This is a genomic window from Achromobacter insolitus (assembly GCF_002209555.1).
GTDB lineage: Bacteria > Pseudomonadota > Gammaproteobacteria > Burkholderiales > Burkholderiaceae_B > Achromobacter > Achromobacter insolitus.
On record NZ_NJIF01000011.1, the window covers coordinates 57672 to 112098 of the forward strand.

Genomic DNA, 54427 nt, shown 5'->3' on the forward strand with positions numbered 1-54427 from the left:
CGGCAAGCCCGCCGGCTACGATGCCGACCAGGCCCCCATCGTCAGCGTGACGAAGGACGGCAAGTACGTCATCGAAAAGTAAGCGCTACGCATCCCCGCGCGGGGGGATGCGCCTTGCGGATGGCCCGGCCGTCCGCAAGGCGCTTTTTATCGCAGGGCCGTCACCCTAAAAGAATCGCCTCCTTGCCAGGAGGCTCAAGGCCATGCAGTGGGCGCTGCATGGGGCCCTCACAGCTTTGGAAAGTCCCATCATGTTCGAACAACAATTCGTCAATGCCTTGTCGCTGGGCTGTGTGTATGCACTGTTCGCGCTGGGCTTCACGCTGATCTTCGGCGTGCTCGGGGTGATCAACCTGGCGCATGGCGCCGTTTTCATGGTTGGCGCCTACGCAGCACTGTTCGTCGTGCAGCAATTCAGCCTGCCCCTGTGGGCGGCGCTGATGGCCGCGTTCTTCGTCGCCGGCTTTACCGGGGTCATCATCGACTACCTGGTACTCAAGCCGCTGCGCAAGCGCAACGCGCCTCACCTGATCCCCATGATCGCCACCATCGGCGTGGGCATCATCCTGAATAATTCCGCCCAGGGCATCTTCGGCGCCAGCAACCTGCGCTTCCCGCACGGCACCGTGCCCGAGGAAGTGATCGAGATCGCCGGCCTGCACCTGACCGTCATCGAACTGGGCATCATCTTCCTGTCTTTCGCGCTGATGGCCGTGCTGATGTTCGTCATGCGCCGCACGCAATTCGGCCGCGCCCTGCGCGCCATCGCCGAATCGCCCAAGGCTGCCTGGCTGCTGGGCATCAACGTCGAAAAGCTGTTCGTCACCACCTCGTTCGCCGCTGCCGCCCTGGGCGGCGTGGCCGGCGTGCTGATCGGCCTGTACTCGAACGCGTTGTTCCCCCTGATGGGCCAGCCCATGCTGCACAAGGGCATCGCGGTCATCATCCTGGGCGGCATGGGCGACATCCGCGGCGCCATGCTGGGCGGCCTGTTCCTCGGTTTTGCCGAGGTGCTGTCGGTGGCCTATATCGGCTCCACCATGCGTGATGCGGTGGCTTTCGGCCTGCTGTTCCTGATCCTGCTGGTGCGCCCGCAAGGTCTGTTCGGCAAAGTGGTTCAACGCAAGGCTTAAAGAATGAGCGGATTCGAAAATTTCTGGGCCATCTACGGCAACCTGGTGCTCACGCTGGGCACCAACGCCTTGCTGGCCCTCTCCATCTGGCTGACCCTGGCTTGCGGCATGCTCGCCATGGCCAATGCAGCCTTCATGGGCATCGGGGCGTACACCGCCGCGCTGCTCACCATGAACTACGACGCGCCGTTCTCGGTCGCGCTTGCCGGCGGCATGGCCGCGCCTGCGCTGGTGGCGGCACTGATCGGCTTGCCGACCTTGCGGCTGTCCGGGGTCTACCTCGCCATGGCCACGCTGGGTTTCGGCGAAGTGGTTCGCGTGACCATCCTCAACACCGAGTCCATTACCGGCGGCGCGCTGGGCCTTAACGGCATTCCGCAGCTGACCCAGTGGTGGCATGTGGTGCTGGCGGTCGTCATCGTGCTGTTCGTGCTGTGGCGCGTGCGCGCCTCCAAGATCGGTCGCTCGTTCGACGCCATCCGCGGCGATGAAACCGCGGCAGGCCTCATGGGCATCGATGTGCGCGCCAATAAGATGCTGGCCTTCGTGGCCGGCGCGATGATCGCGGGTCTGGCTGGCGCCTTGAACGCGCACCTGACCTTCTTCATCGGTCCCAACGAATACGGTTTCGACCGTGGCGTGGAAATCCTGACCATGGCGATCCTGGGCGGCATTGGCGGCCTGGCCGGTCCCGTGCTGGGCAGCTTCATCATTACCGTGTTGCCCGAAATGCTGCGCGGTTTTGCCGATCTGCGCCTGGTCGCGAACGGAGTGATTCTGGTGGTGATTGTGTTGTTCCTGCCGCAAGGCATCTGGGATCCGGCGCGCTTCAAGCGCTGGATGCGCCAAGGACGCCAGGGAGGCAAGCGCCATGCTTGAGCTTTCTTCCGTCTCCAAGAGCTTCGGCGGCCTGCATGTGCTGCATGACGTCAGCCTGTCCGTGCCCGAGGGCGCCATCTTCGGCCTGATCGGCCCCAATGGCGCCGGCAAGACCACGGTGTTCAACCTCATTACTGGCTTGCTGCCGCCCAGCGGCGGCGCCATCACGTTCAACGGCCAGAGCGTCCTGGGCAAGAAGCCGCACCGCATCACGCGCATGGGCATCGCCCGCACCTTCCAGAACATCCGTCTCTTCAAGGAAATGACGTTGCTGGAAAACGTGGTGGTGGGGGCCTACCGTCACATGAATTACGGCTTCCCCAGCCTGCTGCTGGGCCTGCCGGGCTACCGCGAGCACGAAAAGCGCGCCCGTGAACGCGCGCACGAACTGCTGACGTGGATGCGCCTGGACCACAAGGCCAACGATCTGGCCGATAACCTGTCCTACGGCGAACAGCGCCGTCTCGAGCTGGCGCGCGCGCTGGCCACCGAGCCCAAGCTGTTGCTGCTGGATGAGCCGGTCGCCGGCATGAACACCGGCGAGCGCGCCGAACTCATGCGCGAGATCCTGGCCATCCGCGACCGCGGCTACACCATCCTCATGATCGAGCACGACATGCGTTTCGTCATGGGGCTGTGCGAACGCATCGCGGTGCTGAACTTCGGCAAGATCATCGCTTGCGGCGGGCCCGAGGAAATCCGCAACAACGAACAGGTCATCGAAGCCTACCTGGGCCGCGAAGACGACGAAGACACCGAACAAACGGAGGCTGCACGATGAGTCGCCGGGCCGCTCCCAAGACGAATACCGTAGCGCATTGCGCGGAGGCTGCACAATGAGCGCCATGCTGGAAGTCCGCGGGCTCGAGGTCAACTATGGCCATATCGAAGCCGTCCGCGGCATCGACCTGGACCTGAACGCCAAGGAAATCACCGCTCTGGTCGGCGCCAATGGCGCTGGCAAATCGACGACGCTGCTGGCCCTGTCGGGCCTCTTGCCCAAGGCGCGCGGCAAGATCACTTTTGAAGGCGAGGACATCACCAACCTGCCGCCGCACCAGCTCGTGGCGCGCGGCATCGTGCAGGTCCCGGAAGGGCGGGCCATCCTCACCACCATGACCGTGCTCGAAAACCTTGAGCTGGGCGCCTACCGCCGCGGCCTCAAGAATGTCGACTCGGACCTGGAATACGTGTTCAACCTGTTTCCGCGCCTGAAGGAACGGATCACCGGCATCGCTGGCAACTTGTCGGGCGGCGAGCAGCAGATGCTGGCCATCGGCCGCGCCTTGATGGCCAAGCCCCGCCTGCTGCTGCTGGACGAACCCTCCATGGGGCTGGCGCCCATCGTCGTGCAGGAGATCTTCCGTTCGCTGCGCGCGATCAATGCCGACGGCCTGACCCTGTTCCTGGTCGAGCAGAACGTCCGCCAGGCGCTGAAGATCGCCCAACACGGCTACGTGCTGGAGAACGGTGCCATGGCGCTGTCGGGCACCGGCCGCGAGCTGCTGGGACATCCCCGCGTGCTGGAAGCGTATCTGGGCGCCTGATCCCGGGCGCCAGTCCGGGCTGCGTCCCTGATTAAAAGGCCGGCGGCGCCCTCGAGGCGCCGCCGGCGCATTCCTTGATTTGAATAGAGTTGCCCACTTTTTGAGCAGCTGTGTTAGAATCGCAGGCTTTCCCTCATTTTGGCTAATGCACGGGCGGGTAATAACGCTTAGGCAAGACGCTGATATCGACCGAGTTTTCTTTTAACCCCTGTGAATCCTTGCGGTTTTTTCCGGGAATTCGGTCTAGTTTGGGGAAAAATACTGACTGGATGGTCCAGTCAGGAAATTTTTATTCTTAGGAACCATCATGAAGACCTTTGTGGCCAAGCCGCATGAAGTCCAACGTGACTGGTTTGTGATCGACGCCAAGGGCAAAGTCCTCGGTCGTGTGGCCAGCGAAGTCGCACGTCGTCTGCGTGGCAAGCACAAACCTGAATTCACGCCGCACGTTGATACCGGTGACTACATCGTCATTATCAATGCTGCCGATATCGTTGTTACGGGCGCCAAGGCGAAGGACAAGAAGTACTTCCGCCACACGACGTACCCGGGCGGTATCCGTGAAACGAACTTCGAGAAGATGCAAGAGCGTTTTCCCGGCCGCGCCATCCAGAAGGCTGTCAAGGGCATGCTGCCCAAGGGTCCTCTGGGCTACGCCATGATCAAGAAACTGAAGGTGTACGCCGGTGCCGAGCACCCGCACACCGCCCAGCAGCCCAAGACGCTGGATATCTAAGGAAACGCCATGATCGGTAACTGGAATTACGGAACCGGCCGTCGCAAAACCTCGGTGGCTCGCGTTTTCATCAAGAAGGGCACGGGTAAGATCGTTGTCAACGGCAAGCCCGTCGACGAGTTCTTCGCTCGCGAAACCGGCCGCATGATCGTGCGCCAGCCGCTGGAACTGACCGGCCACCTGGAATCGTTCGACATCAAGGTCAACGTGCACGGCGGCGGTGAAACCGGCCAGGCCGGCGCAGTCCGTCACGGCATCACGCGTGCCCTGATCGACTACGACGCGACCCTGAAGTCCGCGCTGTCGCAAGCCGGCTTCGTCACCCGCGACGCCCGCGAAGTGGAACGCAAGAAGGTTGGCTTCCGCAAGGCACGTCGTCGCAAGCAGTTCAGCAAGCGTTAATACGCTGCCAAAAAAGCCCGCTTCGGCGGGCTTTTTTTCGTACCCTTGTTTCAGCGCCGGGTGCTGTCGCGCCCTGTGCGTCCCTGTGCGGAACTCCGCGCATTCAGCCCGGTCGGAAAGAAGGACTGCGGTGCCATTTCGGGCTCTTAGCCGCAACACCCGCTTTCCCGAGCGATACAATCGATCCTCGTTCTACGAAGAGCACACATCATGGCCCAAGCATCGAACACCCGCATCAAGGTTGGTATCGTCGGCGGCACCGATTATACCGGCGTCGAGCTGCTGCGTTTGCTGTCGCAGCATCCCAATGTGGAACTGACCGCCATCACGTCCCGCAAGGAAGACGGGCTGCCGGTGGCTGACTTGTATCCGAACCTGCGCGGTCGCGTGAACCTCGCCTTCTCCGCGCCGGAAAAGGCCACGCTGACGGATTGCGACGTCGTGTTCTTCGCGACGCCCCACGGCGTGGCCATGGCCCAGGCCCAGGAACTGATCGCCGCCGGTACGCGCGTTATCGACCTGGCCGCGGACTTCCGCCTGCAGGACATTCCCACCTTCGAACGCTGGTACAAGATTCCCCATACCTGCCCGGACATTCTGGCCGAGTCCCAGTATGGCCTGGTGGAGCTGAACCGCGAGGCCATCTCCAAGGCCCGCGTCATCGGCAACCCCGGCTGCTATCCGACTACCGTGCTGCTGGGCCTGGCTCCGCTGCTCGAAGGCGGCAAAAAGCTGGTTGACGCGCAAACCCTGATCGCCGACTGCAAGTCGGGCGTGTCGGGCGCCGGCCGCAAGGCGGAAGTGGGCTCGCTGTTCTCCGAAGCCTCCGATAACTTCAAGGCCTATGGCGTGGCTGGCCACCGCCATCACCCTGAAATCGTCGCGCAGCTGGAAAAGATCGCTGGCGCCAAGGTTGGCCTTACCTTCGTGCCCCATCTGGTGCCGATGATCCGCGGCATGTTCTCCACCCTTTACGCGCGCATCCTGCCCGAGGCGCGTGACACGGATTTCCAGGCCTTGTTCGAACAGCGCTACGCCGACGAGCCTTTCGTCGATGTGATGCCTGCCGGCAGCCTGCCCGAAACGCGTTCGGTGCGTGCTTCGAACAATCTGCGCATCGCGCTCAGCCGTCCGGGCAACGGCGACCAACTGATCGTCCTCGTGGTCCAGGACAACCTGGTCAAGGGCGCCGCGGGCCAGGCGGTCCAGAACATGAACCTGATGTTTGGCGTTCCTGAGTCGACCGGCCTGGACCAGGTCGCGATCCTGCCTTGATGTCCTGAGGCTTGCGGCCCAGCGCCGCAAGCCGCCGCTCTTTATGCCCACCGAGTCCCCCATCGCGCCTCAGCATCGCCCCGCCAGCGGGCTGGTGCGCGTGGTCGTAGCGTTGGTGATCGGCGCGCTGTTGGGCAGTTCCGCCAGTTTCTTCTACGCGCGCCAGCTCTACCGGCCCAAGGACGCGGTGCTGGTCAGCGCCAGGCAGGCCGAGGCCCAGGAAGAGGCTATGCGCCAGCAGTCCACGCAATTGCGCTACACGCAAGGGCAGTTGGACACCGCCGATGGCGAACTGGTCATTGAGCGCGCCGCGCGCCAGGAATTGGAAACCCAGCTGCGCGCAGCGCAGGCCGAGGTCGGCAGGGTGCGCGACCAGTTGGCTTTTTACGAACAGTTGCTGCCCCCCGGACCCGAAGGTTCCGTGGACATCCGTGGCGTCGAGATCGACCGCGGTGCTGGCGGCCTGCGCTATAAGGTCCTGCTGATGCGCAGCGGCCGTAACGGTGGCGCGCAGTTCTCGGGGGCCTTGCGTTTTCAGGCCACGGGCATTCTGAAAGGCGAAACCGTAAAAGTGGACTTGGCGCCCATGCAGGTCAAGGCCGAGTCCGGCTCCGTCGCCATTCCGGGGGACAGCGCGCCGACCTCGCCATTGGCCTTGCAGTTCGATCAGTACCAGCGTAGCCAGGGCATCCTGGCGCTGCCCGAGGGATTTGTCCCCGAAAGCGTGACTGTCAGCGTCCTGGAGGGCGATACCGTCCGCGCGTCAAGAAGCGTCAAGCTCGAACTTTGAGTCTGCGCAAGCCCTGAGCTATAGTGACAACATGCGAGCGCCGTTGCCGCTCACCGAAATATGGCCGAACCGGCCAGGAGTGAACCATGAATGCAGTGACCGAAACCGTCGACCTGCAGGCTGCCCCGCCTGCTCCCCTGGTGTTTACCGACTCGGCCGCGGCCAAGGTGAAGGATCTGTTGGCCGAAGAAGGCAATCCCGAACTGAAGCTGCGCGTCTTCGTGCAGGGCGGGGGCTGTTCGGGGTTCCAATACGGCTTCACCTTCGACGAAGTCGTGAACGATGACGACACCGTGCTGGACAAGGCCGGCGTGCAGTTGCTGGTGGATCCGATGAGCTTCCAATACCTGGTCGGCGCAGAGATCGACTACAAGGAAGACCTGGAAGGCGCGCAATTCGTCATCCGCAATCCCAACGCCAGCACCACCTGCGGTTGCGGTTCCTCGTTCTCGGTGTAAATTCTCCGGGCAGGACAAGAAAAAGCCCTTCGGCGCGCCGAAGGGCTTTTTGCGTTGGCAGGCGTCAGGCGGGGTAGAGCGCGCCCAGGATCCGCGGGCCGCGCGCGCCAGTGACCGCAGGCAAGCCTGCCGGTCTGCGTTGCATGAAGGCTTGCGCCAGCCAGGCGAACGCCAGCGCCTCGACTTCCTGTGCCGGCACGCCCAGCGCATCCGTGGGGCGCACGGGGCGTTGCAGGCAGTACGCCAGCTCGCGCATCAGCCCCGTGTTGCGCGCGCCGCCTCCACATACGAAGACTTCCTGCGTGCTTGCCGCCGCGGCATCAATGGCGTTGGCAACCGTGCGCGCCGTCAGGCGCTGCAGCGTGGCCTGCACGTCTTGCGGCGCGGGCTTGGGGCCATCGAACGCCGCCAGGCGCTCGTCCAGCCATTGCATGTTGAACAGGTCCCGTCCGGTGGACTTGGGCGGAGGCAGGGCAAACCAGGGTTCGCTGGAGATCAGTTGTTCCAGCAGGGGCGCCAGGACTTGCCCGGTGGCTGCCCAGCGGCCATCGGCGTCGTAGGCTTGGCCCAGATGGCGCTGGCACCAGCCGTCCAGCAGGACATTGGCGGGGCCGGTGTCGAAGCCGCGAGGGGCGTGCCCCGGCTCGAGCAAGGTCACGTTGGCGATGCCGCCCAGATTGAGGACGGCGCGGCCTTGGGGCGCACCGAAGATGGCGGCATGGAAAGGCGGCACCAGCGGTGCGCCCTGGCCGCCAGCGGCCACGTCGCGGCTGCGGAAATCCGCCACTACGTCGATGCCCGTCAATTCCGCCAGCAGCGCGGGCGCATTCAGTTGCACGGTGTAGCCGAGGTCGGGCCGATGCCGAACCGTCTGGCCATGGGCGCCGATTGCGGCGACGTCGCCAGCGGCCACGCCGGCATGTTGAAGCAGGGCGGCCACGGCTTGCGCATACAGGCGGGCAAGGCTGTTCGCGGCCAGCGCGGCGCGAGCCAGCTCATCATCGCCGGATTGGTTCAGGGCCAGCAGTTCGCGCCGCAGATCCGCGGGCATGGGCAGGCTGGCGCTGGCTTGTACGGCTGGCGGCTGGCCGTCGCCCAGGCGTACCAGCACACCGTCCACGCCATCGACGCTGGTGCCCGACATGAGGCCAATGTAGAGCTGTGTGTCCTGGTGCTGCGAAGGAGGAGAGGAGTTCACAAGGGCCTCGGTAAAGAAAAAAGCGGCCGCGCAGCTGAAAGTGCGGGGCCGCTTTTGACGGGACGTTTGACCGGTATTAGCGGCTGGCCACGTTGGTCAGCGCGTCGGGCAGGGTCTGCTGGAATTCCGTCAGCAACTGGATCTGCGCCTTGTAGGGGGCCACGGCCTGGTTGAAGGCGCGGACTTCGGCGGGTTCCAGGCTACGGGCGACCGGCAGGTCCACCGACAGCGGATCGATGGGCTGGTTGTCCACGCGGAATTCGTAGTGCAGGTGCGGACCGGTGGCCCAGCCGGTAGAGCCGACATAGCCCAGCAGTTGGCCCTGCGAAACCTTCGAACCCTTGGTGATGCCTTCGGCGATACGGCTCTGGTGCGCGTAGAGCGTCGAATACTTGCCGTGGTGCTTGACGATGACGACGTTGCCGTAGCCATTCTGCCAGCCCGAGAATTCCACCGTGCCGTCGGCCGTGGAATGGATCGGCGTGCCCGAGGGCGCGGCGTAGTCCACGCCCTTGTGTCCCGTCCAGGTCTTGTGGATGGGATGCATGCGCATGCCGAACGTGGAGCTGATGCGGCTGAACTTGAGGGCGGTGCGCAGGAACGCGCCGCGCAGGCTGGTGCCGTCGAAGTCGTAGTACGAGCCGTTCTTTTCGTCCGGGCTGAACCAGACCGCGTTGTAGGTCTTGTCGCCGTTGATGAATTCCAGCGCCAGCACGCGGCCTGCGCCAGCATAGCGGCCGTCGTGGGAACGCACTTCGTAGACCACGCGGAACTGGTCGCCCCGGCGCAGGTCGCGCAGGAAGTCGATCTTGGCGCTGAGGATGTCGGCCATTTGCATGGTGACCGAGTCCGGGATGCCGGCGGCGTCGGTGGCGCCGAACAGCGAGGAGCGGATCGTACCCACGGCGACGCGGGTCTGGCGCTCTGTGCTTTCGGTGATTTCCTCGGCCTTGTAGCTGTCGCCCGCGGGCGCAACGTGCAGCATGCGGGTCACGACCTGGCCATCCGCCTCGTTGCCGGGCGTGTGGATGTAACGGAGCCAGATCAAATTGCCCGCTTCGTCAGTGGCAGCCTGCACCGAGCGGCCCGGGTACAGCTTGTAGATGCTGCGGGCGCTGGCATCGTGCGTCAGGAAGGTCTGCAGGCTGGGCGCGTCGAGTTCCAGGCGCTGCAGCACGGCGGCCAGCGTGTCGCCAGCGCGGATCCGGGTTTCGCTGATGTAGGGCGCGGCGCTGGGGGTGCTGACTTCGACTTGCTCGGAGCTCAGCGGCAGGACGCTGCTGATGATGCGCGAAGGGGGGAGTTCGGTGCGGTCGGGTTGCTGCACCATGCCGAGGGCGGCGGCGCCGGCGAACAGACCAATTGCAGTGACGAGAAGAGTGCGGCGGAAAAGTCCCGAGCGCTGGGGCTTGGGCTGGACGGGCGCAAACACGGCAGCAACTTTGCGCTTGATGCTACTCGCCAGTTCGTGGAGGCCACGATTCATCGTGAAGATACCCTCTCAGGTGGCTTGAGCTCGCAGGGTGCGTAACACGAACGGCCCTCGCGCGCACATACGGGGCAAGGGCTGGCGCGGGGCGCATCTTGTGAACAACGGGGTGTAAACCGGACCGCAACTGCGTATATATGGCAATTGCGTATGATTAGGGCGGTATCCTAGCTGATTCGGCTAGAATTTTCGATAGTTTTCGTCACTTTTTACACCTTTTTATCGGCTGAAGCCGAGTTGGTCCCCCTGCCATGTCATCCTCAGAAGCCCCGATTACCCCCGAAGTCGAAGCAGATCTGCGTATAGCGAAGCGCGGCTGCGACGAGTTGCTGGTCGAGTCCGAATTCGCTCGCAAGCTCGCCAGGAGCCGCGCCACGGGCGTGCCCCTGCGCATCAAGCTGGGGCTGGATCCGACCGCGCCGGACATCCACCTGGGTCATACGGTGGTGCTGAACAAGATGCGCCAACTGCAGGACATGGGCCACAACGTCATCTTCCTGATCGGCGATTTCACCTCCACCATCGGTGATCCCAGCGGCCGCAACAATACCCGCCCGCCGCTCACGCGCGAACAGATCGAAGCCAACGCCAAGACCTATTACGCCCAGGCCAGCCTGGTGCTGGATCCGGCCCGCACCGAGATCCGCTACAACTCCGAGTGGTGCGATCCGCTGGGCGCGCGCGGCATGATCCAGCTTGCCTCGCGATACACGGTCGCGCGCATGATGGAGCGCGAGGACTTCACCAAGCGCTTCAAGGGCGGAATTCCGATCTCGGTCCATGAATTCCTGTATCCGCTGATGCAGGGTTATGACTCGGTGGCACTGAAATCCGATCTGGAGCTGGGGGGCACCGATCAGAAGTTCAACCTGTTGGTTGGGCGCGAGCTGCAAAAGGAGTACGGCCAGGAGCCGCAGTGCATCTTGACGATGCCCTTGCTGGTCGGGACGGACGGCGTAGAGAAGATGTCCAAGTCCAAGGGCAACTACATCGGCATTTCGGAGTCGCCCGACTCCATGTTCGGCAAGCTGATGTCGATTTCGGACACGCTGATGTGGCGCTACTTCGAGCTGCTGTCGTTCCGCACGCTGGAAGACATTGCCGCGCTCAAGCAGGAGATCGACGGCGGCCGCAACCCGCGCGACGCCAAGGTCATGCTGGCCCAGGAAATCATTGCGCGCTTCCATTCCGCCAAGGCTGCCGACGAGGCCCTGGCCTCGTTCGAGGCCCGTTTCCGCGACGGCGCCATCCCCGATGACATCCCCGAAGTGAACATCGGCGGCGCGCCGGTGGGCATCCTGAAGCTGCTGCGCGAAGCAGGCCTGGTCGCGTCGGGTTCGGAAGCGCAGCGCAACGTGGAGCAGGGCGGCGTGCGCGTCAATGGTGACCGCGTGGTAGACAAATCGTTGCAATTGCCGGCGGGGACCTACGTCGTTCAGGTGGGCAAGCGCAAATTTGCGCGTGTTAACTTGAACCCATGATTGCGGACCTTTTGCCGCCGGGCCGCCCCAAGGCAAAAGCGGCCCCCTTGGGGGGCAGCAAGCCGTCGGCGCAGCGTGGGGGTAGTTCCTCCGCCGGGCCGCCCCAAGGCAAAAAGCGGCCCCCTTGGGGGGCAGCAAGCGCGTCGCGTGCTGCGTGGGGGCTTTTTTTGATACGCTGAGGGTACAGACAGGGGCAGTGGGGCCTTTGCGGCACATCAAGGAGCACGACATGAAACTTTCGAGTTTGTCCTTTTCCGATAACGAGTCGATTCCCGAGCGCTATGCCTTCGGCAAAATCGATGCGCAATCGCACGTCGCGCTGGCAGACAACTTCAACCCGCAGTTTTCCTGGGACGAAGTTCCGGCGGGCACGCAGTCATTTGCGTTGATCTGCCATGATCCGGATGTGCCCTCCGAGCCCGACGACGTCAACCAGGAAGGCCGCGAAGTGCCGGCCAGCCTGCCTCGAGTGGACTTTTTCCACTGGGTGCTGGTTGATTTGCCAGCCGACCTGCGCGACATCGAGGAAGGCACCTTTTCCAGCGGCATCACGCCGCGCGGCAAGGGCGGCCCGTTGGCGCCGATGGACGCGCGCCAGGGCATCAACTCGTATTCGTCATGGTTTGCGAACGATCACGACATGAGCGGCGACTACTTCGGCTATGACGGTCCTTGCCCGCCCTGGAACGATGCCATCCCGCACCGCTACGTGTTCACCCTGTACGCGCTGGACGTGCCCACGCTGAACCTGCAGGGTTCGTTCACCGGCGAAGACGCGCTGCGCGCCATCCAGAAGCACGTGCTGGCGCAGGCATCGCTGACGGGTACCTATACGCTCAACCCGAGGCTGGCCCCCAAGCAGATCGGGGCCACTTCCGCCTGATCCGTCACGGTGCAAACCAAGGCCGCAAGATTTGCGGCCTTTTTTATTTCTAGCCTGCGGGTTCAGCCTGCGGCGCGCTTGAGGCGCAGCAGCGCCAATCCGAAGCTGATGAAGATGGCACCCACCAGGCGGTTGATCCAGGTCACGATACGCGACTGGCGCAGCAGTCGCCGCGCGCGGTGGGCCAGGGACCCATAGGCCAGCAGCGACACCAGCGACATGGCCGTGAAGATACCCGTCAGGATGAAGAACTGCGGCAGCAGCGGTTCGGCGGCATTCAGGAACTGCGGAAACAGCGCCGTGAAGAACAGGATGGGTTTGGGGTTGAGCGTCGCCACCATGGCGGCTTCCAGATAGAGCCGGCCGGCGCTGCGCGGCGCTTGCGCAGCGGTGTCGGAGGGCGGCGCGATATTCGAGCGTCCCAGGATGTGGCGCAGGCCGATGTAGAGCAGGTAGGCCGCGCCGGCCACCTTCAGCAGCATGAACAGCATGGCGGACGATTGCAGCACCATGCCCAATCCCAGCATGGCGGCCGCCGACAGCAGGGACAGGCCCGTGACGTTGCCCAGGGTGGATGGCACCACAGCCCGCAGGCCGCCCGCTGCGCCGTTGCGGATGGCCAGCATGGTGGCGGGCCCAGGGCTGACGACGCTTACTGCGGCTACTAACGAGTAGGTTATGAGCGTGGCGCTTTGCATGAAAGTTTCTCAAGTCGGGTTGAGAGGGGTTTTCGGCCCCGGGAGGATGGCGTGGTTTTCGCGCCCATCGAGCGAATTTTGCCCGGGTTCCGGGCATTTTGGGCGCATTTGATCCTGTCCGACGCGGTAAACTATTCCTCATTCTCCGGGTTTACCCACCCGGGCGCAGTTTTCTCCTCTCTTACCGCCTCAGGAATCCCCCGTCATGTTTGACCGCAACCTCACCTTGTCCAAGGCTGACCCGGACGTTTGGGCCGCCATCCAGAAGGAAGACGTCCGCCAGGAACAGCACATCGAGCTGATCGCCTCGGAGAACTACGCCAGCCCGGCCGTCATGGAAGCCCAGGGCACGCAGCTCACCAACAAGTACGCCGAAGGCTACCCGGGCAAGCGTTACTACGGTGGTTGCGAGTACGTGGACGTGGTCGAGCAACTGGCCATCGACCGCCTGAAGCAGATCTTCGGCGCCGAAGCCGCCAACGTGCAGCCCAACTCGGGTTCGCAGGCCAACCAGGGCGTGTATATGGCCGTCCTGAAGCCGGGCGACACGGTGCTGGGTATGAGCCTGGCTGAAGGCGGCCACCTGACGCACGGCGCGTCGGTCAATGCCTCGGGCAAGCTGTACAACTTCATCTCCTACGGCCTGGACGAAAACGAAGTCCTGAACTACGACCAGGTCGAAAAGCTCGCCCGCGAACACAAGCCCAAGCTGATCGTCGCCGGCGCTTCCGCCTATGCGTTGCACATCGATTTCGAACGCATGGCCCGCATCGCCCGTGAAAACGGCGCGCTGTTCATGGTCGACATCGCCCACTACGCCGGCCTGGTCGCCGGTGGCGCCTACCCCAATCCGGTCCCGCACGCCGACTTCGTCACCTCGACGACGCACAAGTCGCTGCGCGGCCCGCGCGGCGGCGTCATCATGATGAAGGCCGAACACGAGAAGATCATCAACTCGGCCATCTTCCCCGGCATTCAGGGCGGTCCGCTGATGCACGTCATCGCCGGCAAGGCCGTGGCCTTCAAGGAAGCGCTGGAACCCGCTTTCAAGGACTACGCGCAGCAAGTGGTCAAGAACGCCAAGGTGCTGGCCGACACGCTGGTCAAGCGTGGCCTGCGCATCGTTTCGGGCCGCACCGAAAGCCACGTCATGCTGGTGGACCTGCGTTCCAAGGGCATCACGGGCAAGGAAGCGGAAGCCGTGCTGGGCCAGGCTCACATCACGGTGAACAAGAACGCCATCCCGAACGATCCGGAAAAGCCCTTCGTGACCAGCGGCATCCGTCTGGGCACCCCGGCCATGACCACGCGCGGTTTCACCGAAGCGGAAGCTGAACTTACCGCCAACCTGATCGCCGACGTGCTGGACAATCCGCGTGACGAAGCCAACATCGCCGCTGTGCGCGCCAAGGTCAACGAACTGACCTCGCGCCTGCCGGTCTACGGCAAGAAGTAATAGCATCCCTGCGGCGGGCTGCGGCCCTGCCGCCGCGGTCCACAAGGGACGGCCCCGAAAGGCGGCCGTCCCTTTGCTTTCAGGCCGGCAAGTACAGCGGGCTGGAAAAAATACGGGACGGATTAGCCCATATCGGCGCTGGCGGCGGGTTGCCTCGTTACAATATGCTTAACTATTGCCCTTCAGTGCCTTTAGGGATCACACATGCGGTGTCCATTTTGCGGCAATGCCGAAACGCAGGTCGTAGACAGCCGGGTCTCCGAAGAGGGGGACGCGATACGGCGTCGTCGCCGCTGCCTGTCCTGTGACAAGCGCTTCACCACGTACGAGCGGGTGGAGCTTGCCATGCCTTCCATCGTGAAGCGCAACGGCAGCCGCAGCGATTACGACCCTGGCAAGCTGCGCGCCAGCCTGAGCCTGGCGCTGCGCAAGCGGCCCGTCAGCACGGAAGACGTGGACGCGGCGGTCGCTCGCATCGAAGAGCAGTTGCTGGCCAGCGGGTTGCGTGAAGTGCCCAGCGAACATATCGGCGAGCTCGTCATGAACGAACTGCGCAAGCTCGACAAGGTGGCGTACGTCCGCTTTGCCTCGGTTTACAAGAGCTTCGAAGACATCGGTGAGTTCGTCGAGGCCATCCGCGAGATGCAGGGCCCGCTGCTGCCGGGCAAGCTGCGCAAGGATTAGGCTAGGCAGAGCGCACGAGGCTGGGTGTCAGCGGCTGGAACTTGCGCCACACCCGGCGCATGTGCTGCGCCGAACCGAAGCCCGATTTTTCAGCCACGCGTTCCAGGTCCAGCCGGGTATCGCGCAGCAGGTCGCGTGCCAGCGCCACACGTATCTGATAGAGGTAGTCCATCGGCGTGCACCCGGCGTGTTCGTGGAACAGCCGGGTCAGGTGGCGCGCGCTGGTATGCGCCTGGTCCGCCAGCGATTGCGCGGACCAGGGGGCCGCAGGGTCGCGGATGACTGCGTCCTGCACCCTGTGCACGCCCGGATGCATGTGGCTGCGGTGATCCAGCCAGGGCGATAGCGTGGAGTCGGTGCCGGCGCGGCGCTGGTACACCACCATGTCGCGCGCCGTTTCGCTGGCCACGCGCGGTCCGCAATGGCGCGACACCATGTGCAGCGCCAGGTCGATGCCGGCCGTAATGCCCGCGCTGCTGACCAACTTGCCATCCTCGACGAAGATTCGGTTGTCGTGCAGACGCGCACTGGGGTCGATGCTGGCCAACTGCGCGAGACAGGTGTGGTGGGTGGTGCATTCCCGGTGCCGCGTCAGCCCGGCGGCGGCGGCGAACAGCGCGCCGGCGCAAACCGTCATGAGCGTGAACCCGTTCGCGGGATGGCGGACGGCCAGCCAGTCGATGATGGCGCGCGAGTCCGGATCTTCCAGGCGCGTGGGCTTGCCCACCACGCCAGAAATGATAACCAGGGCCTCGGATGGCAACGTGGCCGGCAGGGGCTGGATATGCGCCAGATGCAGGCCAGGCAGGCCGCTCTCGACCTCATGCGCCGGGCCGCAGAAATGCTGCTCGAAAGTGCCGGGACTGAGCTTGTTGGCCACGCGGAAGGCCTCGGCCGGGCCCGCTACATCCAGCAGGACGATGCCGCGCGTGAGCACGAAGTAGACCGGAACCATGTGGCCTGCGGAATCGCTCAAGCCGCCAGCGCGTCGGCGGCGCGCGCGATGCGGGCGAAGCGGCCTTGCAGCACCAGCTCCGTGCGGTCGCGAATCTCGGCCGGGGTGTAGTGCTGGCCGGACGGGCTTTGCATGGCGAAGGTGAGGGTGGCGTCAGTCGGAAACACCACCTTGAAGCCGGCGTCGCTGGCGTGGCGGGTCGTGGTTTCGCAGCATTGTTCCGTGCGGATACCGCTGACGATGATGCCTTCGATACCGTGCTTCACCAGCCAGTCCTGCAGGCTGGCACCCTCGGCGTCCTTGGCGTAAAGCGAGGAATGCACGGTCTTGTGGAACACGGCGGTGGGGGCGATGCGCAGTTCCTTGAGCGTCTTGACGTGCCCTGAGGCCAGGGAGAAGGGATTGGCCGGGTCGTTCGACACGCTGGTGTGGAACACCTGCAGTACCGGGATGTCCTGGGCCTGGGCGGCGTCGATCAGGGATTGGATCCGTTCCACGAAGGCCGGATACTCGGCTTCATCCCAAAACGGACGTTGCCGGAAAGAGTCTTGTACGTCGATGACGATCAGTGCTTGTTTCATGGGCCGCGCTCCTGGAGTGCGAATTGTAGGGGTGTGTTGGCATTTTTACTTCAATCCGGTAGCGGGGCGAGCGCGGCGAAAGACGACTGTCGGCCTAAAACGGACATGTTCGATCCGGGCGGCTGACGCCTGGCGCCGCGCATTCTGCCCGGGCTGCGGCGACATACAATCCCGGACATGATGATTTCCAGCGACAACGACGACATTTTCTGGATGCGGCGAGCCCTGGCGCTGGCGCAGACCGTCATGTACACCACCGCGCCCAATCCCCGGGTGGGTTGCGTGATCGTGCGCGACGGCCGCGTGCTGGGCGAAGGCGCGACGCAACCGCCAGGCGGCCCGCACGCGGAAGTCTGCGCCTTGCGCGACGCCCAGGCGCGCGGCGAATCGGTGGCGGGCGCGACGCTCTACGTCACTTTGGAGCCCTGCAGCCATTTCGGCCGCACGCCGCCCTGCGTGGACGCCGTGCTCGCGGCCCGGCCGGCGCGAGTGGTGGTGGCCATCGGCGACCCGAATCCGCTGGTCAACGGCCAAGGCCTGGCGCGGCTGCGCGATGCCGGCATCGCGGTAAGCACAGGAGTCTGCCGCGAAGAGGCGCTGGCCATCAATGCAGGCTTTATTTCGCGCATGAGCCGCGGCCTGCCGTGGGTCTGGATGAAAATGGCGGCTTCGCTGGACGGACGCAGCGCGCTGCATAACGGCATATCGCAATGGATCACCGGGCCCGAGGCCCGCGCCGATGGGCATCGCTGGCGCGCGCGCGCCTGCGTGGTGCTCACCGGCATGGGCACCGTGCTGAAAGATAATCCGCAGCTCAATGTCAGGGGCGTGGATACGCCGCGCCAGCCCCGCAAGGCGGTGGTGGACGGCCGTTTCGAGATTCCCGAGGACGCGCGGCTGTTCGATGGCGCCGAGGTCATTCTTTTTACCGCCCGCGAGGACGCCGCCAAGACGGCACGCCTGCAGGCCAAAAACGCCCGCGTGGTGCAGTTGCCGGGCGATGCGCCCGGCCGGGTCGATCTGCCGGCGATGATGCGCTGGCTGGCCCAGGAGCAGTTCAACGAGGTCCACGTGGAAGCCGGCGCCGGCCTGAGCGGCGCGCTGGTTGCCGCGGGTTGCGTGGACGAGCTGCTGTTGTACCTGGCGCCGGTGCTGCTGGGCGATGCGGCGGGCATGGTCCGCCTGCCCATGCTGGAGCACCTGGACGGCGCCCGCCGCTACGAATTCATCGACACTGCGCCCGTGGGCGCGGATCTGCGCTTGCGCGCCAGGGTGGCCGACACTTGGCGCCAGCTGACACAGCGAGTGGCGTTGCCGGAACTCTCCTAGCCGCGGCCGGGCGGCAGGCTAGCTCCGACGCGCGTCGCGCCGCGCACGCGTCGCGGTGTAGCGCCAGGCCAGGATCGCGGCCCCGCCGCCGACTAGCGCCAGCAATGCGGCCGCCAGCAGCAGACCGGGATGGTTGTGCCGCAGGCGGTCCCAGGATTTTTCGGCCTGCGCATAGTGGAACCAGGCGGCCGCCGTGAAGTCCGGCGCAGCGCATTCGCGGCCGAAGGTCTCGCTGAACGGCACTTGCGCGCCTTGTTCTATATAGCGCCGGTAGATAGCGGTGGCCCTTTCGGGAGAGTCGTCGATGATGTAGCGGGCGCCCTGGCACAGCACGGCGGCGAAAGCTTGCGAGCGGCGGGGCAGTTCATCGGCGGCGCGCAGCGCATGGTTGGCTGCGATCTGGCGGTAATGGAAGCGGGCATAGGGCTGCGCTTCGCTGGCGGCGTAGCGGCGCCGTTCCTCTTCGGTGACGAACGGTCCGGGCAGCGCGGCCGCGGCGCGCAGGGCGGGCGTCTCGACATTATCCTCATCCGCCTTCCAGCCAGGGACCGCGCTGCGCCCCGCGCCAAAACTCGTGCTGCCGCCATACACCGCGAAATCCGGTTCCTGCTCGTAGCCCATGATTTCCATCCCGTCACGCCGTGCCAGGCGGGATGCCTCGAACCAAGCCTGGGCACGCGTTGTGCGGCCCCAGGCGTTGCCGGCCTTGCGCAAGGCAGTTGCGTAGTCCGCGGCGAGCTGGCGGGTTCGCGGCTGCCGCACTTCCCATTTGCCGTCGACATTTTCCAGCGTGGCGTAGCGAGCGTCGGAATCGGCCGGGAAGTAGGGCAGCGCCTGTTCGGCCGCACCTTCTCGCACCAGGCGGCGCGCCAGCAACAGGCGCAGCCGGTCCGACGCGGTAACGGGATGCCGGTAGCCCCACTCGTAGAAATCCTTAGGCGTCGGCGCGGGCCCGGTCGCCGCGGGCGTGGCGGGTGCGTGCCGGTCCACGTAGGCTTTGAGCTCGGGAGTGGTCAGCACACGTTCGGCCACGTAGGCCGCGTCGTTCCAATAGGGAGTGGATTGCCAGAAGCCCTCTGCGGTGCCGTCCGACACGGTGGCGTGCAGCAGTTGGTCCAGCGCCTCGACATATTGGCCACGCGATAGCGTCAGCACGCCTTGCTCGCCCAGCAGGCGCGCGGCGCCTGAAGCTTCCAGGCTGCCGTCTGCGCGCGGGAAGGCGCCGGCGGCCTGGGCATAGGCCTGGGCTGCCGCTTGCGTATCGCCTTGCCGCAGCGCCAGTTTGGCGCGCACCCAATAGGCCAGGGCCGTGTCCAGCCGGGCCGCCAGTGTTTGCGCCAGGTCATAGCGTCCGATGCGGTAAGCCAGCGCGGCCACCCGGTCGGCGTCCGGCACTTGCTTCAGGTCCTGGGTTTCCAACGCAGCGACCAGCGATTGCAGCGCCGGATTCGGCGTAACGTCATGCCCCTGAGCGGCGTCCGCCAAGCCGACCTGCCCGGTCGCGTCGTAGGCGGCGTAGGGATCCGTCGCGCTGTCCGGCCTGCCGTCGACGATGTCGCCGACCCTGGCCAACGCATAGGCGACCAGCAGGCGTTGCGCAATGGGATCGCCGATCAGCCGGCGAGTGCGCGCTGGATCTTCCAGGGCCCATTGCGCCAGCATGCGCAGCGATGCATTGCCGCTGGAGGACCCGCGCGCAGCCTGCTCGGCATACAGGCGCACCGCATGCACCAGCGAGGCGGCGGGGATGGTGTCCATGCACGGATCGGCGTTGACCAGCTCTATATAGGTGCATTGCCCTTGCGGTCCGGCCAGGAGCAGGCGCGCTTCCTGGCCGTAGCTGGCCACGGCCAGGCCCAACGGGTCCGCTGCGCCGTCCAGCGCGAGCTGTCGCGCGCGGGCGTAGGCTTGGGCTGCCGCAAGGCGCTGCGTCGCGGCGTCCGCGGCTGTCATCTCTGCCTCGTCCCCAATTTCAGCCAGCATGTAAGCGGCCCAGACGCTGCGCGCTGCGGCTTCCCGCGGCGGGAGTTGGAGTATGGCCCGGTAACGCGCCCGTGCGGACTCCAGCAAGTGTCCGGCATCGGCCCCGCGCGCGGCGTGCGTGTCGACTGCCGCGGCGATGTAAAGCCGGACGGCTTCGGGCAAATCGATGCCCACTGCATACGCCCGGTCGCCATCGGGCTGCGCCCGCATCGTCCTTGCGGTAGCGCGTTGTGCTGGAGTGAGCGCGGGGTCGCGGTCTTCCGGAAGGGCGTTTTGCCGATAGCTGCCGTCCGGCAATTCGTAGGCTTCGCGGGCTTGCAGCGCATCGCCGCCGGCCACGAGGCGGGCGGCCTCGTAGGCGAAGGTGTTGACGGGGGTGGCGTGGAGCGTGGCTGCGCGGTCATCGAGCAGTTGCGCGGGAAACTCCGGCCCGCAGGCAATGACGATGCCCGCACCCGTCAAGAGGAGCAGCGCCACAAGCGATTTACGGTTGTACATCGAAGCTCGAGAGCCCATTTTCACAGCGTATCCAGCCTATGTTGCGTTGGCCGCCGGCGCGCAGCAGGCCGTCTTGGGAGCGGCGCAGGTACGCACCGCCGGAGTCCTGTTCGAGGGTGTAGCCGTTGATGCCGTCGGCCGCGCGGCAGGTGCCGGCCCAGCGGATCGCCAAGGGGAGCGCCGCGTCCGCATTGCCGCTGTTGAACAGTATCAGGTCCTGGGCCCCGGCCTCTGCCGCGCGCGCCGTAACGGACAGCGCCGGTTGCAAGGGCTGGCGCGTAAGCACCGCGCGCCAGGTGGCCGGGCTCCAGGCGCGCTCGTCGCGCGCCGTCGGCAGGCGGAACCACACGATGCCTGCCAGCCCGCGAGGGCGCGAGCGGTGAATTTCATCCACGAATGCCGCCATGGATGCCGGGGTGGCCACCAATTCGCTGGCGCGACCGCCCGCAAGCAGCGCAGAGCGTTCGCTTTCGACCGCCGCGATGCTGCCGTCATCATTCCAGCTGACGCGGCTGCCGTAGGTTGGCAACGCCACGCGCCACGGGCGTTGTGTGCGACCCGCAAACGCGGCCAGCCATGCGCTTGCGCGCTTGGCGTTGAACAAGCCTTGTTCGGGGCTCAGGACGGCATGGACTTGCAATACGGCTTCATCGGGAATCTTGAGCAGCGCGTCGAGGCCGGAGCCGTTCAGCCATGTCGGCAACGCGGTTATGGACAACGGAAGTTCTGGCCCGAGGCCCTGTTTCAGGGCCTGCAGGAATGCGGCATACGCGGGCAGTTTCGAGGTAGGGCAGTCGTAATCGATTTCGACGCCCTTCAACATTACGCCCGCGTCTTTCCAGGCGCTGCGCGCCGTTGCGATCCGCGCAAGCACGTCCGCAGCCGGCAGCGCATCCGCGCGGCCGTCCAGACGCAGAACCATGATGGCAGGGCGTTTGGCGGCCGCCAGCGCCGCCAGGTCGGGCGCCGTGGCGAACCATCTGCCATCCGGATTCATCTCCGCCATCAGCACGCGCCATGCCCGCACCACGTCGGCGTTATTTGCCAGCGCCTGGCTGACCGGTGGCGTCCAGCTTCGTTGCCAGACATAGGCATCATCGGGGAGATCGGCTTCCGGCCGTCCGCAAGCAGCCAAGAGCAGCAGCAGGGCGCTGCAAAGCGCCGCGGAACAGCGTTTGGCAAAGATATTCATGCGGCGGGCCAGGATCGGAAAGGCATGACGTGGCGTTGACGACGGACGGGAAAGAAAAACGCGAAACGCGCGCGGCGTATGTCGGATGCGTGATTCTATCGCTGCCAGAAGGGGTACTAGCACTCTACGCGCGCGGCTGCTAATCGCGCACGGCGAAGCAATCCGCGGCTTGCCAGCACGCACGGCGCGCGAGTGCGCTCGATATGCCACCAAGTTTGCGCCTGTTTTTGACGTTGCCACGCGTGTCTGTTGCATGCATTTGAAAGCACGCGGCGTGACTATTTTTTATGTTGCGCTAAATGAATTGCCACAAAAACGTCAATTGGCTTTAGCATAGGCACATGACTTGGCGCTACGCACTGTTGGACTACACCTTGCAATGCCACGCGCCCTCGTCACCACGGATTCCCGTGCCGCGTCATCGGCGCTTTTTCACGACCGAGCCGGCACGCTGCTGAACGAAGACGCCAAGCGCCGTTCAGACCGTCCGCTGCCATCGCATAGCGGGCGCATCGGGTTTGTACCCGCATCATAAGAATCCCCCGGGACATCGCTCTTCCCTTCAAATCATTGCTGAGCATTTCATGTGCGGACGCACCATGCATGCGCGCATACGGCGATATGCTGAAGTCGGACGAGTGAACTTATTCACTTAAGTTGCATTCCCTGACGGAACTTGTATCCGAAGAGTGCAGCCTAATTGGAAAGGGCCTGATCATGCCTTTGGTTGATGTGTGGCGAAAGCAACATACCATCCAGCCGACAGTGCTTATCGCGAGATTGTCTAGTAAAGCGCGAGCGCTGAGGCACAATGGGGGCACGTAGGGACGTATTGGATTTTTCGCGTGTTGTAGGAGGTTTCCGTGCAAAACATCGTCGAAGGCTTCAAGTCGCAGTATGCAAAAGAGCAGGAATCGGAACTCTCTCTCGAGGAGTACCTCAACCTCGCCAAAAGCGATCCCATGGCGTACGCCAGCCCCGCAGAGCGCATGCTGGCGGCGATAGGCGAACCCGAAGTCGTGGACACGCGCAACGACCCACGTCTTTCCCGTTTGTTTTCCAACCGGACCATCCGACGCTATCCAGCGTTCCAGGAGTTCTATGGCATGGAGGACGTGATCGGACAGATCGTCGCGTTCTTCAAGCATGCTGCGCAGGGACTGGAAGAGCGCAAGCAGATTCTGTATCTCCTCGGCCCCGTGGGCGGCGGCAAGTCTTCCATCGCGGAGCGGCTCAAGGCGCTGATGGAGACCTATCCCATCTACGCGCTGAAGGGTTCGCCGGTGAACGAATCGCCGCTCGGACTGTTCCATCCGGAACGCTTTGGCGACACGCTTGAAAAGGAATACGGCATCCCGCGGCGTTACCTGAGCGGCATCATGTCGCCCTGGGCCGTGAAGCGCCTGAAGGAATTCGACGGCGACATTTCGAAGTTCCGTGTCGTGCGCCTGAACCCGTCGGTGCTGCGCCAGATCGCCATCGCCAAGACCGAGCCGGGCGACGAGAACAACCAGGACATTTCCTCGCTGGTGGGCAAGGTCGACATCCGCAAGCTCGACCGCCATTCGCAGGACGACCCGGACGCCTACAGCTACTCCGGCGGCCTGTGCCTGGCCAACCAGGGGCTGCTGGAGTTCGTGGAGATGTTCAAGGCCCCGATCAAGATGCTGCACCCCTTGCTGACGGCGACCCAGGAAGGCAACTTCAAGGGCACCGAAGGCTTTTCCGCGATCCCGTTCAACGGCGCCATCCTGGCCCACTCGAACGAATCGGAATGGCAGACCTTCCGCAACAACAAGCACAACGAGGCGTTCCTCGACCGTATCTACATCGTCAAGGTGCCTTATTGCTTGCAGGTGTCGGAAGAAGTCCGCATCTACGAAAAGCTGCTGCACCACAGTTCGCTGTCGTCGGCGCCATGCGCGCCGGGAACGCTGGACATGATGGCGCAGTTCTCGGTCTTGACGCGCCTGAAGGAACCCGAAAATTCCAGCATCTATTCGAAGCTGCGGGTTTATGACGGGGAGAGCCTGAAAGACGTGGATCCCAAGGCCAAGGCGCTGCAGGAGTACAAGGACTACGCCGGCACGGACGAAGGCATGACGGGGGTGTCCACGCGCTTCGCGTACAAGATCCTGTCCAGCGTCTTCAACTACGATCAGACCGAAGTGGCCGCCAATCCGGTGCACTTGATGTACGTGCTCGAGCAGCGGATCGGCCGCGAGGACTATCCCGAGGAAATCCGCCGGCGCTACCTTGAATTCATCAAGGGCTACCTCGCGCCGCGTTACGCGGAGTTCATCGGCAAGGAGATCCAGACCGCGTACCTGGAGTCCTACTCCGAGTATGGCCAGAACATCTTCGACCGCTACGTGACGTTTGCCGATTGCTGGATCCAGGACGAGGAATTCCGCGACCCGGAAACCGGCGAAAGCTTCGACCGCAGCGCGCTTAACGATGAACTGGAAAAGATCGAGAAGCCGGCCGGCATCGCCAATCCGAAGGACTTCCGCAACGAGATCGTCAACTTCGTGCTGCGGGCGCGGGCCAACAACAATGGCCGCAATCCGACCTGGACCAGCTATGAAAAGCTGCGCGAAGTGATCGAGAAGAAGATGTTCTCGAACACGGAAGACCTGCTGCCGGTGATCTCGTTCAACGCCAAGGCATCGGCCGAAGACAAGTCCAAGCATCAGAGCTTCGTGGATCGGATGGTTGAAAAGGGCTACACGGAAAAGCAGGTAAGGCTGCTGTGCGAGTGGTATCTCCGCGTGAGGAAGTCTTCCTGAGCGAGGTGAATCATGAATTCACTTATCGATCGCCGTCTCAACGGTCGCAATAAAAGCGCCGTCAACCGGGAGCGTTTTCTCCGGCGTTACAAGGATCAGATCCGCAAGGCGGTACACGGGATGATCCGCGACCGCTCCATTCAGGACATGGACCAGGGCGGCGAGATCAACCTGCCTGCCCGCGATATTTCCGAGCCGACCTTCCATCACGGCGCGGGAGGCGACCGCGAGATCGTGCATCCTGGCAATCGCGAGTTTGCCAAGGGGGATACCTTCGATCGGCCGCAGGGCGGGCAGGGGGAAGGCGGGTCCGAGCCCGGCGAAGGCGAGTCGGTGGATCAGTTCACCTTCAGTCTGTCGCGGGCCGAGTTCCTGAACCTGTTTTTCGAGGATCTGGAGCTGCCGCACATGGCGCGCACGCAACTGGGCGAGGTCAGCCAGAAGAAATGGCAGCGCGCCGGCTATACGACCACGGGCTCGCCCAGCATGCTGAGCATCAGCCGCACGCTCAAGTCCTCGCTGGCGCGCCGCGTATCGCTGGGCGTGAAGGCGCGCGCCGATCTGGAAGATGCCGAGGAACGGCTGGCCAAGGCCTTGGCGGCGGGCGCCTCCGCCGATGAGATCAAGGCGCTGGAGCAGGACGTCGAGGAATGCCGCGAGCGCCTGGCCCGCGTGCCTTTCCTGGATGACCTGGACCTGCGCTACCGCAACCGGGTGTCGGTGGCCATCCCCATGGCGCGCGCCGTCATGTTCTGCCTGATGGACGTGTCGGGCTCCATGGACGAGAACAAGAAGGACCTGGCCAAACGCTTCTTCTCCTTGCTCTACCTGTTTTTGTCTCGCAAGTACGAGCATGTGGACCTGGTCTTCATCCGCCACACGGACAACGCCGAAGAGGTCGACGAGCATACCTTCTTCTACGATCCCAAGAGCGGCGGCACCATCGTGCTGTCGGCGCTGGAGTTGATGCGCGAGATCCTGGAGAAGCGCTATCCGCCGACCGCGTGGAACGTGTACGCGGCGCAGGCCAGCGACGGCGACTCGTTCGGCGCCGACGCGGGCAAGAGCGCCCGCTTCCTGGCCGAATATCTGCTGCCGGCCACGCGCTACTTTGCGTACATCGAAGTACCCGACTCGCAGGAGGCGCGCAAGAGCAGCCTGTGGGCGGAATATGAACAGAAACTGGAGCCGCATTTCGTCATGCGGCGCATCTGCGAACGCGGCGAGATCTTCCCCGTGTTCCATGACCTGTTCAAAAAGGAAACCGCATGAATGCCATCGTGGGAGCTCTCGTGGAACCGGAGGCCGCCGGCAGCGCCCGGCCGATCTCCCAGGGTTCCGAATGGACCTTCGAGTTGATCCAGTCCTATGACGAGGCGATCTCCAAGATCGCCGCCGAGTACGGGCTGGATACCTACCCGAACCAGATCGAGGTGATCACCTCGGAACAGATGCTGGATGCCTACGCGTCTGCCGGATTGCCTATCGGCTATCCGCACTGGTCGTACGGCAAGGAGTTCATCCGCAACGAGCAGTACTACCGCCGCGGCATGCAGGGCTTGGCGTACGAAATCGTCATCAACTCCAACCCCTGCATTTCCTATCTCATGGAAGAGAACTCCATGACGATGCAGGCGCTGGTCATTGCCCATGCCTGCTATGGGCACAACTCTTTCTTCAAGGGCAATTACCTGTTCCGCCAATGGACCGACGCGGACGGCGTGCTGGACTATCTGGTCTTTGCGCGCAAGTACGTGATGTCCTGCGAAGACCGCTACGGCATCGACGCGGTGGAAGCCTTGCTCGACTCCTGCCACGCGCTCTCGCATCACGGGGTGGACCGCTACAAGCGCCCGACGCCCATCTCCTACAAGGAAGAGGCCGCGCGCCAGGCAGAACGCCAGGAGCATGCGCGCCTGCAGTACAACGACCTGTGGAGGACCTTGCCGCGCCTGGAGGCAGACAAGGATACGCACGTCGAAGCCGCCGTGTTCCCGCCCGAGCCCGAGGAGAACCTGCTGTACTTCATCGAGAAGTACTCGCCGAAGCTCGCGCCCTGGCAGAAGGAGCTGGTGCGCATCGTCCGCAAGATCGCGCAGTACTTCTATCCGCAGACCCAGACCAAGGTCATGAACGAGGGCTGGGCCACGTTCTGGCACTACACCATCCTGAACCGGCTGCACGAAAAGGGCTTGGTCAACGACGGTTTCATGATGGAGTTCCTGCAAAGCCACACCAACGTGGTCAGCCAGCGCGGCTTTGACGAACGCGGCTATGGCGGCATCAACCCTTATGCCCTGGGCTTTGCGATGATGTCCGACATCCGTCGCATTTGCGAGGCGCCCACGCCCGAGGATCGGCGCTGGTTCCCCGACATTGCGGGCGGCGACTGGCTGAAGACGCTGGACTTCGCCATGCGCAACTTCAAGGACGAGTCCTTCATTTCGCAGTACCTGTCGCCGCGCCTGATCCGGGAATTCCGCTTCTTCGCGATTTCCGACCACCAGGCCAACCCGAAGCTGGAAGTCGCCGCCATCCATGACGACGACGGCTACCGCGACATCCGCCGCCTGCTGGCCGCGCAGCACAACCGCGACAACCAGGTGCCGGATATCCAGGTGATCCGCTTCAACCGCGATTCCGACCGTTCGCTGGTGCTGCGGCACCTGAAGAGCCGCGGCCGTCCGCTGGCGGGCGACGATGCCGAACAGGTGATGAAGCATCTGGCCCGCTTGTGGGGCTTCCGGGTGCGCCTGGAAGAGACCGAGCCGGACGGCACCATCAGTTCCTACCGCGAACAGGACCCGCCCGCATCGGCCTGACGACAGGAGAGGGCACGGGGACGCAATAGCGTCCCCTTTTCTTTGGCCGCTTGCCGGCCGCATGCGCAATCTGCTAGAATCGCGGATTCGCATTTTCTGCAGCGGTTAGTCCGCCGCGAAAATCGCAGTTAGGACAGGTGGCCGAGTGGTTGAAGGCGCACGCCTGGAAAGCGTGTATACGTCAAAAGCGTATCGGGGGTTCGAATCCCCCTCTGTCCGCCAGGATTCATACAAGCATTGCCAAGCAATGCCCGGAAACCCGCACCAGCCTTAGCTGTGCGGGTTTTTTCTTGCCCAGCGCAGCCCAGGCAGCACCACTGGAAGCAACCCCATAATTCGGGTACTTTGCCGGGTATCTCGGCCTTGAAGGGCCAAAATCCGAAAAAAGTACCCGTTTTCCATAGGGGAGATATGGCCACGCTCGCCAAGCTGACCGACACCGCAATCCGCTCCGCGAAGGGACGCGAAAAGCCTTACAAGATGGCCGACGGTGGCGGCCTGTACATCCTGGTCAAGCCAGACGGCACGCGATACTGGCGCTACAACTATCGCCACGCCGACAAGGACAGAACAATGGCCTTTGGGGTGTACCCCGATGTGTCCGCGAAGCTGGCACGCGAAAAGCACGCAGCCGCGCGCGCGCAGCTGGCCGCCGGCATTGATCCGATGGCCGAACGCAAGCAAGACAAGCACGCCATCCGGTCGGCTGCAGCTGATGACTTTGAGGGTCTGGCACGCGAAATGTGGGCCAAGAAACTCACGCGCGGGAACTCGGCTGGATATGTCGAGGAAGTGCTTGGCAAACTAGAGAAGGACGTGTTCCCGTGGATCGGCCGGCGAGCCATCAGCGGCATCACGGCCGCCGACATTCTCGCCATCCTCGAACGGGTCGAGGCGCGCGCCCCGGAAACCGCGCGACGGCTGCGCGGCTTCGTTGGCCAGGTGTTCCGCTATGCCATCGCCCGGAACAAAGCGAAGGTGGACCCCACGCAAGCGCTACGCGGCGCAGTCATCACGCCGAAAACCCAGCACTTCGCCGCCATCACGGATCCGGCCGCCTTCGGTGAACTGCTGCGCAAGATGTACAGCTATCGCGGCGAGCTGGTGACTCGCGCACTCCTGCGGCTTTCGGCCCTTGTGTTTCAGCGACCGTCTGAATTGCGAGAGGCGCGGTGGGATGAATTCGACCTGACCGGAAAGAATTGGGGTTCGCCAATGTGGGAAATCCCGGCAGAACGTGACGGGGCGGAAGGGGATACCAAAATCACGCGCACCGGCTGGGAATCCCATCTAGTGCCGCTATCCCGCGAGGCAGTGAGCATTCTGGAGGCGCTAAGGCCTGCGACGGAGCATACCGGGTGGGTGTTCAAATCGAATCGGAAAACAGACCGCCCCTTGTCGGAGGGGGCAATCCTCGGTGCGCTGCGGCGCCTGGGGTACGCCAAGAAGATGACCGCGCACGGTTTCCGTGCTTCCGCGCGCACCATGGCAGAAGAGCGGCTGAGGGCCGATGAGCGCGTATTGGAAATGCAGATATCGCATAAGGTTGTAGACCCGTTGGGCCGGGCCTACAACCGGACGGCGCTTATTGAAGAGCGCGTAGCGTTCATGCAGCAATGGGCGGACTACGTAGAACAGCTGGCGGCGGGTCGTGCCCCGCCGCTAATGCCTAACGACGACTAGGGGCCGGCTTTGGTGCCTCGTAGCCTATAGGGTCATCAATCCAGCGCAGCACTTCCCCGCCCCGGTACTTGACGCCCCGTGCGCCTGTCGGAACCTTGGGCGGCGCAGTGCCATCCTTGACCCGCATGCGCCACGTCTCGCGGCTCACGCGGACAAACGGCTCAATTTCCATCCACGAATACAGCGCGCCGGGCAGAAGTTTTTCAGGCGGTGGCAGTCGGCGCTGGCGCGGCTTCTTGGCTTCGATCATGCGTGCCTCCTGATGGCGTTGATAGCGTGGGCGGCTAGGGGCGGCGGATTGGCGTTGCCTAGCATGTGCTGGGCAAGCGTTTTGTTCTCGGGCAGCTTGTAGTCGGTGGGGAAGCCCATGCCGGCGCAATTCTCGGCCGTCGTGAGCATGCGCATGCGATCCCCGTCGACCAGCGCCCATCGTGCGCGGGTGGTGATGGTCCCCAGTGGCCGGTCCAAGGACCGCCCCGTCAGGCCAGACCCGGAGCCATAGTAGGGCATCACGAAGCGGTCCCCATGCAGGCGCCGGCCGGCGCGCACCCGGGCCAATGTCTTGGGCGAGCGGCCGGGACGCTCGATAGGCGACCACGTACCGGCGTCGAAGTTGAGAATGTCGCGCACCGGCCTGTGCATCATTCTGGGGGCCGGCAGCTCGATTGGGTGCTTGCTCCGGGTGCCGACGATCAGGACGCGAATGCGGTGCTGAGGGACGCCGCAATCAGCGGCATCCCACAGATGCGGAGAGACGGCGTAACCCAGCGCGGTGAGGGCGCCGCACCACGCGGGGAACAACTTCCAGGCTAAAAATTCCTTCACGTTTTCGACCAGGAAGGCGGGCGGCCGATGGCACTCAACGGCTGAGACAACTGCCCAGGCGGTGGCGCGCGCGGCGTCGTGGTGCGGCCGCTCCCTGCCTCGTGCGGACGTGTGGCCCGTGCAGGCCGGCGATGCCATCAATAGGTCATGTGTCGGTACGCGGGTCCAGTCGGCCTGGTGCAGATCCTGGCAGATATGCAGAGCTTCGGGGTGATTGGCGGCGTGCGTATCGACGGCCGGGCGCCAATGGTTGGCCGCCCAAAGCACGTCAACGCCCACGCTGCGCGCGCCTTCGGTGTTGCCGCCTAGGCCGGCGAAAAGGTCGATGGCAGTTTTCATTGCGGTTCATCCTTGTCCGCCGCGCAGGCTCGTTTGAAGTCGGGGCGCGGCGTTTTGAGTTGATCGGATTGCTTTGTGGGTGCCGGTATCGCGGGCGGCGCGGCCGGCGGCGGTCGGTAGCGGTCGGCGCGGGGCTGGGAGAGCGCCAGCGCGGTGATTTCCAGGCAACGGGCAAGCACCGGCGAGCGCATGGCTTCGGCCAGGGTGCCGCGTAGATGGGCTGCGTCGTGGGCCTGGGCAAGCATCGCGGGGGAAGGTTTCAACATGCTCATGCCCCCCTCTTGAAGACCCAGCAATGCACGGTGGATGCTTTGCTGCTGCCGGCCTGGCTGCTGTTCTGGCGGATCCGGCTCTTGACCGTCTTCACTTCCAAGAACTTGTATTGGCGGCTGGTGCGAAGTACCTTCTTCAAGTCGCGCAACGCCGGAACCTGCTGGCGATGGTTGGCTGCGACCTCGATAAATTCGTTGAGGTTGACCGCAATCAGGTCCTCATCGCAGGAGTGATTCAGCTGGGGCTGATGCTCGTCATCGCCGTTCAGGTACGCATACGCGTCCCAAAATTCCTGCACGATGGGATGGTCTGCATTGATGACCAATTGCCGTTCTGCGGCCATATTGCTGATGAGCTGGATAGCAGCGGCGTATTGCTCATCGCTGAGCTTTACGACAAGCCGCAAAGCGTCCACGATGGACATCAGCTGCGCGTGGCACTTCAGAATGCGGGACATCTTCACGTCGCCACGGTCGCGGATGGCGTCGTGGTGGCCCTGATAGCGGGTCAGGATCGTTTCCATGATCGACGCTTCCCGCTTGGTGGCGGCCAACACGAACCCGGAAACTGCACTTGTGGGCGTCGTTTCCAGCGCGACAGCGGCGGCGAGCGTCTTGGCGTTTTGGCCGGCGCGGTCGATGTTGATATGGACGATCCGGGAAAGAATCGCCTCGGAGGCGTTCACCTCGTTGTTTTGCGATATCACGATGGAGCCGCGAAACGGAGGCTCATAGGTTTCGTTGCCTCCGTTTGCCACACCGCGCGAGCGGATGCTGCGGCCGTTGTAGGCGGTTTTCAGCTCGTCCCAATCAAAGGATTTGACGTGGGATTTCTCTTCGCCCAGGCGCTCGCGGTCGGACTCGATGAGAACGACGGGAAGGCCGGCGACCTGCGCGAAGTTCCGCGCACGCGCCGGCGTGGTGGACTTGGAAGGGTCGAAGCCTTCGTAGTCGTTGCGGCCGAAGAGTTTCCAGAGAAATTCAATTAGGGTGGACTTACCGGAGCCGGCTTCGCCCACGACTTCAAGGAACGGATAGCTTTTCTGCTTTTCGCGTATTTGCTCCGCGAACAATGAGCCCAGCCAGAAAGCCAGGGTAACAATCCCCTTGGCGCCAAAGGCCGTCCACACATGTTGCAGCCACTCGGTGGTGTACTCGCCTGGGTCGCTGTTGATCGCGAGGGTGACGGACTGATTCAGGCTCTTGACGGACAGCTTGCCGATGTCGAAGAAGTCTTCTTGGTTGACTTCATAGATATGTCCGTCCTTGACCGCGATGCGGCCCAAGACATACGCGCCATGCTCCCTGCTGTAGCCGATGAAATCCACCGTTTCAACGCGCTTGATGTTGAAAAGGCGGCGCTCCATCATCTTGTCCAAATGATGCCCCTGACCGGAGAACATAGCGCCGGGCGCGATAGCGAGCAGGCGTTTCTTGAACTCGCTCGCGGTCGATACCTGGGATGACGTGAAAGTGTTTTTCACGGGCGGCCCGTCATGGGGAAACTCCACGCGGAAGTAGTACCAGCTCTCGTCTGTCAGCTTGTTTTCTTGGAAGTACAGGGGCGTGGGGTAGCAATTGGAAATGGGCCGGATGCCGCCCGCTTCGCGCAGTGCGAGAGCGCGCAGTTCTTCGGATGAGAGTTGCTCCTTGGCCTCGTTCCCAATGCGATCCATGGCTTTCTGGTACGCATCAATGTCCATGCGGAACCAGTACAGGCGCTTGCCGAATTCAAAATCAAACTCGGTGCGGCTGTTGTCGTGCTCATAGAGCAGCAAAGCCTTTTCGGTCGCCGACTTGGCCAGAAGAACCGCGCCATGGTGCAGGTATAGCTTGCGGCCCTCGGCCGAGAGGCGTTGTTTCGCGGGATCGTCGGTGTTGCGGTCGAGCTGGTATAGGTCGTTCCAGTCGCGCTTTACGCGTCCGTCTTGAGGGATGATGGCTGCTTTGCTTGTCCAGCCGTCTTCGTCGGCGCGCTCCACAAACTTTCGGATGAAGCTGCGGCCGGCGCTGTCACCATCGAATGCCCACACCAGATGCGGCAGGTTGTTCGGGCGTGCATCTGCCACCGCGCGCAGGGCAACACTGGGGTAGTTGTTGCAGGAGAGCAGGGCGGCGGCATGTATGCCGACAGACCAGAGTGCGATCGCGTCGAAAATGCCTTCAACAAGCCACAGCTCGCTGACCTTGGCGATATCAAATCCGGGCGGAGTCCACCATTCGCCCATGTAGCTGCCCCCATACTGGAAGCGCGCCTTCTTCTTGCCGAAGCGGCTGGGCTGATCAATCAGGCGTTCCCAATAGGTCTGCGCAACGGGAAAGCGCACTGTTGCCGATGTGATGCCTTTCTCGCGGTCGTGGTAAGTCTCTTGCGTGTAGCAGCCTTTCAGCTGGGAAATGTCGAAGCCGCGGGCGTGCATGAGATATGCATCTGCGGCCGCATGCGGGTTGGTCTTGGCTTCTTCGGCGTACCGCGTCGACCAGTGATCGAAGATTTCGGGATACAGGTCTTTGACGTGACCCTCGTAGCCGCAATTGTTCAGGCGACCGCAACGCAGCACCCAGGGGTGCTCAGCGTTGGTGTACAGCTCCTTCTTGTTGCAGGCGGGGCAACGCCCTTGACGCAGCCAGCCGGAGCGCTCCTTGAACCCGTAGGCCTCCAGGCGCTCCATGACTTCGCGGTGAAGATCGGGTTTCATGATTACGCCGTCAGGTTGCGTTCGCGAATGCAGCGGGCGGTAGCCGCGTGCACGGTGCAGGCCGCCGTCAGCATCGCGCCCGAAACGTGTGCATCGCCCTGTGCAGCATCGAGAAAAAGCGACTGCGCACCGGAATAGGCACCTTTGACCAAGTAGGCCAACAAGCGATGGAGAGCCTTCAATTCATCGTCCGACATGGCGGCCTCAACGCGGGCATAAACGGGGATGGCGGGCATGTTTCGATTCCTTTGGAAAACACTTCCCCCCGGCGGGCATCTGGTGCCTGCCGTTAGGTGAAGCAAATTGCGGGGGAGGGGGCTTAGTAAGCGTCTTGCTGACGCGCGCCGAAACTCTTGAACAGGTCCAGCAGATCGGCGGTGGACAGCGCTAAGGATTCACCGGACGGGCCAGTGAGGAAGAGCGCAAAACTGGTGCTGCGGTTGGTGTCGATGCGCACGGGGCATTTGCGGCTAACGACTTCGGACACAGCCTGAATTGCCGCAGTCCAGGCGGTGGCCTGCGAACAGTTGGCTACAGCCATCAGGTGCGCTGTGCAACGAGTGGCCATCGACTGGCGCTGACGTGCGGTCGGTTCCGGGCCAATCAACAGCAATTCATGCTGCACGAATTCATGCGCGCGGTCGGACAGAAAATCGCGGTTCCAATCGACGTTGCCGGTAATAACTTGTAGGTTGGCTTTATTCATTGTCGAGCCTCAATTGTCGGGGGTCGGCATCGCGTGCCGAGTGGTTTGCAACGCGCCGCTTGATAACTTCGGCGCGGGTTGAAAGGGGGAGATTGACGCGCGGGTTGGGGATTGACGGCGGGGTGATCGTGCGCACCGCTTCCATCTGCGCTACCCACGTATGGCCGCAGGTGAAATCACGGCACTGGAAGTACAGGACGCGCATGATTTCCGACACGGTTTCGCTGGTACGCACAGTGGCGAATTGGCCGCAGTGCGGGCAATGCTGGCCGATGACGTTCATGTCCGGCCCCGTTGGCGCGGTCGTGCGCGGCCGGTTGTTTCGGCTTTGAAGGCGGCCAGGCCTCGGCAATACATCAGGTAGGCGAACTGCGCAGCGGATCGGTTTTCCGCCTTCGCCAACTGCTTGCATTCCTGTATCTCCGCTGCATCCATCCTGAGCGCAACCATCGTTTTTTGCGCGCGTTTGGTCCCATTGCCTGGCGGTATTGGTGTACTTTTCATGTGTGACACATAGCGTTAGGTAGTGACAGGGCACATTATGTGCCCAAACGGACTCATGGTCAATAAATTGAGTTCATTTGATCAAATTTCTAAGGGAACCGCATGAGCATCGGGGACAGACTGCGTGAAGAGCGCGCACGCCTAGATCGGAACCAAGACGAGTTCGCGGAGATTGGCGGCGTGCAACGGCGCGCGCAGAGCAATTACGAGCGTGGCGAGCGTTGCCCTGATGCTGACTACCTGAGCCGTGTCGCGGAAGCGGGCGTAGATGTGCTTTACGTCGTTACCGGACGAAGGGCGGAACCGGCGGCGGATGTCGGCCGAGAGGTGCAGCGCATGGCCGACGCCTGGGAGACGCTGGAGCGTGCGCTTGCGCACGTCGGGCGCACGCTCACGCCGGAGAAAAAGCGGAAGGCCGCCGAGGCCTTGTATCAGGCCAGCAAGAACGAGACGGACGGCCGGCGCATCGAGCAACTGACCGATTTAGTTTTGCAGCTCGCCGCGTAAGGGGGACCGATGAAAGACGATCAGCCCAGCGTGATCCCGTTTCCGGTGAAGAAGCAGGACCCGCTGCGCGATGCAGCGCCGGAGCAAGGCAATGGACTCTTCGAGACATTGAAGGCCGCTCTGGAATCGGCTACGCCCGTAGTGCAGGCACCAGACGAGCCCAGTCCCGCCCGCCAGGCTCCCCAGCTCAAGGAAAGCATGGCGTGTCCGGCATGCGAGAGCGAGGTACCCATACATGCGGCGGTTTGCTTGAACTGTGGCAATGATGTGCAACGTCACTTGCAGGCCATTCATGCGGAAATGGTCAAGGCACGGGCGCAGCGTCTGAAGCTTCCCGCCGCGATCCTAATGCTGTCGGCTTTTCTTCTGCTTCCCTTCGGCATCGTTAATGGTTTCGGGATCGTGTGGGGGATACTCTGCGGCGCCGTGCTTGTAGGCCTTACCGGGATAACAGTCCTGTACAGGCGGCTCGGAAATCCCACTTGGCCCTAGATGACACGGGGCTACCGGGATACGGTGATAGTAGGAATCAGTAATAACCTGTATTTGCTTGTGACAGTCTTCGCCTAGCCTTTTACCTGCCCAGCTACAAGCCGGCGGGGGCCGAGGGGCGCACACGATGCGCCCCATGTTGCGCCGGTGTTCGCACAGAAGGAAGACAAAGCATGCAAAACAATGAAGTCACCGCGTCCAATGTCCTGGTCATGGATCGCCAGCAGGCCAAGCCAAAAGCTGCGCCCGATGTACTGCAAACCCTGTTGCAGTCGCTGCGGGAGGCGGAGCCAGTAGAACCGACGCCTGCGGCGCAGGCCGTCGAGCTGGTGCCGTCGGTCCAGGCAATCAAGGGTTGCGGAAACCTCCAGGCGGTACACACAAGCGCCGCGCAGCAGCAGATCGAGGGTACGAATAACATCCAGCTGTCTGGCTTGAATGTGGTGGTCCGTTTGGACATCGCCCGCAATCAGTCCCAAGCTTTCGGCCCCTGTCGGAGCGTTCTACGCGTCGTCGCTGTAGTCGGCGTCGTCGCTCTCGCTTTGCTGTGCTGATTCCAGCGTTTCGCCTTCGAGGCGAGTGGTAAGGCCGTTATCTTCTAGCCTATGTTCGACGCGCGACAGCAGCCAGGTTATGGACCCTATAGGCGCTTTCATTGATGGAAAGCGGACGCGGGTTTGTGGCGCTAGGTCCGGTCGGCCATAGGCAAGCGTGAATTCCAGCGTAGCTACGCCACGTTGCAGCCGCTGCCATTCCGCCCGTGCATTCTCTAGCGCGTCCTCTTTCGATGCGAAAAGCTCGCGCATGCGCTTGGCATTGCCGATCACGCCCACCAGCACACTGCGGCGCTTGCCTCCCTTCTTGTCCTGCCAAAATGCGCGCACGCCCGTATAGGTGTCGCGGTTCGAGACGTGGAACCTAAAGCCGTCGCCATCTTGGCGCGAGAGTGTCACCGTGGGCATGTCCTGGCCTGTAGCGGTTTTGCCCGCGTGCATGGGGACGAACAATAGCCGGCCGTCCTTGATCGTCGCCACGGCGTCGTATCGCTTTCCAATGCGATTCAGGAATGCCGCATCGCTTTCTCCGGTCTGGTCGATATGGGCCACCTTCACAGATTTGATGGCGTCCGCAACAACCGGCTTCAGACCATGGGCCTTCGCGATTGCTTCAACGATCTTTTGTATGGTCGTGTTGTGAAAGCTGCGCTCCGTTCGCGTGCGCAATGCCGAGGTCATGTCGGCGCTGCGCGCGCGCAGGGTGATCAGGTCTGGCGGTCCGGTGTATTCCACCTCGTCCACCAGAAAAGATCCTTTGTCGATCATCGTTGCGCCTTCCCAGCCCAGGTATACCCGCAGCTTCGCATTGCGCGCGGGCAGCTCGATGCCGCCGTCATGGTCAGAAATCGAAATGTCCAGTTGGTCGGCCTCGCCGTTGCGGCACTCGGTGATAGACAGCCGCTGTAGGCGCGGTGAAATCTTTCCGGTGATGTCGCGCCCTTCCACAAGAACGCGCCAGGCCGGACGCCGGTAGGTCGGTTCAAGCATCAGACCCCCCAATTGATGACGGAGCCATCCATCGCAGAAATCGGAATCTCCAGGTCGCCAAGCAACGTGCGGGCGCGCGCATCGTCAACGCGCTGCAATTGCACGGTAAAGGCGATGCGGCGGGGCATGCCGAAAGCATTGTGTTCGGTCTGGTCCTCGGAAATGTCGGGGATGACATAAGCCCCGTACACCTGGCCGGTGCCGTCCACCAGCATGTAAGCCTTGCCCGTGGCCGCCATACGCCGCAAGAGTTCCAGGGAGCCGCCCGAGCCGGCAACCTCGGGCGCGATCCAGCCCGATAGGGTCATGGTGTCATCGCCTGGGCCTACGAATTGATAGGCGGGGGCTGCGCCCATCCGAGCGTTCGACGCGTGACGGTAGGTGCTTTGCCGGCGCAGCGTCTGATACGCAAGCGTCGGCAAGCCAAAAACAAACATGCCAAGGGCCATCATCATGGCGGCTATCTCCTAGTTATCGTCGCGGTACATCGAGCGAGCCCGCGCCGCCTTCTGCGAGTCGCGCCGCTGTAGCGCTGCCTCGATCTGCCGGGCAATCTCGGCGGGTGACGTGCCGGCGGCCGGTGTGATGTGAATATGGATCGTGTCGCCTTGGACCGTGACCGCACCGCGCGAGCGAGGGACGAGCGCGGCGGAAGTGTCAAAGGCGAGGGCCGGGGCCGAATGGACGGCCGGCGCTTCATCAGGGCGAATGTTCATACCCTGCGGTGCCGTGTCGCGGTCGGCCATTTGCAGCGCTTGCATGCGATCCGCCATTGCGGAAAGCGCGGCAAGCGTTCCTCCCAGCATCCGACCCAGGGGACCGCCCGCGAGGGCTCCGGGAATGCTCCGCAAAAACCGCGACAAGTGGCCGGGCGCGGCTTCCTGTGTCTGAGGTTGCGCCAACGGGGCTACAAGGCGCGCGTCAGTGTCTGGCGTGGGTTGGCCTGCCTTTGGTCGAGAAATCGCCTCTGCGGCCGTTTGCGGCGGCCTTGCGGGCTGGTCCAGCACTCTAGGGCCGGTCGCAGGCGCAAAGACGAACTGCGCGGCCAGCGAAACAGGAGCCGCGGGCATCATCTGCATGACCTCGGCGCGATTGAGCGCCAGGCTTGCGGCAAGCTCAACGGGCCTCGGGCGGTTGACCTCGGCAAACTCTGCCGCCGGCACTACCGGCGGCGCGAGCGCGCCCGCCAGCGCTACGGATGCGGCCAGCGTGCGCGCTGCCCGCATTGCCTGCGGCTGGCCGCTGTTGATCCCCACGGCCGCGCCTTCGGACACGTATTCGCCCATCGTCGCCATGACTCGGCTAGGTGAATGGATCCCGAGCTTTTCCTTGAACCACGAAATGACGCCGCCGCCCATTTCGCTGATCGCTTCCTTGACCGCGCCGCCCATGCTGCGAACGCCATTTATCAGGCCTTGCATCAGGTTGCGGCCCAGCTCGCCAAAGTCTCCCGGCATTTGAAGCCCGAGCGCGCCGAGGGCATTGGTGGCGGCCTCCTGCAATAGCGCCAGGGGCGACCAGCTGGACAGACCCGCAGACAAGGCGGCCAGTCCGCCGTCAAACACTGCGCTCACGTTCTGCCATATGCCGGCGAACCAGCCCGATAGGCCGTCCCACGATTGCGCCAGGACGGGAACGGGATTCATTGCGTCCAAGGCGGTCGAGAGTCCCGCGCCGGCACGGTCGAATACGCCGGCCACGGCTTGCCACTGGCTCGAAAACCAGTTTGAGACGCCGCCCCAGGCGCGCGAAAGCCACGGCATGGGATCCATGGCCCGCAGCCCGTTCACCACGGCCGCAGAGGCGCGATCAAAGGTAGTCAGGACGCGCGACCACAGGCCCGAGAAAAAGCCCGAGAGCTGCCCCCAGTTGCTGTAGATGCCATACGCGGCCAGCCCGATGGCGGTAGCGGCCAGTCCGATGGGATTCATCAGGAAAAGGCGGCCTACTGCGGTGAGGGCGGTAGCGAGCATTCCAAAGCCGCCACGGGCGAGCGAAGCCAGCGCACCGGCCAGGCCGACGCCCTTGATGCCCAGCATCGTCATGCCGTAGCGCATCAGCACGAATGGACCCAGCACGCTCGCCATTGCGAGCGTCAGCGCGCCCAGGCCGGTCACGACAAGCGCGCCCACCGCTGCGACTTTTGCAAGGCTCGCGCTCAGTACGGGATTTTCGACCGCCCAGCCCTTCGCCTTGCCGATGAGGCCGGTGATGCCCTGCGAGATTTCGCGCAGCGCTCCGTCGTTCTGCTCTTCCAGCTCGATGCCCAGGTCTTCCCAGGCGCTGCTTAGTTCGTCCAGGTCGCCGCGCAGGTTGTCGGCCATGGTGCTGGCGGCCTTCTGTGCTTCACCGTTCGGCTTGCGGTTGATCTGAACAAACTTCTGCAATTCCCCTGAGCTGGCTTGTTGGGTCAGCACCTGCAAGGCGCTGAATGCTTCTTCACCTGCAATTGCCTTGAAGAAGCCCGCGCGCTTCGCATTCCCGAACTTGCGGGTCTTGGCGTCGATCTCCGCCAGGATCGCCGGCAGGTCGCGCAGATTCCCCTTCGCGTCGGCCGTCTTGATTCCCAGCTCTTTCAGCGCATCGGCCGCCATCTTTGGCGGGGCGGCGAGGCGGCCCAGGATCGCCCGCAGGGCGGTGCCGCCCATGCTCCCCTGTATGCCTGCATCGCCCAGCTTGCCGGCCATCGCTGCGGCCGTTTCAAGATCGACGCCGACACCGGCCGCGACTGGTCCAACGTATTTCATTGTGTCCCCGAGCATTGCCAGGGATACGTTCGACCGCGTGAAAGTGGCGACCAGGATGTCACTCACGTTGTTCATGCGCTCGGCTGGAAGATTGAAGCCTGTGAGGATGTTGGACGCGATATCGGCAGTTTGCGCCAGTTCTGTGTCACCAGCCTTTGCCAAAGAGAGCATGCCCGGCATCGCGGAAATGATCGCGTTTGGCTTAAATCCCGCCATGGCTAGGAAGCCCTGTGCGTCTGCGGCCTGGCCCGCCGTGTACATGGTGGTGGCCCCAAGATCGCGGGCCTGGGCGCGCAGCGCGATCATTTGCGGGTCTGTCTGCTCCAGCCGCGCGAGCGCTTGCACTTTGCTCATGCTGAAATCGAAATCCAAACCCGGTGCGATGAGTTTGGAGCCGGCAAAGAGCGCCGCGCCACCTGACGCCACGCCGGCCGCACCCGCGCCCGCCATACCGCCGGCCATGGCTCGCCCCTTGTCGTAGCTCTCCCGGGCATGCGCGGCGCGTTGCTGAGCTGCTGCCACCGATTTCAAGCGGGAAGCCTGATCGGTGAGTGCGCTATTGGTCTGCGCGATGCGAGACCGCAAGGCGCGCTCACCCTCGGCTAAATTCGTGGTCGATACGCTGGCGGCGGATAGACGGCCGCGCAGGCGTTCCAGGGTGACGGCCTTTTCGGACACCTCACGTTTGAGGCGGCCCGCCGAGGCCTTGGCCGCATCGAAATCACGCTGCATCTGCCGCGTAGGTGTCTGCGTTGTGCGTATTGCTACAGCGAGCTGCGCAACGCGCTGCTGCGCTGCCGCCAGCTCCCCCCGGCTATTGCGCAGGCCTGCCGAGAGTTCGCGGAATTCTCCGATATCACGCTGCGCCGCGTTCAATCCACGCAGGCGCTCCCGAAGTTGCACCATGTCCCGGCCAGCTGCGCCGGCCCGGTCGCGGATTCTGCCGAGCGGGCCGCTCAGCTTGTCGTTCATCGCGGCCTGTACGCGCAGAATCAGCGCCTTGTCCATCTTCTAATCTCCACTGCCCTGATGACGAATGCGCGCCCGTTCTCGCCAAGCGCCCAGCTCGTGCAGCGAAAGCCGATCCATGTCCTCAAGCTTCCAATGGAAGACCAGGGCAAGGTCGGCCATCGCCTCTTCTACACGATCTGGTAACGGGCCTTCTCGGCCTTCGTCATGAAAAAAACGTTGACGGCCATACCCATCGCCATCAGGTCCGGCGGATCCAGGCGCGCGACTTCCTGCGGTGTCAACATGGGCTGACTGATGCGCGGCAGCAGCGTTTGCAGAGACGCCACGTCCAGCGTGGACAGCGCCATGAGGGAAAGGCCCCGCAGCGCGCCGGCCGAGGGCTTGCGAACCGTGATCTTTTCGATGGTCGTTTCCCCGCGCACCAGGGGCGTATCCAGCTCGATGACGCGCTCATCGGGATTGGTGTTCTCGGTCAAAGGCGCGCCGCTTTCGGTCGCGTTGGTGGCGGTCTGGGTATGGTCTTGCATGATCTGTCTTCCTTTCGATCTTTGATTGGCGGCCAGGGCTTACATGCCGATGGCGCGGCGGATACCTTCGGCCAGGTCGGTGCCGCCGATGTTCATGATGTTGTTGAACACGTCGATTTCGGTGAGGACTTCGCCGTTGAGCGTTTCCTTGTAGTAGGTGCAATGCGTGGCAATCTTCCATTCGGTGTCGTCGCCTACTTTGGACTCACCCCGGTCCAGCTCCTGATGCCGGCCGCGCAGCACGATTTCCACCTCATCCACTGCGCCCGTGTCGTCGCGTTGATAGGCGCCAGCAAAGCGCACCTGTACACCGCTGATAGTCGATGCGCCGAGCTGCTTGAGGATGTCCTTGACGTAGCCGCCGCAAGTCCATTCGGTCTTGAGCGCTTCATCTTCCAGGCCGAAATCGGCAAAGGCCGCGCCGGGCATGCCTGCGGCGCGGTATGCCTCCATCTTGCGCGACAGCTTCGGCGCGGTGAAGGCGGTGGCGATTCCGATCATGGAACCACCGTCCAGAAAAATGTTCAGGTTCTTGAGTTTCGACGGCATGCCCATGGCAATAGCTCCGTATGGTTGATGGGGCCGCCGGCTGGCGGCCCAGGTGAGTTAGCCGGCCAGCTGCGCGGCGAAGTCCGCCAGGTAACGATCAGTGATGCGCTGGGTGAACGTGATGTTCTCGGCGGGCGGAACCGGCGTGTAGTCGTAGTCAATCGCGAGCTTGCCGGCCTTCATCGCTTCCTTGGTGTTCAGCTCGGGATCGAACCAGGCTCCACCGCCTAGCAGGTAGCCGAGATTGACCCATTCGCGGAACTTGGCATTGATGCCTTCGAGGATGTCGCGCACCAGCTGCGGGTGCAGGGGCTTGTCAACGGCCCACATATGCGCCTCGGCCATCGTGTCGCCCACTACCTGGGCGGTGCGGGTGTAGTTCTCGAAGGGGAAGAGACTTTGCGGACCAGCGCACGTACGGCTGCCCCAGAAGCGCAGCCCGGTGGACTGAATCAGCGTGGTGATGTCCTTTTCGTTCAGATAGCCCGCGTCCGTGCTGGGCTCCTGCAGGTCGAAATACACGTCATGGCTGATGCCGGTTGCGCCATTGACGGTGACGTTGGATAGCGTCTTGTGCCAGCCGATTTCATGGTCAATCTTGGCGCGCAGACCCAGCGCGACGGCCGCAGAGGCGATGCGCTTTTCTGCGTTGGTCACGGTGTCCCACGAAACGAAGTCCGGCCAAATCAGCATCAGCTCACGCGCGCCGAAGGTCTCGCGGTAGGCCGCGACCTCTTCAATAGTTTCGCAGCCGTAAGCGTTCGCGTAAGCGAAGCCGCGCAGCTTCTGAGCGATCACGGCCAGTTCCGCAGCCACGCCCGGCGTGTCGAGGCCTGGCGCGCCGAGAATCCGCGGCTTGATCATCGGGCCGCTGGATTGAGCGGATAGGAGCGCTTGCAAGCCGGTATAGCGGCCGTTCTGCGTGCCGCCGATCACGTTGGAAGTGGTTTCGGCTTCGGTTTCGCCCTGCGGGACGCGAACAACGACAGTAGCGGCGTTTGCCTGGTCCTTGATCGCGTCGAGCGCGCGGGCGAGGGTGCCCTTGGTGCCAGCCTTGTCCAGCTTGCGCTGAATGTTCGTCAGCAGGACCGGACGATTGACGGGGAATACTTCCGGGTCGGCGTCTTCCGCCGTGGCGACGAAGCCGACGACGGCAGTGTTGATAGTGCGGATGGGGCGCGTGCCGTCGTCAGCTTCGACAACGCGCACGCCGTGATGGTAATCCTGGGCCATAGTGGGGCTCTCCGGTAGTTGCGCCGCGATGGCGCTGGACCTTGCTAGATGCAGCGGCCAGTTTGTGGGCTGGCCTTCGCGCGCGCACGGAGAGACGCTTGTTTATGGCTTGGGGACAATGGGGGGAAGGGGCCGACGCGGTGCACGCCGGCCTGGCGATAGCTTCTAGACTTGGGGCAGTTCTAGGGTGGGCAGTTGCCCGATGATGTTGTCAGCGCTCGGGAGTGGTTCGCCCGCCTCTTGAGCCTCGCCGACGATGGCATAGAACTTTTCCCAGACCTCGCTGCGCCACGCCCGGAACGCCAAACCTTCGGCCTGATACTTCGGACTGGCCGGCTCATCGGCGTAGGAGACAGCGGTTTTCAGGTCGTCATAGATGCTCTGCCGCGCGCGGTTGTCCATATGCAATTGGACGAGCGCAATAAGCCGGCGCATTGCTTCCTCGGGATCTGCACGCGGCTTTTGAAATTCGCCATCGCTGTACGAATCGCCTACTTCTACGCTTTCCTCGCAGGCGATCCAAAGAAGGTCAGGATGGTAGCGGCCGGCCGGGTCAACGTCCGTGATTTCGGCAACTTTTCCATCGACAATCAAAGCCCAGTATTTCTGTTCCATTTTTTCTCACCACTCAATAATGACTGCGCCATGCGCGCCAGGAGCGCCTGCGCTGTTTACGCGGCCGCCGCCACCTACTCCCGGGTTCGTGCGTCGGCTGGAATCCACTACCCCAAACGGCGAGGTGAACCCTCCGCCAGCCCCGCCGAGAAATCCACTCCCGTACACGTCCCGCACGCAGACCGAGCCCGCGCCTCCGTCCCACCCAAACCCCGCGCCACCGTTCGACGTGCCGCCAGACGAGGAATTTGCGTCCCGGGTGCCGCCCGCGCCGCCGGTTGCAGAGCACATGGTTCCAAAAGAGGACGTGCCGCCCGCACCGCCATTGGTTCCGGTCACCGTGGCACCGGCTCCACCTGCGCCGACGGTGATAGGCACGGAAGCCATGCCGGAGACATCAAAGATGCCCTCCCAATACCCGCCCTGGCCTCCACCGGAAGGGCCAGGCGCGACGTTGTCACTGGCCCCGCCACCGCCGCCACCTATAACCCTGACTCGCACCTTCGTGACGCCCGTAGGCTTGACCCAGGTGAACGTGCCGGGAGTTATGTAGACCTGTTGCCCCGTTACGGCCTTCAATGCGTCACCCAGCTTCTTGGGCGTGATGACTGTTGCATCGTCCGCCATCGCTGCTGCCTGGGCCGTCGTCGCTAGGCGTGCCGTACCTTGCCGTGCTTCAGTAGCCGTGGGGAACCGGGAGAGGCCCGGGTGATAGTTCCAATCCGACCACACATTGTTGTAGCGACCGCGCGTGTAGTACTCGCCCGTGTCGTACACCGTGTAAGTATGGGTCGTAATCTGCGGTCCCGCCGATCCGACTTTCAAGGTACCGGCCTTGTTGGTCGGATAGTTGCGCTCGGCCGTGGCGTTGGCGTTCATACGCTGGCCGTAATCCCCCGGCACCGTAATGGTGTTCAAATCCTCCGTGTTGAGTGGGTTATCCGCGCCCAGCCCAAAGGCGTTACCCACGGTCAAGATGCGTCCGGGCGTTGCATCGTTTGGCCCGGTCTGCGTGTCCAGGGCGTGCGTGTGGCTCGTTGCCTGTACGCTGTTAGAGCTTGTTGCCGATAGGGTGCCAGGCGTGCCGAGCGTAAGCGTGCGACTGGTTGAGAGCGTGCCGCCGCCGGTCATACCATTGCCTGCCACAATGCTGGATGCGGCCGAAGCTGCCCCGATGTCGGCAGCGCTCACATCTAGCTGATGACTGTGCGAAGTCGTAGAGACAGTGTTGGTAGAGTCTTTGGTGATCGTGCTGGGCGTGCCGAGGGTGAGCGTGCGGTTCGCGGCCAATGTGCCGCCGCCCGTCATGCCATTGCCAGCGACGATCTGGCGGGCTGCGTCGGCCTTCAAAGCCAGTGCTTCTGACAGGCCGCTTACGCTGGACATATCAGCGCGGGCAAAGGCCAGATTGCCGCTCGCCAGCGTGACGCTAACGGTCTCAAATGCGGTGACGGGCTCGACCTTCCAGCCGGTTCCCCAGGTTTCGACCGTCGCGCCCGGAGTGTTGTACTTGGCATGCACTTCAGAGACCGAAACAGTCGGGTATTGCCAAGACCGCGTTACGTCGCCCAGCCAAATGCAGATGTCGCCGGCCGAGTCCGAACCGAAGCGCACCGGCAAATCACTGTTGGGGGTGCCGGCGATAATCGTTGCGCCGCAGCGCGCCCAGGTCTTCCCGGTCTGCGCGTAGCCATGAATCAGCACCGAGACGGGCGGCGTGTCTGCCAGGTACTCGAAGATGTCCACGCGCATGCGGATCATCGAGTTCCGGCCTACGGCGATGGGCGGGAGCTTGATTTTCATTGCGCCCACGACGGACGCTATGTGCGTCGAGTACGACCCGCCATCGGGGAGCAAGACGTGCGCGGTTCTGCCAGATGTGTCATTGGTGCCGTAAAGACTGCCTACAGCCGCTCCGGCGGCAAGCGTCACAGGACCGGAGATTGCGCCGCCCGCGCGAGGATAGGCCTGGATGTCCTCCAAGACTTGTTCAGGAGTGCGCGGTGCAAATGCATTGGTGCCTGCGCCGGTCAGATACGAGCCCGCTGCCACCGTCCCCAGGCCAGTGCCACCGCGAGCAACGGGCAGGATTCCGAGAGAGGCCTTGGAAACATCCAACCCAGTCACGACAAGTTGAACGTTTCCAGACCCATCGAAGTTGACCGCTGCCGCCGTGGCCCCGCCGATGATGGAAAACGAGCGGGTGGCTGCAAGCTTGGTAGCGGTTTGCGCATTGCCAATGGTCGTGCTTTCGGCCTTCGTGATACGCCCCTTTGCATCCACGGTCACGACGGCAACAGCGTTTGCGGAACCATACACGCCAGCCGTGACGCCAGAGGCGGCGAGTGTGCCGACGAATGAAACATTCTTCGTGCCGTCGAAGGAGACCGAGCCGGTAAGGTCGCCTGTTACCGAGATAGTGCGGGCCGTTGCGAGCTTCGCTGCCGCCACGGCGGTTGCCGTCTTGTCCAGCTTCTTGTCTAAGCCTTCGTCCACGTAGCCGCGCGTAGCCAGGACCACGGCTGGATCAATCTTCAATTCGATGGGGACTTGCCCCGACACAACCAGGGCGATGCGTAGCACCTGGTCACGCGCAGCGCCCTCGGAAAGCAGCGGCTTGAAGCTGGGCGCGCAGTTGGCGATGATCACCAGCTGATTGGCCTCGTCCCAAATGGCCAGCTCCCGGATCCACCAGCCGCCGATGTCCGAGGGTAGGACCGCTTCGATGATCAAAAGCGCGGAGTTCGTGGGGTCACGAAACAGGCGATTGATCTGCACGCGGTGCCGCTCACCGATCAGCGTTTTCTGATCGCGGTTCGGCGTCGGGACCGGCGCATTGTCTCCGCCGCCGTCACCGACTGACATATGCGTGTACTTGAGCGCCTTGCCGGTCAATTGCGCATTGGCGATGGCCGCCTCGCCTGCGGCCGTTGGGATGGCGAAATATTTCTGTGTCATTGTGCGTATACGGTCAAGGTGTCAACGTGATGCAGTACCAGCCCCGTCACGGGCGGCGTGTGTACTTCGATGTCTTCGGCTTCGGGCGGGTAGACGGTGAGGATGTCGCCCGACGTGCAGGCGATGCCGAGATTCACACCGCCGCGTGTTTCGAGCTGGATGGAGAGGCCTGCCAGGTGCTGGCTGAGGCGCTTGGCGTCATCAATCAGCCGCTCCAGCTCGGGGTACATTTCTTCGGTGATGCCGCTGTCTAGTACGCCAATGGAGAGCGTGAAAGTGCCGCGCTTTCCCTCCGGCACCATCTGCCACCATTCGCGGACTTCCAGCAGGTAGCCCAGCGGCTCCACCACGCGGCGCAGTGCGCCGATGGTTCCCTTGCGTTGATGGACGAAAAATGAGTTCGCCACGGCGCGGCGCTTGGTGTCTTCGGTCCAGCTGTCGGACCAGCGATCTACCGACCGCTCCCAGGCCAGCCAGGTCAGCAGTTCTGCGGGCGTTGTCTCAGCGCGGCGCAGGGAGCGCAGAGGCTGGGGAACGTCCTCGATGTCGGCCGCCACGCGCGCAATGCGCCGCTCCATGGGCGTTGCGTTGGACGGCAGAAGATCGCGCTTCTTACTCATTGCGCGGCCGCCGGGGTAACGATCACTTCCAGGCAGGTGGCCGCCTGGGTCGCATCGAGCGCGATATCTGCGGCCGGCTCCAGCAACTCCAGATGGTCCACCCCCTCTACGTGCAGGCCCGCCGTCAGCGCGCTTCGCCAAACGGATTGCCCCTGGCGGCGCGGACGGTTGACGTAGGCGGTGCAGGACTTGGTTGCAGTTGCTAGGGTGACTTCTGAGCCTGGGCCCGCGCCAGTGAGATGCAACACCGCACGGACCCGAAACGTCGTGATGCGGGAGGACTGGACGGTTACGCGGTCGCCCATCGGCCGAACGTCCTCATCGCTAAGAGCAAGGCGGACAGCATCCAGAACGGGGGGGGATGCCGTCCCGTTCCCTTCATGCGATAGCACTGATACCAGGATTTCGCACGGCTCCGGGCTGATCGCGCTGACATCCGCGACAAGGCCATGCGCCGAGCGGGAATGGAACTCGTATGCGCCCCTTGGCCCTGCTGTTGAAAGCCCTTCCCAGGCCATCTGCGCGCGGTAGCGCAGGCTCTCATCATCCTCCATTACCGCAGCGGTCGGCGGTGACGTGGAAGCGTCCGCCGGCGTGATCTCCAGGCGTGTAACGCCGTATTCGGCGGCGATCTGTTCAAGGTCGCCCTTGCGTGCGAAGGCCAGCAGCAATGCGCGTGCAGCCTCGTTCACGCGTTGACGGAAATTCACCTCTCGCTCTGCGTTCTCTTGGAGCAAGATCGCCAGCGGTTCGGATTCGAGAGCCAGGGCGCGCTGCACTGCGTTGCGCTCATCAGAAGCGAAGAGGGCGACGAGGCGCGCCTTGCGCTCTTCAAGGATGCGCTCATAGTCGATGACCTCCACCACGTCGGGCGCGGGCAGCTGCGAGAGGTCAATAGGGCGAGAGACAACGGCCATGGGATTAAACGGTGATATCGAAAGACAAGGGGCGTGCGGACTCGGGGCCGTCCACTTCATCGGCGTTGACCGTGATCTGCACCTTTCCGGGTTCCGTGGTTGAGACAACGGCGGCGACACTGCGAACGACTACGCGGGGCTCCCAGGCGGTGATAGCCGTTGCAGCGGCCGCGTAGAACTGAAGCAGGGTCACGCCGTTAAGGGGGGCATCTACGATGGCCGGGCCTACGCTTCCAAACGGTCGCCGGCGCAGGCGCGTTTCAATCTGCGTGGTCAGCACCTTGATCAGCGATTGCCGCAGGTGTGCGCGGTCAACGATGCGTAAGCCCGTGCGTGCATCCATGCCGAGATAGTTCATGCTTGCCCCCCGTCGTTCGCGATGGGCGAATCGGTCGGCGCGCCGAGGCCGTTGGTGGGGTGGCGATGCGTATGCAGGACTACGCCGTTGGAGCGAATTTCCCCATCGGTATGCCGCAGGTTGCCGCGAATCTCGGTGAAATTGCCCTTGCCATCTTTGCCCGACAGCCCAGACTGATAGGTAAACAGGTCCGTGACGGTGGTTTTGCCATCAAGGATGATGTTCGGACACTTGATCGTGAAGGACTGCGCCACCTCTGCGCGGACGGTCTTCATGCCGGTTGCGATGAGCGCGCCCGCTGCGTGGTCGTAGACGATGCGCGCGCCGTCCGGGTACGTCGTTACATGCTCGTTTGCGCTTTCACTTGGTGCGGGGTTGCTATCGCTGTTCAGGCCCGCCAGCACATAGCCGGCGGCAGTGTCGCCGCCCGGGCAGAGCGCCAACACCTGTTCGCCGGCGGTCGGCGGGTTCCACGTCTTGGTTGTTCCCGCGCGCAGTTCGAGCCATTGCAGCCAGCCCGATTGCCACTCGCCATCTTGTATGCGGACCTTGGCCGGCCGGGTTTGCAGGTCCACCGCAAACACCGTGCCAGTGCGTATCAAGTTGCCGATGAGGCGGAAGGCTTCGGATAGATCAGACATGCCCCCATGTTGAAAGCGGGGTCTCGCGCGCGCACGGACGCACCATTGTTTCTGGGCGTGTTAGAAGCTATTGCCCGCGAGGTGCTTTAGCAGCGTGTCTCTGACCAGTTCGATGTCATCGACGGTAAAGCCCAATAGTTCGCGCCGTGGGTATCGCACATCGGGCAAGTCCGGTGCCGGCCTGTCGTTCTGACCGCGTTGGTGTACGCGAGCAATGCGCGCAACCTTGCCAAGAAAGCCGACCTGTGCGGCGTCCGTGTTCGCCATAGTCCGAAGGTGACGGGAGCCCTTGAGCTTTAGAAACATCGCCCGGCGCTTCACGCGCCCGCGCTTGCCCCGTAGGTTCTTCTTTTGCTTGCGCGCGGGGTACGCGCTGCCGTCCGGCTGTTTCTGCTGGGTAATCCGTTTGACCTGGCTGCGGCGCAGGGCTTGGCCGACCTTCACATTGATGGACCGACGCTGAGCGGCGGATAGCCGCGTCATGAGGCCGGCCGCCCAGTCTTCGATGCGCTCCAGCTCGTTACTCACCGGGCTTTCCTAAAGGCCACGGGAGGCGGGCGATTTCCGACCCGTCCAGCGTGACGGGCAGATGCGCGCCAGCGGCTGGCTCCCACTCGTCGATAGGTTCGGCCTGGTGCTGCACGGCGTAGCCCTGGCTGGGTGTGGCCTGCACGGTCACGCGTTCGGTAATCTGCGCCTGAATCTCGATGTCCGCGCTTTCGCTATTGTTGAAATCAACCATGAAAGAAAGGGCGTTCTCGCGCTGTGCAGGTGTTGCGAAGGCGTCGGCCTGGTTGATCAGCATCCAGGCCAGCACAGGAAGCATGACCGCGTCCGCTTCGCCGGTAAAGTCCGTGATGATGATGGACAGCGTGAAGCGGTATTCATGCGACAGGCCAGGTACGCCGGTCGCTACGAGTTTGCCCTTGTCGATGAAGACTTGCAGCCGGTCGGGCTCAGCCTCAAAGAGCGGGACCGCCCGTGTCAGAAACTCCCGTAACTCGCGCGCCTTTCGCATCTTCCTTGTCCTCTTGGCATTTCACAATCGCGTCCACCTTGGCCGCGCACATTCGCCATGCAGCCTCTAGCCGTTCATAGGCTAGGTTCAGCTCACCGTTCGTCCGGGGGGCTTCCGCTGGCAGGCCGCACGGCGTCACGACTGGACATGTATTTGTCGTAAGCCTCACCTCCGACGATGGCGGGCCGCTGACGCAGCCCTGTAATGCCAGCAGGCAGCAAAGAATCAGCCCAGCCGCGAATTTCCGTAACCTCATTTTGGAGCCTCTTAACGTCTATCTCGCGCTCGGAAAGGCTGGCGCGTATCGCCTCTTGCTCAGTCTGTACGGAGCGCGTTCGGCTCGCCAGAAGGTCGGCCGCGTCTTGCAGGTCGCGGGCCGCTTTGGCATTTGCTTCGGCCGTCTGTTTGATCGCCGGCAGGGCTTCTTGATAGCCGTCCAGCGCCTGGCGCTGCATCCAGGTGATGACGGCCAGCAGCAGCACCAGAAGCCACGGCATCAGCTTTTGCGCGGCGAGGTTCATGCTGCCTCCTGCGCAACGGCGGCGAAACGCTCAAAGGCGCGCGCCAGCTTCACGTCATAGAGGTTTTCGGCGTATGCCGGCCCGTTGTAGCCGCGAGCAAAGGCGGCCCACTTCCGACCGATGAGCGCCTTGTGTAGCGCCGGGTCCGCCACGATGAAGCGGACGAAGGCATCAAGATGGTCGGACTCATGCAGGCGCATGCGGCGTTCCCAGTCTGCCGCGGACTCGTAGCCCAGCGCCTCCCAGTGGTAGCCCATGACCTGAAAGGCGCCCCAGCTGCATGCCTCTATGGCCGCATCGCGGTGAATTTCTGCCGCAATGGCGAAGCGCTGGTATTCGGCTGCGCCGCCAGCATAGCCTCCCCGGGCCTTGTTCACGATGCCGGGATAGCGGGCCATCAGCGGCGCGGGATCAATGCCACGCTCCACCAGCCGCCGATAGAAGACATGGCGCTCAAACAGGATGACCGGGCGGCCGTCGGGCAGGAATCCCGGGCCTTGCGCTTCCACTTCGTTGACGGCGCGAACGGCTGCAAGCGGTACGCCCAGTGTGTCGGCCGCGCGTTGCAGGTCGGCCGTGGTCAGCAGGCGCGAGAGGTCGCCGCCTGCCAGCGCCGCCGCTGTCTTCGAGCCATACACGCCATCATCCACAAGGCGCGCGCGCCGCTGGAACGCTACGACGGCGGCATAGGTTTCATCATCAAAGACGTGGGAGCGTGCGACGGCATAACCGGCCTTGGCAAGCCGCTGTTGCAGGTCGGCCACGGCTTGGCCGCGTGCACCTTTACGTAGAACCTCAGCCATTTCTATACCCTCGAAAGAAGACGGCGACGTTGCCACCAGCGGCCACCGTGGCGGCCAGGATCAGCCCCGCCAATGCCAGTTCGGAATAGGACGCGCCGCCGCGCAGCGCGATTTCCAGGCCTCTGCACGTCAGCGCCGCCAGCAGCAAGCTGGCGAAGAAGGAAACCGCATAGCGATGGCGTGCGCCGTTGGGTCGATACCAAAGCACGCGCGCGGCCGCCGCGAGATAAAGCAGGCTGCACAGGACGGTGAGCGGCGTGAGGGTGTCCAGGGTGTCGGGTGTGGTCATTCCTTTTTCCCTCCAATGACGCCCGCCACGCTTTCGCGCAGGCGGGCCAGGTCGAAATCAGGAGCGCGCTCGATGATGCGCAGCGCAATCGGGACGATGACCAGCGCGACGAAAAAGGCGGGCAAGAAAGATTCCTTCGCCCATTCGCGCGCGATAAATTCGCCCGCGCCGCCATAGCCGCTGAGCGCAGAGAAAATGAAGGACAGAAGGCGTTTCCAGGCGGAAAGGTCTTTCTTAGTGCTTGCCACCAGGGCGGCACCCAGGACTGCACCGAAGGCCGCATTGGCGTCAACGTGCGGAAGCAGGGTAGCCAATGCCACGCCGGAAATTATCGTGGTCGTAGCCGCTGCGGTTGATGGGTCGGTCATCGCTTTTCAGTCCCAAAGGGAGGTTGTGGGTTTGGGTGCGGGCGCTTTGGGGCGCTCGGGCAGTTCGATAAGCAGGCCGTGCGGTAGCACAGTGCCGTGTTCAGCCAGGCCGGGATTGAGTTCAAGGGTTTGCTCCACCACGTCGCGCGTGGTCCCCAAGTGCCGCCAGCACACCGCGTCTACTGTGTCGTTCTGGAGGGTACGCACCAGCATCAAATCAGTTCCACCGTTACGCGCGTTTGGCCGAGTAGCGCGGTAATGGCCCAGGAGGCATCCCGGCGATGTTCGTCGGGGCTGTCCTGCAATGCGCTCACGGTGGTTTCGCCGCCCTTCGCCAGATCAAAGTCGGCCATGCGCTCGATGAGGTCAGCCTTAGCCAAGGAGTACACCGCGCGCAGGTAGCAATGCAGCGGCATGGGTTTGCCGTCGATCATGCGGCCTGTCACATCCTCCAGCCGTTCGATCCCCTGGGCTTGACGGGCGGCGCGCCATCCTGATAGATCGCGGTCAACCTCAACGATGGCGGTAATCAACGCATGGCGCAGCCTCCCCTCTGTGACTTTGCCGTCAAGGCGCATGACCTCGCGCGCGTGCAGCAATGAGATGTCAGGCCAGAAGCCATCATTGCTGATGGTGTCGGCTTCGGTGGTCCTGGCCTTCGGATTGGCAATAAAGCTCACAGTAGAGGATCCTCATAATCGGCGGTGGGCGGGCGTCAGGTGTGCCGATGGCAACCCTCAGCCCGCGCCGCCGTGCGCTCGGGGGCACCCGGTTCTAGGTCGCGGCGTTGGCCTCGGCCTTCTTGATCGTGCGTTGCAGCTGCTCGATGTCCTTTTTTGCGCCTACCTTGCCATTGAGCGACACCGCACGCTCCAGCTGGCGCAGTGCCGTGACAGCCATTTGCAGGCGGTCGCCCTTGGGTTCAGGGCCGGCGAGTTCCGCCATGGTCAGACCTATGGCGCGGTGGAGCTTCGCGCGCGCTTCGTCCGGGGCGTCCCGGTCGTAAACCAGCTCCGCGACCCGTTGCAGGGCTTGCAGCGTCGGAAAATCCTTCGGCACGCGCTCATCCAGCACTGCCTCAGATACTTCATCCAGCAACAGGGCGGGAACTTTGCGGGCGTAACGCTCGGGCAGCGGCAAGTCATGGGCCAGCACGTAGGTGGCCAGATCCAGGCCGCGCAGGAAGTCGCACACGTCCAGGTGCCACACCATCAACGTGGTGACGACTTCGTCAGCGCCGCCAGCATTCGCGGCAAGAACGCCATCCAGATAAGGCGCATAGGTCGCGAGCATGCCGCGCTTAGCCTCGATCTTGCGCTCAACGGATTCGATGGACTTCAGGCGGCGCGCGTCTTCGGTGAGAGCGGCCATCATGAGGGCGTAGGGACTGCCGGCGGGCACCGCGCCGGCCGCGAGAGGTGCGGCCGTGCGTTGCGCTCGCACGCGTAGAAAATGTGCTTGTGCGAGGCTCGCCATGTCATTCACCCGTGGTTTCAGGCGTGGTCTCTTCAGCCGGGATGATCTCGATGTTTTCGAGGATCGCCACGCAACCCAGGTCTTCGACCACGTAGGCATCATTGCTGGAGCTGTACGTTTCCACGCGGTCGCGTTCCGGTTTGTCCTTGATGTGGCGACGGCGCGAACCTTCCTGGCTGTAGATAGACAGGTTGTCCAGGCGCGTCAGCATGACCGTGAGGCCAGGCATGTACGGTGCTTTGTACGCTTGCTGGCCGCCCAGGCGCTTCTGGGAAATGATGATGTCGGCCGCGAGCTTTTCCGTGGCGGCAGATTGGCCGTTGATGATCGGCATGTATTTGTCGTGCAGCAGGTCGCCGCTCACGATGGCGACGAGCTGGGTATCTTCCTGATACCACGGCTCCAGCAACATTTTGAGGTCGAAGACGGCAGCATCGAGATTGGCGTAATCGCCGCCCTTGCCGATCTTCACCTTACCAGTGCCGCCCTTGCCAGCATTCAGGACGCGTTCCGAGGCGCGCTCGCGGACGTGTTGGAGCCAGCCCTTGTTCACATCCTGCAAAAGCGGGTTCTGATCACGGTTCGTTTCCGCTGCGGCTCGAACGCCATTGAAGCCGACCATTATTCGGGCGAGGGCTTCGCTACGCAGTTGTGCGTTCTGCACCTTCACGGCGAAATCAGGATGATGCCGCCAGGCATCCAGCATTGCATATCGCAAATGGGTGTCGTAGTCCGTCTTGACGCAGAAGTAGCCCTGCGGGTCCAGCACAGAGAGGTCAGAAGTTTTGCGCTCGCGCTGCGTGGTGTCGGTGCGGCCGGCATGAGGTGCGGCGACGCCGATACCGACCTTTTCGCCAGCCTGGTTCGTGACCGGAATCATGTTGATCAGCTTCAAGAAGTCCGAGCTTTCCTGAACTTTCTGGATCAGCTTTTGTTCCTGCACCGGAGTGGCGGAAAAGGACGTGGTGACGTTTTCGACGCCATAA

Annotated in this window: 60 protein-coding genes and 1 tRNA gene (2 of these 61 only partly in view); 23 read left to right on the forward strand and 38 right to left on the reverse strand. The window is 63.3% G+C overall.

The window, feature by feature from the left end; all coding sequences use genetic code 11:
- The 10 genes from CEY08_RS25445 to erpA form a co-directional block, all read left to right on the forward strand.
- On the forward strand, window positions 1-82 hold the end of the coding sequence (locus tag CEY08_RS25445; RefSeq protein WP_076816420.1) for an ABC transporter substrate-binding protein. It extends 1073 nt beyond the left edge of the window; only the last 82 of its 1155 coding nucleotides appear in the window; the start codon falls outside the window, past its left edge; it ends in the stop codon at window positions 80-82.
- A gap of 169 nt (window positions 83-251) precedes the next feature.
- Window positions 252-1133 carry a branched-chain amino acid ABC transporter permease gene (locus CEY08_RS25450; protein WP_042796329.1) on the forward strand — a complete coding sequence of 294 codons (882 nt, stop codon included), beginning with the start codon at window positions 252-254 and terminating at the stop codon, window positions 1131-1133.
- Between the two features lie 3 nt (window positions 1134-1136).
- Window positions 1137-2012 (forward strand): branched-chain amino acid ABC transporter permease, encoded by an 876-nt coding sequence (locus CEY08_RS25455; RefSeq protein WP_013391409.1) that lies wholly within the window; start codon window positions 1137-1139, stop codon window positions 2010-2012.
- Window positions 2005-2793: an ABC transporter ATP-binding protein gene (locus CEY08_RS25460; protein ID WP_076816418.1), complete on the forward strand. Its 789-nt coding sequence runs from the start codon at window positions 2005-2007 to the stop codon at window positions 2791-2793. The genes CEY08_RS25455 and CEY08_RS25460 overlap by 8 nt, the downstream gene beginning before the upstream one ends.
- Window positions 2794-2848: 55 nt before the next feature.
- On the forward strand, window positions 2849-3559 hold the full coding sequence (locus tag CEY08_RS25465; protein ID WP_042796332.1) for an ABC transporter ATP-binding protein: 711 nt from the start codon (window positions 2849-2851) through the stop codon (window positions 3557-3559).
- A gap of 307 nt (window positions 3560-3866) precedes the next feature.
- Window positions 3867-4295, forward strand: coding sequence for a 50S ribosomal protein L13 (gene rplM / locus CEY08_RS25470; protein ID WP_042796333.1), 429 nt, complete (start codon window positions 3867-3869; stop codon window positions 4293-4295).
- Between the two features lie 9 nt (window positions 4296-4304).
- Complete coding sequence (gene rpsI, locus CEY08_RS25475; RefSeq protein WP_042796334.1) at window positions 4305-4697, forward strand: 30S ribosomal protein S9; 393 nt, start codon at window positions 4305-4307, stop codon at window positions 4695-4697.
- 210 nt (window positions 4698-4907) lie between these two features.
- Window positions 4908-5972: an N-acetyl-gamma-glutamyl-phosphate reductase gene (argC, locus tag CEY08_RS25480; protein WP_076816415.1), complete on the forward strand. Its 1065-nt coding sequence runs from the start codon at window positions 4908-4910 to the stop codon at window positions 5970-5972.
- A 43-nt stretch (window positions 5973-6015) separates the two neighbouring features.
- Window positions 6016-6762 carry a DUF6776 family protein gene (locus CEY08_RS25485; RefSeq protein ID WP_076816413.1) on the forward strand — a complete coding sequence of 249 codons (747 nt, stop codon included), beginning with the start codon at window positions 6016-6018 and terminating at the stop codon, window positions 6760-6762.
- Between the two features lie 86 nt (window positions 6763-6848).
- On the forward strand, window positions 6849-7220 hold the full coding sequence (erpA, locus tag CEY08_RS25490; protein WP_013391415.1) for an iron-sulfur cluster insertion protein ErpA: 372 nt from the start codon (window positions 6849-6851) through the stop codon (window positions 7218-7220).
- 64 nt (window positions 7221-7284) lie between these two features.
- Here erpA and CEY08_RS25495 read toward each other — a convergent pair whose 3' ends face one another.
- Both CEY08_RS25495 and CEY08_RS25500 read right to left on the reverse strand, forming a co-directional pair.
- Window positions 7285-8418: an anhydro-N-acetylmuramic acid kinase gene (locus CEY08_RS25495; RefSeq protein ID WP_063962514.1), complete on the reverse strand. Its 1134-nt coding sequence runs from the start codon at window positions 8416-8418 to the stop codon at window positions 7285-7287.
- A 76-nt stretch (window positions 8419-8494) separates the two neighbouring features.
- A complete protein-coding gene (locus tag CEY08_RS25500; protein WP_088607824.1) occupies window positions 8495-9904 on the reverse strand; it encodes a M23 family metallopeptidase in 1410 nt (469 codons plus the stop codon).
- Window positions 9905-10158: 254 nt separating this feature from the next.
- Between CEY08_RS25500 and tyrS the strand changes: the two genes are divergently transcribed.
- Window positions 10159-11388, forward strand: a complete 1230-nt coding sequence (gene tyrS, locus CEY08_RS25505) for a tyrosine--tRNA ligase (RefSeq protein WP_076816411.1) — start codon at window positions 10159-10161, stop codon at window positions 11386-11388.
- A 229-nt stretch (window positions 11389-11617) separates the two neighbouring features.
- Window positions 11618-12271 carry a YbhB/YbcL family Raf kinase inhibitor-like protein gene (locus CEY08_RS25510; RefSeq protein ID WP_042796340.1) on the forward strand — a complete coding sequence of 218 codons (654 nt, stop codon included), beginning with the start codon at window positions 11618-11620 and terminating at the stop codon, window positions 12269-12271.
- Between the two features lie 62 nt (window positions 12272-12333).
- On the opposite strand, the gene CEY08_RS25515 is transcribed toward CEY08_RS25510, so the two are convergent.
- The gene (locus tag CEY08_RS25515; RefSeq protein WP_076816409.1) at window positions 12334-12969 is read right to left on the reverse strand and encodes a LysE family translocator; all 636 of its coding nucleotides are present in this window, start codon (window positions 12967-12969) and stop codon (window positions 12334-12336) included.
- Window positions 12970-13174: 205 nt separating this feature from the next.
- Between CEY08_RS25515 and glyA the strand changes: the two genes are divergently transcribed.
- Both glyA and nrdR read left to right on the forward strand, forming a co-directional pair.
- On the forward strand, window positions 13175-14425 hold the full coding sequence (gene glyA / locus CEY08_RS25520; RefSeq protein WP_042796342.1) for a serine hydroxymethyltransferase: 1251 nt from the start codon (window positions 13175-13177) through the stop codon (window positions 14423-14425).
- A 204-nt stretch (window positions 14426-14629) separates the two neighbouring features.
- Window positions 14630-15109: a transcriptional regulator NrdR gene (gene nrdR / locus CEY08_RS25525; protein ID WP_013391422.1), complete on the forward strand. Its 480-nt coding sequence runs from the start codon at window positions 14630-14632 to the stop codon at window positions 15107-15109.
- A gap of 1 nt (window position 15110) precedes the next feature.
- On the opposite strand, the gene CEY08_RS25530 is transcribed toward nrdR, so the two are convergent.
- Together CEY08_RS25530 and CEY08_RS25535 are read right to left on the reverse strand one after the other, a co-directional pair.
- The gene (locus tag CEY08_RS25530) at window positions 15111-16064 is read right to left on the reverse strand and encodes a GlxA family transcriptional regulator (protein WP_076816406.1); all 954 of its coding nucleotides are present in this window, start codon (window positions 16062-16064) and stop codon (window positions 15111-15113) included.
- Between the two features lie 17 nt (window positions 16065-16081).
- Window positions 16082-16645 (reverse strand): cysteine hydrolase family protein, encoded by a 564-nt coding sequence (locus CEY08_RS25535; RefSeq protein ID WP_063962516.1) that lies wholly within the window; start codon window positions 16643-16645, stop codon window positions 16082-16084.
- Between the two features lie 177 nt (window positions 16646-16822).
- On the opposite strand from CEY08_RS25535, the gene ribD reads away from it, so the two are divergent.
- Window positions 16823-17974, forward strand: a complete 1152-nt coding sequence (gene ribD, locus CEY08_RS25540; protein WP_076816404.1) for a bifunctional diaminohydroxyphosphoribosylaminopyrimidine deaminase/5-amino-6-(5-phosphoribosylamino)uracil reductase RibD — start codon at window positions 16823-16825, stop codon at window positions 17972-17974.
- 18 nt (window positions 17975-17992) lie between these two features.
- Here the strand turns inward: ribD and CEY08_RS25545 are convergent, their stop codons facing one another.
- Both CEY08_RS25545 and CEY08_RS25550 read right to left on the reverse strand, forming a co-directional pair.
- Window positions 17993-20455, reverse strand: a complete 2463-nt coding sequence (locus CEY08_RS25545) for a hypothetical protein (RefSeq protein WP_076816402.1) — start codon at window positions 20453-20455, stop codon at window positions 17993-17995.
- The gene (locus CEY08_RS25550) at window positions 20442-21902 is read right to left on the reverse strand and encodes a DUF3142 domain-containing protein (RefSeq protein WP_232033764.1); all 1461 of its coding nucleotides are present in this window, start codon (window positions 21900-21902) and stop codon (window positions 20442-20444) included. The genes CEY08_RS25545 and CEY08_RS25550 overlap by 14 nt, the downstream gene beginning before the upstream one ends.
- 617 nt (window positions 21903-22519) lie before the next feature.
- Here CEY08_RS25550 and CEY08_RS25555 point away from each other — a divergent pair.
- From CEY08_RS25555 to CEY08_RS25575, 5 genes are all read left to right on the forward strand, one after another.
- A complete protein-coding gene (locus CEY08_RS25555) occupies window positions 22520-24436 on the forward strand; it encodes a PrkA family serine protein kinase (RefSeq protein WP_372341566.1) in 1917 nt (638 codons plus the stop codon).
- 12 nt (window positions 24437-24448) lie between these two features.
- A complete protein-coding gene (locus CEY08_RS25560) occupies window positions 24449-25708 on the forward strand; it encodes a YeaH/YhbH family protein (protein ID WP_076816399.1) in 1260 nt (419 codons plus the stop codon).
- Window positions 25705-27258 carry a SpoVR family protein gene (locus tag CEY08_RS25565; protein WP_082884520.1) on the forward strand — a complete coding sequence of 518 codons (1554 nt, stop codon included), beginning with the start codon at window positions 25705-25707 and terminating at the stop codon, window positions 27256-27258. Before CEY08_RS25560 ends, CEY08_RS25565 begins: the two co-directional genes overlap by 4 nt.
- 131 nt (window positions 27259-27389) lie before the next feature.
- Window positions 27390-27480: transfer RNA gene (locus tag CEY08_RS25570), tRNA-Ser, on the forward strand.
- Window positions 27481-27669: 189 nt separating this feature from the next.
- On the forward strand, window positions 27670-28941 hold the full coding sequence (locus CEY08_RS25575) for a tyrosine-type recombinase/integrase (RefSeq protein ID WP_076816397.1): 1272 nt from the start codon (window positions 27670-27672) through the stop codon (window positions 28939-28941).
- Here the strand turns inward: CEY08_RS25575 and CEY08_RS30230 are convergent.
- The 7 genes from CEY08_RS30230 to CEY08_RS25605 all read right to left on the reverse strand — a co-directional run bounded on the left by CEY08_RS30230 (window position 28928) and on the right by CEY08_RS25605 (window position 34065).
- Entirely contained in the window at window positions 28928-29191 is a 264-nt protein-coding gene (locus CEY08_RS30230; RefSeq protein WP_126389667.1) for a helix-turn-helix transcriptional regulator, read from the reverse strand. The two genes, CEY08_RS25575 and CEY08_RS30230, sit on opposite strands and share 14 nt — an antisense overlap.
- Window positions 29188-30105 (reverse strand): DNA cytosine methyltransferase, encoded by a 918-nt coding sequence (locus CEY08_RS25580; protein ID WP_076816394.1) that lies wholly within the window; start codon window positions 30103-30105, stop codon window positions 29188-29190. Before CEY08_RS25580 ends, CEY08_RS30230 begins: the two co-directional genes overlap by 4 nt.
- Window positions 30102-30377 (reverse strand): hypothetical protein, encoded by a 276-nt coding sequence (locus CEY08_RS25585; protein ID WP_126389664.1) that lies wholly within the window; start codon window positions 30375-30377, stop codon window positions 30102-30104. The genes CEY08_RS25580 and CEY08_RS25585 overlap by 4 nt, the downstream gene beginning before the upstream one ends.
- Entirely contained in the window at window positions 30374-33076 is a 2703-nt protein-coding gene (locus CEY08_RS25590) for a toprim domain-containing protein (RefSeq protein ID WP_076816390.1), read from the reverse strand. The genes CEY08_RS25585 and CEY08_RS25590 overlap by 4 nt, the downstream gene beginning before the upstream one ends.
- 2 nt (window positions 33077-33078) lie before the next feature.
- Complete coding sequence (locus CEY08_RS25595; RefSeq protein ID WP_076816388.1) at window positions 33079-33312, reverse strand: hypothetical protein; 234 nt, start codon at window positions 33310-33312, stop codon at window positions 33079-33081.
- An 83-nt stretch (window positions 33313-33395) separates the two neighbouring features.
- The gene (locus CEY08_RS25600; protein ID WP_076816386.1) at window positions 33396-33782 is read right to left on the reverse strand and encodes a hypothetical protein; all 387 of its coding nucleotides are present in this window, start codon (window positions 33780-33782) and stop codon (window positions 33396-33398) included.
- Entirely contained in the window at window positions 33775-34065 is a 291-nt protein-coding gene (locus CEY08_RS25605) for an Ogr/Delta-like zinc finger protein (RefSeq protein WP_063960331.1), read from the reverse strand. Before CEY08_RS25605 ends, CEY08_RS25600 begins: the two co-directional genes overlap by 8 nt.
- Before the next feature lie 323 nt (window positions 34066-34388).
- On the opposite strand from CEY08_RS25605, the gene CEY08_RS25610 reads away from it, so the two are divergent.
- The 3 genes from CEY08_RS25610 to CEY08_RS25620 all read left to right on the forward strand — a co-directional run bounded on the left by CEY08_RS25610 (window position 34389) and on the right by CEY08_RS25620 (window position 35839).
- Complete coding sequence (locus CEY08_RS25610; RefSeq protein WP_076816384.1) at window positions 34389-34793, forward strand: helix-turn-helix domain-containing protein; 405 nt, start codon at window positions 34389-34391, stop codon at window positions 34791-34793.
- Window positions 34794-34802: 9 nt separating this feature from the next.
- Complete coding sequence (locus CEY08_RS25615) at window positions 34803-35285, forward strand: hypothetical protein (protein ID WP_076816381.1); 483 nt, start codon at window positions 34803-34805, stop codon at window positions 35283-35285.
- Window positions 35286-35458: 173 nt separating this feature from the next.
- Window positions 35459-35839: a hypothetical protein gene (locus CEY08_RS25620; protein ID WP_088607826.1), complete on the forward strand. Its 381-nt coding sequence runs from the start codon at window positions 35459-35461 to the stop codon at window positions 35837-35839.
- Here the strand turns inward: CEY08_RS25620 and CEY08_RS25625 are convergent.
- The 24 genes from CEY08_RS25625 to CEY08_RS25735 form a co-directional block, all read right to left on the reverse strand.
- Entirely contained in the window at window positions 35789-36829 is a 1041-nt protein-coding gene (locus CEY08_RS25625) for a contractile injection system protein, VgrG/Pvc8 family (RefSeq protein WP_076816379.1), read from the reverse strand. The two genes, CEY08_RS25620 and CEY08_RS25625, sit on opposite strands and share 51 nt — an antisense overlap.
- Entirely contained in the window at window positions 36829-37284 is a 456-nt protein-coding gene (locus CEY08_RS25630; RefSeq protein ID WP_076816376.1) for a phage tail protein, read from the reverse strand. Before CEY08_RS25630 ends, CEY08_RS25625 begins: the two co-directional genes overlap by 1 nt.
- A gap of 12 nt (window positions 37285-37296) precedes the next feature.
- Complete coding sequence (locus tag CEY08_RS25635) at window positions 37297-40584, reverse strand: phage tail tape measure protein (protein WP_088607827.1); 3288 nt, start codon at window positions 40582-40584, stop codon at window positions 37297-37299.
- Between the two features lie 3 nt (window positions 40585-40587).
- Window positions 40588-40707: a GpE family phage tail protein gene (locus CEY08_RS25640; RefSeq protein WP_076816369.1), complete on the reverse strand. Its 120-nt coding sequence runs from the start codon at window positions 40705-40707 to the stop codon at window positions 40588-40590.
- A gap of 8 nt (window positions 40708-40715) precedes the next feature.
- Window positions 40716-41075 (reverse strand): phage tail assembly protein, encoded by a 360-nt coding sequence (locus tag CEY08_RS25645; protein WP_084738628.1) that lies wholly within the window; start codon window positions 41073-41075, stop codon window positions 40716-40718.
- Between the two features lie 39 nt (window positions 41076-41114).
- Window positions 41115-41630, reverse strand: coding sequence for a phage major tail tube protein (locus CEY08_RS25650; protein ID WP_063960324.1), 516 nt, complete (start codon window positions 41628-41630; stop codon window positions 41115-41117).
- Window positions 41631-41681: 51 nt separating this feature from the next.
- On the reverse strand, window positions 41682-42857 hold the full coding sequence (locus CEY08_RS25655) for a phage tail sheath protein (RefSeq protein ID WP_076816367.1): 1176 nt from the start codon (window positions 42855-42857) through the stop codon (window positions 41682-41684).
- A gap of 165 nt (window positions 42858-43022) precedes the next feature.
- Window positions 43023-43472 (reverse strand): hypothetical protein, encoded by a 450-nt coding sequence (locus CEY08_RS25660; protein WP_082900557.1) that lies wholly within the window; start codon window positions 43470-43472, stop codon window positions 43023-43025.
- A 6-nt stretch (window positions 43473-43478) separates the two neighbouring features.
- On the reverse strand, window positions 43479-46430 hold the full coding sequence (locus tag CEY08_RS25665; RefSeq protein ID WP_076816364.1) for a phage tail-collar fiber domain-containing protein: 2952 nt from the start codon (window positions 46428-46430) through the stop codon (window positions 43479-43481).
- Window positions 46427-47050, reverse strand: coding sequence for a phage tail protein I (locus CEY08_RS25670; protein ID WP_076816362.1), 624 nt, complete (start codon window positions 47048-47050; stop codon window positions 46427-46429). The genes CEY08_RS25665 and CEY08_RS25670 overlap by 4 nt, the downstream gene beginning before the upstream one ends.
- Window positions 47047-47967 (reverse strand): baseplate J/gp47 family protein, encoded by a 921-nt coding sequence (locus CEY08_RS25675; protein ID WP_088607828.1) that lies wholly within the window; start codon window positions 47965-47967, stop codon window positions 47047-47049. The genes CEY08_RS25670 and CEY08_RS25675 overlap by 4 nt, the downstream gene beginning before the upstream one ends.
- Before the next feature lie 4 nt (window positions 47968-47971).
- Window positions 47972-48325: a GPW/gp25 family protein gene (locus CEY08_RS25680; RefSeq protein ID WP_076816360.1), complete on the reverse strand. Its 354-nt coding sequence runs from the start codon at window positions 48323-48325 to the stop codon at window positions 47972-47974.
- Window positions 48322-48966 carry a phage baseplate assembly protein V gene (locus CEY08_RS25685; RefSeq protein WP_076816358.1) on the reverse strand — a complete coding sequence of 215 codons (645 nt, stop codon included), beginning with the start codon at window positions 48964-48966 and terminating at the stop codon, window positions 48322-48324. The genes CEY08_RS25680 and CEY08_RS25685 overlap by 4 nt, the downstream gene beginning before the upstream one ends.
- Before the next feature lie 60 nt (window positions 48967-49026).
- On the reverse strand, window positions 49027-49494 hold the full coding sequence (locus CEY08_RS25690; protein WP_076816355.1) for a phage virion morphogenesis protein: 468 nt from the start codon (window positions 49492-49494) through the stop codon (window positions 49027-49029).
- A complete protein-coding gene (locus tag CEY08_RS25695; RefSeq protein ID WP_076816353.1) occupies window positions 49487-49984 on the reverse strand; it encodes a phage tail protein in 498 nt (165 codons plus the stop codon). Before CEY08_RS25695 ends, CEY08_RS25690 begins: the two co-directional genes overlap by 8 nt.
- Window positions 49929-50195 carry an Rz1-like lysis system protein LysC gene (gene lysC / locus CEY08_RS30350; RefSeq protein WP_367301693.1) on the reverse strand — a complete coding sequence of 89 codons (267 nt, stop codon included), beginning with the start codon at window positions 50193-50195 and terminating at the stop codon, window positions 49929-49931. Before lysC ends, CEY08_RS25695 begins: the two co-directional genes overlap by 56 nt.
- Window positions 50077-50505, reverse strand: coding sequence for a hypothetical protein (locus CEY08_RS30045; protein WP_157123408.1), 429 nt, complete (start codon window positions 50503-50505; stop codon window positions 50077-50079). The genes lysC and CEY08_RS30045 overlap by 119 nt, the downstream gene beginning before the upstream one ends.
- Window positions 50502-51308, reverse strand: coding sequence for an N-acetylmuramidase domain-containing protein (locus CEY08_RS25705; protein WP_063960314.1), 807 nt, complete (start codon window positions 51306-51308; stop codon window positions 50502-50504). The genes CEY08_RS30045 and CEY08_RS25705 overlap by 4 nt, the downstream gene beginning before the upstream one ends.
- Complete coding sequence (locus tag CEY08_RS25710; protein WP_063960313.1) at window positions 51301-51597, reverse strand: phage holin family protein; 297 nt, start codon at window positions 51595-51597, stop codon at window positions 51301-51303. The genes CEY08_RS25705 and CEY08_RS25710 overlap by 8 nt, the downstream gene beginning before the upstream one ends.
- Complete coding sequence (locus CEY08_RS25715; protein WP_076816350.1) at window positions 51594-51965, reverse strand: putative holin; 372 nt, start codon at window positions 51963-51965, stop codon at window positions 51594-51596. The genes CEY08_RS25710 and CEY08_RS25715 overlap by 4 nt, the downstream gene beginning before the upstream one ends.
- Window positions 51966-51971: 6 nt before the next feature.
- Window positions 51972-52178: a tail protein X gene (locus CEY08_RS25720; RefSeq protein ID WP_063960311.1), complete on the reverse strand. Its 207-nt coding sequence runs from the start codon at window positions 52176-52178 to the stop codon at window positions 51972-51974.
- On the reverse strand, window positions 52178-52645 hold the full coding sequence (locus CEY08_RS25725) for a head completion/stabilization protein (RefSeq protein WP_063960310.1): 468 nt from the start codon (window positions 52643-52645) through the stop codon (window positions 52178-52180). Before CEY08_RS25725 ends, CEY08_RS25720 begins: the two co-directional genes overlap by 1 nt.
- Window positions 52646-52739: 94 nt before the next feature.
- Window positions 52740-53441 carry a phage terminase small subunit gene (gene gpM, locus CEY08_RS25730; protein WP_076816348.1) on the reverse strand — a complete coding sequence of 234 codons (702 nt, stop codon included), beginning with the start codon at window positions 53439-53441 and terminating at the stop codon, window positions 52740-52742.
- Window position 53442: 1 nt separating this feature from the next.
- Window positions 53443-54427, reverse strand: partial view of a phage major capsid protein, P2 family gene (locus CEY08_RS25735; protein ID WP_063960308.1) — the 3' portion only. The gene runs 56 nt beyond the window's last position; only the last 985 of its 1041 coding nucleotides appear in the window; its start codon lies off the right edge, out of view; its stop codon occupies window positions 53443-53445.

Coding starts and splice junctions, on each gene's coding strand:
- CEY08_RS25450 (WP_042796329.1), top strand. CDS start 252: ATGTTCGAACAACAATTCGTCAATGCCTTGTCGCTGGGCTGTGTGTAT.
- CEY08_RS25455 (WP_013391409.1), top strand. CDS start 1,137: ATGAGCGGATTCGAAAATTTCTGGGCCATCTACGGCAACCTGGTGCTC.
- CEY08_RS25460 (WP_076816418.1), top strand. CDS start 2,005: ATGCTTGAGCTTTCTTCCGTCTCCAAGAGCTTCGGCGGCCTGCATGTG.
- CEY08_RS25465 (WP_042796332.1), top strand. CDS start 2,849: ATGAGCGCCATGCTGGAAGTCCGCGGGCTCGAGGTCAACTATGGCCAT.
- rplM (WP_042796333.1), top strand. CDS start 3,867: ATGAAGACCTTTGTGGCCAAGCCGCATGAAGTCCAACGTGACTGGTTT.
- rpsI (WP_042796334.1), top strand. CDS start 4,305: ATGATCGGTAACTGGAATTACGGAACCGGCCGTCGCAAAACCTCGGTG.
- argC (WP_076816415.1), top strand. CDS start 4,908: ATGGCCCAAGCATCGAACACCCGCATCAAGGTTGGTATCGTCGGCGGC.
- CEY08_RS25485 (WP_076816413.1), top strand. CDS start 6,016: ATGCCCACCGAGTCCCCCATCGCGCCTCAGCATCGCCCCGCCAGCGGG.
- erpA (WP_013391415.1), top strand. CDS start 6,849: ATGAATGCAGTGACCGAAACCGTCGACCTGCAGGCTGCCCCGCCTGCT.
- CEY08_RS25500 (WP_088607824.1), bottom strand. CDS start 9,904: ATGAATCGTGGCCTCCACGAACTGGCGAGTAGCATCAAGCGCAAAGTT.
- tyrS (WP_076816411.1), top strand. CDS start 10,159: ATGTCATCCTCAGAAGCCCCGATTACCCCCGAAGTCGAAGCAGATCTG.
- CEY08_RS25510 (WP_042796340.1), top strand. CDS start 11,618: ATGAAACTTTCGAGTTTGTCCTTTTCCGATAACGAGTCGATTCCCGAG.
- CEY08_RS25515 (WP_076816409.1), bottom strand. CDS start 12,969: ATGCAAAGCGCCACGCTCATAACCTACTCGTTAGTAGCCGCAGTAAGC.
- glyA (WP_042796342.1), top strand. CDS start 13,175: ATGTTTGACCGCAACCTCACCTTGTCCAAGGCTGACCCGGACGTTTGG.
- nrdR (WP_013391422.1), top strand. CDS start 14,630: ATGCGGTGTCCATTTTGCGGCAATGCCGAAACGCAGGTCGTAGACAGC.
- CEY08_RS25530 (WP_076816406.1), bottom strand. CDS start 16,064: ATGGTTCCGGTCTACTTCGTGCTCACGCGCGGCATCGTCCTGCTGGAT.
- CEY08_RS25535 (WP_063962516.1), bottom strand. CDS start 16,645: ATGAAACAAGCACTGATCGTCATCGACGTACAAGACTCTTTCCGGCAA.
- ribD (WP_076816404.1), top strand. CDS start 16,823: ATGATGATTTCCAGCGACAACGACGACATTTTCTGGATGCGGCGAGCC.
- CEY08_RS25545 (WP_076816402.1), bottom strand. CDS start 20,455: ATGTACAACCGTAAATCGCTTGTGGCGCTGCTCCTCTTGACGGGTGCG.
- CEY08_RS25550 (WP_232033764.1), bottom strand. CDS start 21,902: ATGCAACAGACACGCGTGGCAACGTCAAAAACAGGCGCAAACTTGGTG.
- CEY08_RS25560 (WP_076816399.1), top strand. CDS start 24,449: ATGAATTCACTTATCGATCGCCGTCTCAACGGTCGCAATAAAAGCGCC.
- CEY08_RS25565 (WP_082884520.1), top strand. CDS start 25,705: ATGAATGCCATCGTGGGAGCTCTCGTGGAACCGGAGGCCGCCGGCAGC.
- CEY08_RS25575 (WP_076816397.1), top strand. CDS start 27,670: ATGGCCACGCTCGCCAAGCTGACCGACACCGCAATCCGCTCCGCGAAG.
- CEY08_RS30230 (WP_126389667.1), bottom strand. CDS start 29,191: ATGATCGAAGCCAAGAAGCCGCGCCAGCGCCGACTGCCACCGCCTGAA.
- CEY08_RS25580 (WP_076816394.1), bottom strand. CDS start 30,105: ATGAAAACTGCCATCGACCTTTTCGCCGGCCTAGGCGGCAACACCGAA.
- CEY08_RS25585 (WP_126389664.1), bottom strand. CDS start 30,377: ATGAGCATGTTGAAACCTTCCCCCGCGATGCTTGCCCAGGCCCACGAC.
- CEY08_RS25590 (WP_076816390.1), bottom strand. CDS start 33,076: ATGAAACCCGATCTTCACCGCGAAGTCATGGAGCGCCTGGAGGCCTAC.
- CEY08_RS25595 (WP_076816388.1), bottom strand. CDS start 33,312: ATGCCCGCCATCCCCGTTTATGCCCGCGTTGAGGCCGCCATGTCGGAC.
- CEY08_RS25600 (WP_076816386.1), bottom strand. CDS start 33,782: ATGAATAAAGCCAACCTACAAGTTATTACCGGCAACGTCGATTGGAAC.
- CEY08_RS25605 (WP_063960331.1), bottom strand. CDS start 34,065: ATGAACGTCATCGGCCAGCATTGCCCGCACTGCGGCCAATTCGCCACT.
- CEY08_RS25610 (WP_076816384.1), top strand. CDS start 34,389: ATGAGCATCGGGGACAGACTGCGTGAAGAGCGCGCACGCCTAGATCGG.
- CEY08_RS25615 (WP_076816381.1), top strand. CDS start 34,803: ATGAAAGACGATCAGCCCAGCGTGATCCCGTTTCCGGTGAAGAAGCAG.
- CEY08_RS25620 (WP_088607826.1), top strand. CDS start 35,459: ATGCAAAACAATGAAGTCACCGCGTCCAATGTCCTGGTCATGGATCGC.
- CEY08_RS25625 (WP_076816379.1), bottom strand. CDS start 36,829: ATGCTTGAACCGACCTACCGGCGTCCGGCCTGGCGCGTTCTTGTGGAA.
- CEY08_RS25630 (WP_076816376.1), bottom strand. CDS start 37,284: ATGATGATGGCCCTTGGCATGTTTGTTTTTGGCTTGCCGACGCTTGCG.
- CEY08_RS25635 (WP_088607827.1), bottom strand. CDS start 40,584: ATGGACAAGGCGCTGATTCTGCGCGTACAGGCCGCGATGAACGACAAG.
- CEY08_RS25640 (WP_076816369.1), bottom strand. CDS start 40,707: ATGGCCGACCTTGCCCTGGTCTTCCATTGGAAGCTTGAGGACATGGAT.
- CEY08_RS25645 (WP_084738628.1), bottom strand. CDS start 41,075: ATGCAAGACCATACCCAGACCGCCACCAACGCGACCGAAAGCGGCGCG.
- CEY08_RS25650 (WP_063960324.1), bottom strand. CDS start 41,630: ATGGGCATGCCGTCGAAACTCAAGAACCTGAACATTTTTCTGGACGGT.
- CEY08_RS25655 (WP_076816367.1), bottom strand. CDS start 42,857: ATGGCCCAGGATTACCATCACGGCGTGCGCGTTGTCGAAGCTGACGAC.
- CEY08_RS25660 (WP_082900557.1), bottom strand. CDS start 43,472: ATGGAACAGAAATACTGGGCTTTGATTGTCGATGGAAAAGTTGCCGAA.
- CEY08_RS25665 (WP_076816364.1), bottom strand. CDS start 46,430: ATGACACAGAAATATTTCGCCATCCCAACGGCCGCAGGCGAGGCGGCC.
- CEY08_RS25670 (WP_076816362.1), bottom strand. CDS start 47,050: ATGAGTAAGAAGCGCGATCTTCTGCCGTCCAACGCAACGCCCATGGAG.
- CEY08_RS25675 (WP_088607828.1), bottom strand. CDS start 47,967: ATGGCCGTTGTCTCTCGCCCTATTGACCTCTCGCAGCTGCCCGCGCCC.
- CEY08_RS25680 (WP_076816360.1), bottom strand. CDS start 48,325: ATGAACTATCTCGGCATGGATGCACGCACGGGCTTACGCATCGTTGAC.
- CEY08_RS25685 (WP_076816358.1), bottom strand. CDS start 48,966: ATGTCTGATCTATCCGAAGCCTTCCGCCTCATCGGCAACTTGATACGC.
- CEY08_RS25695 (WP_076816353.1), bottom strand. CDS start 49,984: ATGCGAAAGGCGCGCGAGTTACGGGAGTTTCTGACACGGGCGGTCCCG.
- CEY08_RS30045 (WP_157123408.1), bottom strand. CDS start 50,505: ATGAACCTCGCCGCGCAAAAGCTGATGCCGTGGCTTCTGGTGCTGCTG.
- CEY08_RS25705 (WP_063960314.1), bottom strand. CDS start 51,308: ATGGCTGAGGTTCTACGTAAAGGTGCACGCGGCCAAGCCGTGGCCGAC.
- CEY08_RS25710 (WP_063960313.1), bottom strand. CDS start 51,597: ATGACCACACCCGACACCCTGGACACCCTCACGCCGCTCACCGTCCTG.
- CEY08_RS25715 (WP_076816350.1), bottom strand. CDS start 51,965: ATGACCGACCCATCAACCGCAGCGGCTACGACCACGATAATTTCCGGC.
- CEY08_RS25720 (WP_063960311.1), bottom strand. CDS start 52,178: ATGCTGGTGCGTACCCTCCAGAACGACACAGTAGACGCGGTGTGCTGG.
- gpM (WP_076816348.1), bottom strand. CDS start 53,441: ATGGCGAGCCTCGCACAAGCACATTTTCTACGCGTGCGAGCGCAACGC.